The following is a 55639-nucleotide window of genomic DNA, read 5'->3' as shown; positions in this document are numbered from 1 at the left end:
ATGAATCCCCTCTCGATCAGCAATCGCAACCTTCGTTTCCCACTCGCGCACGGATTGCCTGTCGAGGTTCCGCAGAGCGGACGTCGTCACTAATTGGCGATATTCGGACTTGCCGTCGTGATACGTTACAAGGGCCGCGAAATCGGTGGCAAATTCCACATCGCCCGCGCGGACGACATGTGTGGACGGGGCGTAATCGACTGCCTTGACGCGCGGATCGCTCTCCACAAGCAGAAAATGCATCCACGCCACCTCGCCCCGAAGAATCCAGTCGCGATCAGTGCGTGGGCTATAAACCGAGAATAATGTACTGCGCTGTCGTCCACGGGCCGAGTAGGCAGGCGCCAACCTTCCTCTCAACCGTGTACCAAGCCGCGGCCCCGGCGCCATATGGGTGCCTCCGAGATCCACCACCGGTTTCATTATAGTTGACTTTTTTTGTCGGGCTTTTGGTCTTGATCCGACGCGAGAAAAATCTTGAGCCAAGTGCATCTCCCACTCCGCGCTGTTGCACTTTCCACTTCGTCTCGCAGACGACATTTAGCTCCGTCGGGTCGTCCACCGCGTGTGTGCCTGGCGCTTTCTCGGGGATCGGCAATCGTTACCTGAAGTCGCGCCAATCGGCGCGACACGTGGGTGTGGCTGGGCACCTGAAGATTAAGGCCCATTGAGTTGCACTAGCGAGTTCATGAGCCCCTCGGCGACACGGAACGGCCAGCCGTGTCAGCGGAACAAGGTTGATCGTCAGGCAGGTCCGAAGGCGATAAACCGTTCTTGAACCGCGCCGTGCGGCTGCTGCTAGCGACGAGCGCGCGGTCGCATTCGGCGCAGTTCGTGAAGCGGTAACGGTACTCCGACCATGCGGTCGCGCGGTCTCACTTCACCTGCACTGCGATGCTTGCGCTCGATAATTCAGAATCCCCTGTTCACCTGGGATCGACGGCATTTCTTTGCACCGACACCGCATCAGTGACACGTGGAGTGTCTCAGGACCACTCTTCGGTTCGGCACGTTGCATCCGCTTTCGGGACATTGGGTCCATTGTGATGCGGCATCAGGATAGTAAGTAAAAATCTGTCCTTATTCGAAAATTCGGGTTATTCCGTCTCAAATTTTTGACGCAAATTTCCGCAAACTTATGGAGAAGACCCCGCAGATGAAAGTTTTCCGTTCGAGTCTGATGCGCGCTTTTGTGTCCACCCGCTCAAAAGTTGCTGACTCGCTGGACCACATCTCTTGACTTTTGATACTACATTTTGTTGACACGAGCCACATCGCAGCACCACAACTTGTTGACATGCGCGCAACAGCCAATCGGCGATCGATCGCGCAGCGATCCAGATCTAGCGCGCTTTCGCGGGGGGCGTTGCCGATCCGGGGTTCTCCGTCGTGACCGGTAGGAAAGCTTTCCGCTTTCGCGGCTTGAGTTTTGCTGCGCTATAGCCTGGATCGGCGGATTCTCGGGCCCGCTGCAATTCCTGCACCATAGTCTTGATCTTCTCGTCACGGAGTTCCAACTCGCGCTGCAGGAGCGCAGCCTCGGTCGTCCGTTGAGAAAGTTGCTCGCGCATCACGTTCATCTGCGCGATGTGCTGTTCCGCGTCCTCCCTCATCTTGATGAGGCTGCCTTCTGCGGCTCCCAGGGCTTGGCGGACGTCTCCTAGCTCCTGTTGAAGAGCACCGAGTTCGTCCCGCTGCCGTTGAACAAGATCCGCAGTTGATTGCCGGATTTGCACCAGTTCCTTCTGCGCTTTCGCAGTGGTCGTGCGTTCGCGATCGATTTCCAGCAACGCACGCTTCTCGGCCGCTTCATGGCGATCCTCCGCCCGCCGCAAGGCATCGCGCTGCTTTTCGAGCTCGGACGCGAAGTCCTTGCGCGCAGCCGATAGTTCCGCTTCGAGTGCCTGATGCTGTCTCCTTGCTGTCGACAGCTGTCCGGCAAGCCCCTCCTTTTCCGCGCGCTCCGCCGCCAAAACGCGTTCCAGCGAAAGGATGCGCTCCGAGGAGTCATTGAGTGCCTCGTGCAGATGCTCGAGTTCTTGGTTAGCAGCCTGCCGGTCCTGTTCAGCGCGCTGCTTTGCGACGTCGGCAGCGGTGACGCGAGCGGTGGCCTCCTCCCGGAAGACATTCAGATTCTCTTGTGCTGCCGCTTGGGCCTCGCTCCATAGCCGCCCCACAAGTTCCCCTGCCGCCACTTTCAGCGTATCGGGAAGGTCAGGGTGTTCGATGCGGACGCGGCTCTTCTCTCGCAGTTCCGCCCAGAAGCGCGCCAGGGCTTCCGCCGCGCGCGTGTCAACAAAATACGGTAGTCCCGGAATGGCGCCGGGCTGCGCGCATCACGGATGGGGAATCCGCGAAAAATCGGTGCTGCGTGCAGGGTCGCTCAAATTGCGACTTATCGACCTTTTGCATGAGCACGTCGGATGGATGAACACCGTAAAAACACTATAGACCATCCAAGGAGAATTACATGGCCACGCACACCGCAAAGCCTGGGCGCAACCTGACAGCCCCGCAGCGCTACATGCTGTCGCTGCTCAATCTCGACGGGGAGCTGCGCATTCAGGCCGCTTTCAAGATCACGCGCAATAACGGCGCGCAGGCCGGCTTCATGACCAGCGCCAAGGCCCTCGTGTATCGAGGCCTGGCTCGGTACTCGGAAAACCATAGCCGGCTGATCTGTACACCGGCCGGACTCGACTTCTTCAAGCTCGAGTCCGAAGCAGCAGACGAGAACTCGGGGCTTGAATCCAGCGCGTTCTAAGAAAGACTGTACCGAACGGCTAAGGTCAGCGGCAGGCCGCCGAAGGCGCACTGTCGGCCTTGGTCAGGATATTGGAAGGCCTTTCGGAGAAGGAAGCGAGGATGAGAATCGACGAATGGAGCATTTGCGCTAACTCTGCGCACGCCTATGTCCCGCCCGAGTTGCGGACGAGAAGCCTGCACGGAAAGGTATTCGGCCACCCGAGGTTTGAGGACGGGCACGAAATAACAACGTCGGCCATTTGCGGCGTGCAAGACGGGCAGATCGTCACAGCGTCGGGGTCGCTGTATGAGCTTGGCGAGCCTGATGCGAAATACGAAGCCGCCTTTCCCGGCGCAAGACCGCGCGCATTGGGCCTGCCGTCAAACGAAACTTCGACAACTCACGAGGATGGAAGGCATCAAGGTTGAACAGGAACTTGCTAAACTGTTAGACGAACAATAGTAACGCGACGCTTTGTTGAAAGACCGGTCCCTGCTCCGGGATGCCGTCATCCATGAAATCAAAGCGGATGCCGCACGTTTCGGCGACGATCGCCGCACGGTGGTTGAGACGGCACCTGCCGCTACGGCACGCAGCGCCGCACCGACTGTCCTAGACGCAGCAGTGACGGTTGTTCTCTCGGCAAAGGGCTGGATTCGGACGCGGCAAGTCACAATCGCGATCTGCGCGCCCTGCCCTTCAACAATGGAAACCGGTTGCGCCTTTCAATCGAACGCCGCTCGGTCAGCACCTTGGTGATGCTGACCAATACCGTCCATGCGCTTTCGATTAGCGTCGCCGCCCTCCCAGATGGGCGAGGATGGGTGCACCTGTAACGACTTTCGTCGACATGTAGGCGGGTGCGAAGATTGTGCACGTCCTGACCGGAAAAGAAGAGGAGCGAGGGTTGATCGCAACAAGTGCCGGCTTTGGCTTTACCTGTCCATTCACTGATCTGATGGCTCAGAAGCACCTGGGCAACCAGTTCATCACCGTGCCCGATGGCGCGGAGATCCCGCCGCCGCACCTGCTTGCCGACGGTCCGGAGAGCCCCGCCCTTATTCGACAATCGACGTGGTAAGACGGAAGGAGAGTCGCTATGCCTGCGTTTAAGGGAACAGACCAACTGCCTACCGTAGTCTACGACGCAGTCGACCAGGAGGAGGCTACTCGTAACCGACTGGAGCTTGATACGACGCACCGTCGCGTCAGCCTCGCAATTCGGGTCACCAACGACGAAGAGGCGATCGACGCTTACCTCGCCGAGTATCGGGAGTCTCCCAATACTCGACGTCTCTACGCCAAAGAGCTGCGTCGATTCCTGATCTGGACGCGAGACTTCGCGCACCGCCGATTTGCGCACCTGATGCGCGACGATCTTCGCGATTTTGAGACTTGGATGCGCAGCCCCCCCGATCATCTGATCGGCGATACACGGGCTCCATACGGGCATGAGGAATGGCGCCCCTTCCGCGCACCCTTGAGTCATGACTCGTGCCATCAGGCGCTGCGTGTAGTCGCTGCCTTTCTTGATTGGCTGGTACAAGCCGGTTATTTGAACGCTAACCCCATGGGGCTGGTCCGACAGAAGCGGCGCAAGGCCCGGGCAGAAAAAGGGGACAAGGTGCGCCCTGCGACGGTCTCCCGGCACGGCCTGACCCTCGAAGCGATCTCCTTCATTTTCCAGCACCTTGCAATGTTGCCGCGGGCTACGGCAGAGGAGAATGAAACCGCGGCACGCGCCGAACTGGTGATACAAATTTTGCTCACGACTGGGGCTCGCCGATCAGAGCTGGCCAATGCAACGGTCAATAACCTCGTGTGCGAGAACAACCGCTGGCGTCTTCACGTGATCGCCAAGGGCGGGGACGTAGGAACGTTGCAGATCGGAGATGCCGTCATTCAGGCACTCAAGACGTACAACACGTGCCGCGGGCTTCCCGAATTGCCTCACATGCGCGACAACCATCCCGTCATCGCGCAAATCGGCAATCCGAAGCAGGGCATCTCCGACAATATGCTATATCGCATCGTCAAGCGCGTGATGGGCGATGCCGCGAAGCTCGCAGGCAAGCACGGCGCTGACAATGCCAAGAACCAGTTGGAGCAAGCCTCGACCCACTGGCTGCGTCACACATCAATCAGCAAGATTGCCGATACCTCGGGTAACGTGCGGATGACCAAAGGGTTTGGACGGCACTCATCCGCGGACACGACGCTCGGTTATCTGAACACCGAGAGCGACGAATTGCACGATCAGGTCACGCCGGTCTTTGACTCGATGATCGCGTCACTCAAGAAATGAGTCGCACCCGGTGGCCGTCAAATGCAACTTTGCCGTCCGCCGTAAGGTGAATGAGGATTCGGCGCACATGCCTCTCGTTCACCTGCGCGGCATTGCTGAGTTCGCGCACCGTAACCTCACGACGATCATAAAGACGCAGCGTTCTTTCGACGGCCTCGACGCGCGCCCGTTTCTCTTCCTGCTGCGTGGCCAATCGACGCTCCGCTGCAGCGGGGGATGCTTCGGCGTTCGTCGTTCCCTCTTGCCGCAGCGATTTTAGGAGTTCGCGGATCATGGGTGCCTCGTCACCGGCGCGCGCCAAACAAACGCCGACGGAACGGAACAACGTCACTTTCTGCGGGCGGTTGACTGGTACGAATTTCCAGTTGGGGGTCCATTCTGGGCGGCAGTTGGCGAATGGTTTCGATCGATCCCGTCACCGATGCGCCGTCATACACCACAAAGCGCCCGCATTTGACTGAGCCTACGACTACAGCCGACGGTGCCAGCACCAACGTTGTGTCGACTTCCACGTTGCCCTGGACCTCACCCATGATCAGTGCCTTCGGCCCGCGCAGGTTCCCTTCGACAACAGCCCCGGCCGACACGATGCAAAGCCCGTCCTCGATGCCAAAGATCACGTCGCCTTTAACCCTGCCATCGATCTTTACTCCCTCCTCGAAGCGCAAGGTGCCTTCCAGGCAAGTCGACGCCGCAAGCACCGTCGTTATGCGCTCCTGTTGAGGGTTGATCTTGAGTTTGCTCGGAGCGGAATCCTGACGAATCGCAGCAAACCCTGCCGAAGTATCCTCACGTCGCATCAATGCAGTCATAGTCGTTTCTCGGTTAGGGTTTGATACGAATCACGTTGCGATCGGTCACGATTACCATCGCGGCGGCATCCAGCAGTTCGACGCGCTCGCCCGATGGCAACACACTGCCCTGACGATATGTCTTGGTGTCCGTCCCTGCCGCAGACGCCACAACCAATCCGTCGCGCGTCAGTGCTTTGAGCCCGATTTGCTGCGCTGTCATTACGATCAGCGGCTTCACGGCCTCGCCGGCACTGGCCGCGACCGGCGCTTGCTCGACCGGCTTGGTGACGATCTTGCGAGTAGCCTCTGCCTTGGCCGGAGCAGGTTTTGCGGCTGCGGCCTTGGCCACTGGTGCTGCTTCACGCGTCGGAGTCGGTTTCGGCGCCGGCTTTTTCACGGGCGCGGGAGCGTCCACAGGGGCAGCCTTGGGGGGCGGTTCAACTACACTGGCTGCCTGGGGTACAGGAGCAGTTTGCGGCGCGGCGGCCGGCGCGGCGGCTGGAACAATCGGTGCGGCGCCTGAAGCAATTGCGGCAAGTTCGGCGGGCAAGGGCGATGCCGGGGGGAGGGTTGGTTCGTGAGTTTCAACCGGCGCCGGCGTCTGCCCCTGCCCCGCCACCACGGGCGCATTGGCCGCCAACGCTGGCATCGCAGCCGCGGCCATAGGTGCGCTCGCAGCGGTAGGCTCAAACGGATTGGCCGGCGCCAGCGCATCAGTCGGCGCCGCTGCCAACGCACCCTGGGCGGCGTCGGGATTCTGTGGGCCCGGCAGCGCGGTCTCGGTCGCGGCAGGAGAGAACCCTTCGGGCTCCGGGTCCGCTGTGCCCATGACGTAGTAGGCGCCCCCGCCGATCCCGGCAAGAAGCACCAAGCTCGCTGCGACCGTGGGCAGTAGAAGACTGCGGCGAGCGGGTTGCACTGCTGCAGCGTGGCCGTCAATCACGTCCTCGGGTGCGAGGCTGATGGTCGCTTCCCCACCATAGGGTTCGCCAAGATTGTCTTGAATGATTGATGCATTGATGGGATCGAATGCCTGATTCACGTACTCGCCTCCAGCGTTGAGTCTGCTGAAAGTCTACGGAAACCAAGTCAAGCGATGGCGGCGTTAAAAGGCCGATAACCGCTCATTTGAGTGCAGAAACACTGCCGATTCTCGTGCTACCGGTCTTCGGACGTCGGAGCGCGGACCTCGAAGCCTCCCGTCTGCGCATCCGTCTCCACGACTGAGTAGCCGCGCGAGCGCAGCATCGCCGCCATCTCGCGGCGAAGGGCTCTCTTGATGATCGAGGTTTCGGTGTCACGAAAGGTTGTGCCCGCCAAAAACTTCAGGATCGCAGCGTCCAATGGGTCCACCTGGAGCAGTTTGGGGGTCGGCTTTTCGCGCGGCACATCCCAATCGAACGCACCGATCGCTGAAATGACATGCTCTCCCCGTCTGACGTCCGCTGCAGACATGGATGAAGCATCGGACGGGATGGATTTTGTTCGTGGCATAGAGGCGTCGAGAGCGTGCGAGTACGTCGCCGAGCGTGGCTCCGCATTATAAGCACTGGCGTGAAATAGGGCTGGATTGCGGCTAATAGTGCTTTATAATATGGCATTATATACAGTAATGTAGCATTCCCTGTGGAGGCTTCCCATGACCACCTCGAACTACAGCATCCCCACGTCGACGCTCGCCGCCCAGGAGTTGCTGAGCGTCTTGCAGCTGCCCACGCTTGATGCGAATACGATTCGGGCCATCGGGCAAAAGGAGGGCATGGAGTTCAAGCAGGCGCTCGTCGATGCGGCAAATCAGGCCCCCAACGCCGAAGCCCGAATGAAGTACCTCAAGGCGCTGCTCACGGCCTGCGCACCACTCACGCGAGACACGATTGGCGCCCTTGGCTTTGCCATGCCGGATTTGGGGGCCTTGATTGATCTCTCGAAGCAAGAGGGGCATCTGTTCGCCGGCGCCGTGCGTGGCATGAGAACCGAGAACGCCGATCCGGCCAGCCTTGAGGCGGCGCGAAACTACCTCAAGCGAACGCTTCGCACGATCTGCGAACCGCTGCCGGCCGGCAACGAGGCGCCCGCTCGCGCACCGCAGGCCGAACATCGCCCTGCACAACCCGCGTCTTCTGGATTGCACAATCCAGGCGCTCCAACGCCGCCCCCGGATAACGTGGCGCAATTGCCCCGTCGTGAGCCGAGCAATGCGCCAGCAGCCACCGGCGAAGCAGAAGGTAATGGTCGCAAGTTTGTCAGCTTCCACCTGTATGGGGGCAAGGCCGCGATGTGCTTCTCGCTCAACACAACGCGCAAGGGCAACTTCCCCACGGTCCAGATTGAAGCTGCGGCTGCCAAAGGCGAGAAGGTCTATGACTGGGACAAGAAAATCAGTTTTCAACTGACCATTGCCGAGTTGCCGCTCGTGTTTGGGGTACTTTTCGGCTTCTCGTCGCGCATTGAGCTGTCCGGGCATGGCGCGACCAACGACAAGGCCCTCATCATCGAGGATCAAGGCAACAAGTTCTTCATGTCGATGCGCGTGCGTGGCGGGGGCACGTTCGCACTGCCCGTGCTGCCGAAGGACACCTATGCGATCATGGCCATGATTTTCGGGCAGATGAAGGCGAACAACCCCGAGTTGAGCGACACGCAGCTGATGATGCTCGCGCGGCGTGTGTGCGAGAAGACAGCGACGCCGGCGCAAGCGCCCGCTCGCGCAGCCAACGGATGATCAAGACTCCGCTAACCCTTTCGGGGCGGCTCAGGCCGCCCCTGCTCGTTTTTGCCGCCGCCTTGTGCGGCTTTTTTGCGTGGGGTTACGGACTCACCCCGTTTGCCGCCCTTGTCGTGCCACTCTGGTTCCTGAGTGCCTCTCGCTTGCAGGCGTGGCTGATCATGCTCGCCTATTTCATGGCCGGTTCGCGCACGATCCCGCTCAGTAGCGCCGTCTTCTTCGAGCAAGGCACCAACATCGGCTTCGGGCTGCTCCTATGGTGCCTCAGCGCCGCACTGCTTGCCGCGCCTTGGGCCTTGTTCCGACCGCGCGCCCCCCTCGCTGGCCGGATCGCCCACTTGATCGTGGCGATCGCCCTCTCAGTCCTTCCACCTCTCGGCCTCATCGGTTGGACCAACCCGTGGCTCGGTGCGGCGCTGATCGTGCCAGGACTCGGATGGTGGTCTTTGATCCTTGGCTTTGCCTTGCTCGCCCTGTGTGCCTATGTGCCGCGCGGACGCCCACTGCGCAATCTGGCCGGCGCGTTCGCGGTGGTCATTCTCGCCTCGGCAGTCGGGGCGAAGCGGGATCTACCGTCGCCCCCGAGCCAATGGATTGGGGTGGAGATGCACGCCGGCAAGGCTCCGGAGAGTGCCCCTGAGCAACTGGCCCGACAACTCGCCGTTGTGCAGGCCGTCGATGCTGCGCTCGCACAAGGCAAGCAAGTCATCGTGCTGCCAGAACAAATCCTTGGCACATGGTCGGACACATGGCGCTACTTCCTGGATGCCACCATCGGGCCAGCCTTGCGTGACTCAAGCGCGACGCTTGTGGTGGGCGCTGCTGTCCCGACCGGACAGGAAGCGCGCACATTCAACGCGATGCTCACCTTCGACGGGCAGTCGTGGGCGCAAGCCAATGCCCGGTTCGCCATTCCCGTGTCGATGTGGAAACCGTGGCGACACGACTCGACCGAGGTCGAATGGCTCACCAGCGGCATCTACGAAGTCGGCGGCCAACGAGTCATGCTCAGTCTCTGCTACGAGGATCTACTCGTCTGGACCACGCTCGTCAGCTTCGCTCACAAGCCGGACCTCATCGTGTCGATGGCGAACGCCTGGTGGGCGGGTGGCGGGCCCGCCATCCTGGACATTCAGCGCGAACACATCGAGGCGTGGGCGCGCATTTTCAATGTCCCGCTCGTCAGGGCGCTAAACGCCCCTTGAAACACCGCCGAAGTGCGGCACTCTAGGTGCATGGATACCAAACGCGTGAACCACGCCCTCGCTGCCTTTCGTGCCATCGGTGCCGCCCGGAGGCGCTACGGCCAAGCGCGGTTGGAACTCGGCATTTTTCTGGAGCATGTTCGCAGCACAGAGGCATGGCGGCTGCGGAATGAATCGTTCGCCTCCTTTTTGGAAGAGGAGCGCATCAACGATAAGGCAGCCTATCAGTACATGCGGGTGGCGCGGCGCTTCGCGCTGGAACTTGCCGTCGATGACGGCACCTTGGCGGAACTGGCGATGGTGAACATGACAACGCTCGATCTCGCCGCGCGGGTCGCCACACCCGACAACCTCGAGGAGATCCTGGCCATCATGACCACTCTCAGCGAGCGCGACGCGCGCACTGAGCTCGAGGCCATTGAGGCGCAGATGGATCGCCAGCCCACGGGCAAGCGGCGCGAGCAGCGCGTCGAAAAGGTGCTGCGCCTGTACCGCGAACTCCCCGACGATCAACGCATCGATGTGCGCAACGTTCTGCGCGTACAGCCCGAGGTCAAAACCAATGCACGCCACGACTGACGCCGCCGCCGACACCGAGGACCTCTACCCGGCCAAGGCGCTCGCGCGCGCAGGCATTGTTCGCCCGTACCAAGTGCTCTTGTGGGTTCCGCGTAAGTACCGGGATTTCACGACCATCCACTCCGCGACCGAACTGCACGCACACATCGAACGCAAGGTGCTTTTGCGGCTGCACATCTCCCGGCCCGCGACGACCATTACCGACCCCCAAACCTTGAAGACCATGAAGGGGCGATTTCGGGCATGGGTGGTCGATGACACTGGCCGGGAGCACAAGCTCACCGTGTTCGGCGCGCTTCGCTTTTCGCCGTGGAATCGCTTCCCTGTCGGCGCCGAAGTGCACATCGAAGCCAAGGTGACGGAATTCAACGGGCAGTGCTACCTGAACGGCCCGGAAGTGATCCCGCCCGAACACGTCGGGCGGCTCGTTCCGATCTACTCGGGAAAGGCCGGCATCATCGGCGCCGAAGCGGTCGGGCGGGCCGCCACGTTTGCCATCGGCAGTCCCCGCGATGTGGCCGATGCCTGTATCGCCATCCGTCAGGCGTTCGGAGCTGACAGCGAAGAGTCGATTCTGGCCGCTGCAGGTATAGGGGGCACCCTAGAAATGTTGCTCTACCAACTGCATCGACCGGTTTCGATGGAGGCGGCTGATTGGGCGCAGGCAGCAGCGAAGTCGCTGGCCGTTGCAAGCATTCACCATTGCGCGGCGCAGATGAGCGAACGCCCAATGCGCATCCAGTCTTCGATTCGGATCGAGGACTCGGAGATCGACCTGGCGATTCGCGCCCTGCCCTTCTCGCCTACACGCGGCAAACGCTCGCAGGAAGCTGCGATGCGGGAGATCGCGCTTCTGCTGGCCGAGCCGCGCCCGATGGACGCAATCCTCACAGCCGACGTAGGGGTGGGCAAGACGCTCTGCTACATGATCCCGGCCGTACTGGCTCGCCGCCGTGGGGCCAAAGTGGCAATCCTCGTTCCAAACACGCTTCTCGCCGACAACATCGCCGGAGAGTTCCGGCACTGCTTCCCCAATGAGCCGATCGCGCTCGTGACGGACGCCCATAAGAAGGCTGCTATCGCCTGGCACGACAACCCCATCCTGATCGGCACCACGCGGCTCTTTACGGTCACCGCAAAGCAGCGCTGGCATCCCGACTTACTGGTGATCGACGAGCAACAGAAGCTGTCCGCGGAGCAGCGTGAGAAGCTCTGCGTACGCGACACCAACGTGCTCGAAGCCTCGGCCACGCCCATGCCGCGCACCCTTGCCTTGCTGCGCTACGGCAACAAGGCGCAGATCGAGGTCGACGTCGCTCACGCGAAAAAGAACATCGTTACCACAATCGTTGCCGCTGAGGAACGGGCGATGGTCTTCGGCTGCATGCGCGACTTGATCGCACGAGGCGAGCAGGTTGCCATCATCTATCCGCGCGTCCAGGCCTCGAAGGAGTCGGACTCGAAATCGGTCGTGGCCGCAGCACAAATGTGGGAGCGACATTTCCCCGGCAACGTAGTCACCATTCATGGCCGCATGGCCGACGCCGAAAAGCTCGAAGCCATGCGTCAGGCAAAGGCGTGCGAACGCCAACTGATCGTCGCCTCCTCCATCGTCGAGATCGGCGTGACGATACCGAAGTTGCGCGGCCTGATGGTCGTCAATGCAGATCGCTATGGGGTCAGCACCTTGCACCAAATGCGCGGCCGACTGGCGCGGCATGGTGGCGACGGATATTGCTGGCTCTACCTGCCCGATGAGGTCGAGGAAGAGACTCAGGCGCGCGTGGGGCTGCTCGAGCGCACGACCAACGGCTTCGCGCTGGCCGAATACGACATGGAACTGCGCGGATTCGGAACACTTTCCGATGAGATCGGCGGAGCCACCGAGAGTGGCACCACACGCACGCTCTTCAGGGGAATCGACCTCAAGCCCGAGGATTTTGCGGATCGCGCCAATTGAGGATCGCGATCGAGGCCGCAGCGTAGGCCAGCAACACCCATAGGGTGTCGAACCAGAACACCTCGAGGCGTGGCGGAATGAGGATGAGGCCGAGATAGAAACCGGCCAGCACATACCAGACATCCGTCATCGCCCGCTGCACTGCCTGACGTTGCAGCAACCATGCGGCGGCAAGCGGGATCATGAGGACAGCCACGCGCAACGCCATCGCTTCGTGCATGAGCAGCAGCGAGAGGTACGCGAAGGTCGAGGGATTATTCGGCAGTGTTTCCACGGTCAAAGGCCTGTTGGGGAAGGTTCTTGAGAACCTTCTTCGCGTAGGCAATACGCTTGTCCGACGATGCGGCGTTGTACGCGCCAACCGCCGTCCACGTGTTGCCGTGGCGCTGCATGTTCTGCGACAGGATCCAGCCCGCCACGTCGAGGCTCACGCATGGATCGAACAGGTGCTCTCGCGTAATGCCGAACTTGGCGAGCTTGGGATACCAGAACGAGTTGATCTGCATCATTCCGACGTCTTCCGAGCCATTACTGTTGCTGCGGTTGATGGCGCGCGGGTTGAGGTTCGATTCGGTCTTGGCGATTGCATACAGCATGTACGGATTGACCTTCCACTTCCGCGCCGCCGTTTCCCATGTGCAAGCGGCTTCACCGAGCTGGTGCTTCGGCGGCAACTCTGCACCATTGGCGTGAACGAGAAGCGGCGTCGCCAAGATCATCGCGCAGAGCATCATTCGCATAGCGTTTTCATATCCCTTGAGGGGTGCGGCTTAGCCTGCGCTCAGAACGAGCACGAGGGCAATTCCCAGCGCGAGCCCGACCACAGCGGTTGCGACGCGAGCGAAACGCCCTGCCGCGTCCTGGGGGGCGTGGGCCGGCAAGTCTTTAGAGAAGGGGACAACGCGCCGGCCGAGCGTGCGCACCGCGGCGCTGCGTTCGTCGTGTCGGGCGAAGTCGACCATGATGAGGTTTTGGCGAGGTTCGGTGTTCATGTCAGTCTCCTTGTAAGGCATAGAGACAGAAATACCGCACCTCGCCGTCACTTCAAGCCCCATTCGGCGCGGGAGCGGCCGTACTCAGGGCCAACAAAGCCGACAAATCATCGGCGTCCAACTGAACGGACTCGTGCGCCGGGCGTGATTCGATCTCAGGATTCGGTACCGATATGCGCCCGCCGTGCGGTGACATAGCGCCGGTCGCCTTGCCCTCATCGACCTGGGATTCGAGCACTGCGGCCATGCCCTCCCCCAACAACCCTGCCCCACTGCGGAGCATCTGAAGGATCTGGCCGCGCCGCCGCATGTGGTTCGATGAGAGCTGGCTCAAGATGGCATACAGAGCCGGATCCTCTTCCTGCGGCACGCGCAGGGAGAGTCGGATAACACGCTCTTCGCTCATGCCGGCAATCCGGCACGCTGCGCAGCAAAGGCCGCTGCGTTCGCCATCTGCTCACCCGCGTACTGGAAGCCGCGAACATTCGCAAACATGGGATCGCTCGCAATGATGATCTGGTGATTAGGGAACTTCTCCTGCAGCACGTCTCGGAAAAAGCTCGCGCCGCCACCGACCAACACAATGTTGTCGATGTCTGCGCCGCTGCCGACCTTGTTGGCAAGGACCGCCACGAACTGGCGAGCCTTCGCCTTACCGAGCTCGATGAACTCGGCAATCGGAAATTCGCGCCCGAAGAAGCGGGGATTGGTCCCGTTGCGCAAAGCATCATCGATCGCTGAGTAGTCCGTGAGTTGCTCGCCCAGCTTGCGGCTGATCGCCTCCCCCATCGCAGACAGGACAGCCGACATCCCGCCCGAGTGGGCGCCACTGCGTGCATTGATCATCTTCAGTCCCTGCGCGACCACCCAATCGAGGGTGTAGTAGCCCGGATCGATCAGCAGGTTCATTTGACTCTTCATGCGCCCGTAGAGGTTGTTGCGCACCGCGTGATCGAACAATCCGCCGATAGGCTGCGGCAGCACTTTGACGTCGGCCACTTCGACGTTGCGCCATCCGTCGTTGCCGTTCGGAATGCGGTGCTGCCCGAGCACACGAGCCGTCAGTGCGGCTTGGTTGGCCTCAAATGTATTCACCGGCAGGCCGACGACAAGGACATCGATGTGCGGGACTTCCATATAGGCGATCGCGCCGCGAACAAGCGCGAGATAGGTGTCAGTGAGCGAGTAGGCCGGATCGAGAATCCGCCCATAGCTTGCGTCCTGGGCCAGCCGGGCATCCTTGCCAACCTCGTAGCGGACGCTGCCGATCTCGATTACGTGCGTGTTGCGACGCTGAAAAACGCCGCCGGACAAATCCGGCCCCGCCGATGCTTGTGGCGCGATTGATGGAAACGAGGCGGACACCACCTCGTCGCCGGTGTTGTGGAACATGGTGTATTTGGTATTGCCGTAACCGACATCGATTGCGCGGACAGTCTTCTTGTTCATGGTTTCGCTATGCCTCGGGTTGCGGGTTTCAGTGCGACCAACGATAGCGCGCCGTCGCGGATCTTTCCGGCACTTAAAAGCGCGATAAGCCGCCATTTGCCGATCACCGTCGCGCAAGCTCGCGCCAAGCGACGCGAAAGCTCGCAGCGGCGGTGCCGAGATGCGCCACCCGCTAACGGCGACGCGAAAGCTCACGCCAAGCGCCGCGAAAGCTCGCAGCGCCCAGCGCGGAAGTCGATCCGCTTTTGCAGCGTCGCGAAAGCTCGCGCCATTTGACGCGAAAGCTCGCAGAGCCCCCACAGTCTGGTGGAACGCCCCGCCGCTCGGCGTGGCCATGCAAACGGGACGGTCGACGTAATCGGAGCTGGTTTTCCCTAGCCAGTTGGTGGGGTGGAATGCCCTTTGGGGGGGCGCTATGCAAGGGGCTAATGAAATACGGCTACAAGGAGAGTGATCGCAGAAGCACGGCCCTGCGCGGCTTTGCCGGGAGGTGCAGGAAGCGAATCGTAGGGGTGACAGGAAATATTACGGAGAGGCGCGGTTGACATCCGTTCAGGGCGCGAGCAGCATTTGCACCGTCATAGACCGGTCAGCTGCGACCGCAAGGCAGCCGAACAAAGCCCGGCACAACGTCCGGCACCCGTAGTAGTCGCGCAATCCCAAGCGGACAACCGCGACAAAGCCTCCCCGGAGGCACCCTCTCCCCCGTCGTATCAGGACTCGGTTCGCAGGCATCCGCTTGTGCAGCCGGATCGAACTGGCGCAGGCCTCGCTCATGGCCGCGCACACCGCCGACCGCATCGCCAACCGGGCAACGGACCGCGACACGGCAGTGGTGTCCGAACGAGCGCGCATCCATCTCGCAGCAGGAGAGCGGGACATCGATGCGGAGCGTCCGAGGCGGCAACGTCTCACGCTCATGGGCAGGACAGGACGATAGGGACCAGCGCAGGCCACGGCCCTGCTCTACCGCGCAGCAGGACTCGATGGGATCCCTCACAAGGCGGCCACGTCGAGATCGGACTCTCCGGAGCCGATAGCGCGGCAGAACGGGACACTGCACTGAGTCGCCAGTACAGGCTGGCACCCCCTCCCACACGGTTGGAGCTACGGCTCGCAACTGCATCGCCGGACACTCTGCACCGGCAGCGTCACCGCACCTACCAGGCGGCGACGATTGAGAAATCCGATACATCTACCGCGGCAACATGGGAGTTTGGGCTGACCACGCGATCAGCCGGACTGTACGGCGACCGTCGCAAACGAGATCCCCTGTGGTGGCAGCAGGGAACGACGACTCGGGTGGGTGTGAAATGAATTTCAGGGGATTGGACCATCGAGCCTCCCCGCTTGGCTCTTCCTGTCGTGATCAACGGCAGGGCGCGAGAAGCCTGTTTGGGCTCTCGGGTCGGGATGTGACGGAAACGACGCAACCGGCAAGCACGCAGACGCTTACGTAATGCCTATGTCGATGCAGTACCGGAGGATCTCCGGGCGGTGGTAGCCGCGAACGATCGAGCCGCTGCTCAGGCCTGTGTGTCTTCTGAGAGGACAGAGAGGAGTGGGCAGCGGGAGGAAGGGTTTGTAGCGAGGTGAAGAATGGAGTTGGAGCGCGAGTTGGGCCGGGAGCATTTCCGTGGCTGGAAGGATGAGTTGACCTACCTGCTCTCGACGAAGGGGCGGGTGACGGCTCGCGACCGTAATGGTTTGCCGAAGCCGGTGAGCAACGCGACGCTGGAGAAGCGCCGCAAGGTGCTCTTCCAGTGCATCAACGAACTGCATGGGCTTGGGTACCGGATCAAGAGTCTGAAGGCGCTCAAGCAGCGGCATGTGCGCGCGCTTGGGACGAAGTGGGCCGAGGATGGGCTCTCCGCATCGACGATCCAGAACCGGATATCGCTGCTTCGGACGCTAGGCGACTGGATCGGTAAGCCGGGGATGATTGGGGCGAGCGAGGAGTTCGTACCGGACCGGAGGTTTGTGCAGCGCACGACCAACGCGCAGTACGACCACTCCTGGAGCGCGGCCGGGGTAGATGCGGAGCGGCTCATTGGTTTGGTGTCCGCTTACGACGCCCGCGTGGGGATGCAGTTGCGGCTGTGCCAGGCGTTCTACCTACGGCGTCAGGAAGCGGTGATGTTCCGTCCGCACCAGGCCGACCAAGGGACACACATTGTCGTGCGCGACGGCACCAAGGGCGGGCGCGAGCGTGTGGTGCCTGTGGAGACGGAGTACCAGCGCAAGGTTCTCGACGAGGCCAAGGCGATGGTTCGCGGCGTGCGCTCGAGCGTAGCGGACCCTAGTCTGAGCTTGAAGCAGGCGCTGGATCGCTTCTCGAACGTGTGCGCGCGCTTCGGCATCAGCAAGAAGGGGCTTGGCGTGACAGCGCACGGGCTGCGGCACCAAGGCCTCAACGACCTGTTCGAGTCGGTGGCCGGCGTTCCCTCCCCGATCCGGACAGAGGGTGACATCAAGGCGGCGATAGACACGGTAGGCCGGGACCAGATCGATCTGGCTCGGGCTCGCGTGAGCGAAGCGGCGGGCCATGCACGGCTCTCGATCTCCGGTTCGTACATAGGCGGGCTACTGGGCCGCAAGACGGAACTGAGTCAGGAAGAGCAGAAGCGCATGGATGACTGGATGCGGTTCATGAAACTGAAGTCCTACACGGTGCTGACGGCGGCGGAGGAGCAGGAACTGCAGTACCTGCGCAAGCGGCTGCTCAACGAGTTGAACGAGGCTGCCGGCAATGCGGGCGTGGATTGCGCAATCCACGAAGACGTGTTCGATCCGGACAAGGACGACTGCGACGCGGAGGACGAGGGTTCTACTGATTCCCCCTTGGACGCGCAGGACTGACGCGGCGTGGATTGTGCAATCCACATCAATTGACAACTCGCAGCACCGTGCCTTGGGAGGCATTGATGAACACAAAGTCTGAACGCGACACCAACCCCCTGCCCTACCTGTCCGCCCTGCCGGAAGCGATAGCGGCCACCCGCAAGCAGGTTCAAGCGGATCTGCAGGCGCTTGCGGATGCGGAGGGGCGCACCTGTGTAATGTTGAGCAGCTCCTTGCTGCCGATTGGGCTGGGATCTGGCATCGAGTTGCTCGTGGCACACGGGGAAGACGGTGTACTGCGGTATGCGACGTCGCTTGCCACGCCCGAGTGCTTGGATGATCTGCACAAGTGGCTGATGCCGCGAAGAGAGTTTGGCCCTGCGCCCGCGGCGATGCTAACGGGGATCGAGATCGTGCCGATTTCTGACGGCCAGCGAAGGGGGCTGGATTTGAATGGGCCGAGGAACCGGATCAGCGTGAGCGATGGACACGGACTCACGCAGGCGGGCACCTTGGCGTTGAACCTTCTCGGGTTCTGGCCGGAGGAAACGGACTTCAATGCGGTCGTGGCGCGGGATGACGAGGCCGATGAGGACGCGGGGACGTGTGTCGCGGTCTATCTCGACGGGGAGCTAGAAGACGACGAACTCATGCTCGCCAAGAACCACATGGTCGTACGTGCGGAGTTCGCCGACGCGGCGCTCGTCTATCTGGAGCACCTGTTGCGGCGAGACGTACGGTGCATCGGGTACACAACGACATCTTTCGCTATTGCGCCACGAACGAAGAACGCGAGGAGGCGCTGCAGCCGATGACAGCGGCCGAACAGGACAACGAGGATGGCGCGCTGCGCGAGGTGTATGGACATACAGCAACCGGAGAAACGTCCAACCGCCCTCCCCTCTGGCTTGGGAATCGGCGATTGAGCAAGCAACCAAGACAGGAGGAAAGATGACGACGAGAGCACAAGGCGCGAAGCAAGAGAACTGGCGCAAGCCGACCGCAGCGGACAAACAGCGCGCGAAGTGCGTGGCGCGCAGCGTCTTCGAGCCGGGCACCTTCGAGGTTGCCTGGAACGCGGAATGGAACTGCTGGGCACTGCACGGGCATCGGCACATCCTCACGCACGTGAGCGAGATCCGGGGTAGTTGAGCAACACACATTCCTCTTCATTCCCTTCGCGCGGCTCAACCGATCCCGCGCGTCGAGGCGCCCCAAAACACGTCGCCAAAATCCCCGGTTACTGCATGATGTCCGATCCGTACGCTGTGGGCTCCTTTAACCCGCTCATGGAGCACATCATGTCCAAGGCCACGCAAAAGACCACGCACACCCAGCAGCAGCTCGACCATCGGAACAATCAGCGCAATCCGAACTACGGGACCACGGGCACCAACCCCGCAAACGCCAAGGTGAATGGCAACCGGGGCAAGCAGCTCAACCCGAACCAGAAGTAAGGCCCCTGCCGCCCTGGGTGAGCCTCGGGGCGGCCCTTTTCCCATGAAGACATCTGCGACGAACTACGCCTTCCCCTCCCTTGGCCGAGTGATCCGCTTCGCGTTCGCGGCGTGCGGCGTGTTGCCACGCAAGCGGGGTGACCGTGATGGGCTGACCGAACAGGACAAGAAGGGCATCCAGAAGCGGCTGCAGCGCTTGGCCGCCGAAGACGGCGATCTGCTCGAGAATGGCCATGCCGCGATTGAGGAACTCGACGCGCTTCTGGCCGGCACGGTCGCCCCTGCGAAAGCGAAGACCGCACTCGACGGTGTTCTGCTCGACCTGTTCGACGTCTACAACGCAGTGGTGCGCTCCGAGGGCACCTTCCTGACCGAGCGCGACACCATCGGCTGGTTTTGCCGTGCGTACGCGATCCCCCGCCTGGCCGCCTCGGTCAGAAAGCACCTCCTGCGTCTGAACGTTGCCGGCGAAGGCCTGCGCACACCGTCCGAACCGGATTGGTATCTGCCGACCGTCACCGACAAGGGCATCCAGTGGCCGCTGGCGAAGGCCTTGCATTGGACCTACGGGGTGTGCGACACCAATCAGACCCATTTTCACTTCCCCGGCATGAGCGCCCGCCGTGCCTGTCCCGAGCAGACACAGAATCTGGAGAACGCGAGGGAATGGTGCAAGGGCCGAGGCACGCCTTCGTGGAACAGCCTGCACTGGAATGTCTCGCGTTCGCTCGAGCGGCTCGCGTCGGTGGAGGACAGCAAGTACCGGCGCGACATCCCCGCGGCGCTGCGCGAGAACATTCACCTGGTGCTTTTCGTTGCGCGCCTGAGCACGTACGTGGGCAAGGCCATTGCCGAGGCGCACGGCGCCGACTACCTCGCGCAACTCGTGGCACAGTACCGGCGCCATGAATCCTGGCTGGAACCCGACCTCGCAGTCTTTCGACAGGAGGTGGATCGCTACCGCGTCGAGATGCTCGGAACGGGGCTCACGGCCGACGAGGCGTGGGACGAGATCTCCGAGCACTACTGGCGATGGTTTGCCGAGCGCTCGGTGGCCTGCGGAACAGAAATGCAGTACCTGCTCACCCAGCATGGGGGCGCCCCGCTGGCAGAGGATACGATCGAGGCGTTCATCGCGCGCTATCGTGAGTACCCCGTCCGCTCCTTTGTCGAAGGCCTCGCGATCTGCGGCGAGGTCAAACCGCCCCCGGGAGTCGTGGAGGCGTTGCTGGAAGGGTTTGAACTCAAGGCCCGGCCGGACAGCAGCGATGCGGAGATCGATCGCTACGAGGCGCCCCTGATGCACGACGACCTTGCCGCGCGTCTCGCGTGGATGGTGCCGTGGCTGCGAGGCGTCGTGCGCTATCGACGGGCCGAGTACCGCGCAGCCTTCCCCTACTTCGAGCAAGCCTTCGAGCGGGCCAAGTACAGCGCGGGAAAGAATCAGTACAAGCTGGTGAATCAGTACATCGAGCTCGCGGCCAAGGTGGATCGCTGGGGGAGCTTCAAGAAGGGGGTCGAATGGGCGAACTACCTCGGCCAGCCTGTGCGCTGGCTGCGCGACAAGGCACCCACCGAGGAGAACCTGCTCTTTGTGTTCGAGGTGATGAAACGGGCGCAATACGCGCAGCTGTGATCACGCGCCTCACCCACCGCTGGCGTCCGCAACAGATATGGTATGGCAGGCAAGGAAATCGTCTCTTGCGGCGAGAGGGCCATATGGCACTCTGAATCTCGGACCACCTATGGGGAGCAGGATGACGCAGCGATGGAAGCAGGTTCATCAGCCGGAGGACCCCTCCTGGTTGGAATGGCACCGAGAGGTCATGAGTCGGCGCATCGGGCGCAGCATACTCAAGGTCTGGCTGAGCCTCTCCGGGGATTGGAGGGCATCGCTCGCGCGACCGAATGGCGACTCCGCCTCGACCACGCTGGATGACGAAACGGAAGGCGATGCCAAGGCGTCGGCGTTGCGCTGGGTGCTGGCGCAGTGATCGCGAAAGCGTGACGCCCACAGACGATCGAGATCAGGAGAACACATGGACATAAGCCGTTTCTGCGGAATGCACCTGCCGCAGCAATATGCGCGTGCGCCTTCGCGTTATGAGGGATTCGTGTACGCCACGGATGGTCGGATCGGGGTGCGGGCGCCCGTTCATACGGTGTCCGGTGCCGACAGCATCGAACAGGGCGATCGGTCGCCGCTGATTCCGCTGTTCGAGCGCTTCGATGCGGATCGTTACGACTGGCACCCCCTCCCCCCGCTCACCCCGACGCAAGGACGCCGCTGCGGCACGTGCGAAGGCACTGGACGGGTCACGCCCTGCACGGACTGTGACGGCGAAGGGGAATTCGAGCACGGGGCGCACACCTATGGCTGCAAGCACTGCGACGAAAGCGGGGTGCTGCCCGTGCATGACCCGCAGGAGTCGGCCCGTCCGTGCGGCGAGTGCGCCGGATCGGGCGTGGACAGCCATACGGGCGTCGAGGTCGGCGCGGGCTTCTACGCGCTGCGCTACCTGAGACTCATCGCCGAGGAGTATCCCGACGCGGAGATTGGCGTGCCGTACAATGACCCGGGCGAGATGGCGATGTGGCGCGCGCCGGGCGTGATTGGCGCGCTGATGCCCATCCGCCGGTAAGGCGCACCGCGTCCGCACAGGACGGTGAACGCCGCCCTGCCCGCGCGGGGTATGTTCGCCGTCACGCTCTTGCGCGATCGGTGCGTGGGGCTCCATCGACGATCATGTCGAACGGGGCCATCCGCCATCCGCCACGGGGCTCATAGAGCTGGTCGACGGCCTCGATGAAAGACGCCGGGGGCGGCATCACCTTGGCCCACGGATCGTCGATCCGGTATCGGTTAGATCGGCTGATGCGACCCGTAATGAGCGCCGAGCAGGCCTGCGCCAGCTCGAGGGTTACTACGACGTCTTCGATGTCGGCCGACACCCTGAGATCGCCGATCGCGCCCTCGAAGAGTCTGGTCACGTGAACGCCGGCGGCGAATCCGGACGGGATCTCGCCGACGGCGAACGGCACACGCGACTGGAGCCAGCGCAGTTGCGCCGCGTATTCGGAATCAGTGCGCACGGCCGTTGGCACGTTGAGCGTGCCTGGGACGCCCTTCATCGGATGGTCCGGCTTGGCGATCCAGGCTCGAGCGAGGAAGCCGATGATGTCCTTGGGTTCGTCCTCGGCACAGCACTCCCCGTAGAAGTCCCCCGTGCCGCAATCGAACAGCACCATTCGGCGCAAGTACCGCTTTCCGGGCAAACGAGGGTTTAACGGGCTTTTCTGCCAACGAATTGTCCCGTCCTTGAGGATATGGTGGTGCTTCGACACACCGACGAGCAGGTTCTGCTCGGCCGCAGGACCGATGCCCCATTTGTACGCACAGGCGTCCCCATAGCTCATGCTCAGTCTCCAATCGGATGGACACAGATCCGCGGCTACGCTCGAAGAATCCACTCACCTGAAATGTAGCCCACCCCGCGACGGTTGGCGGGAGAACAGGACAACACCACGACGCGCTGCGTTTCACCCCTTGAATCGGCGGACTGGCGTGACAGTCTGGACGGATGACGAACACCGCGGCCGCGACCGGCGCGGCAAGACGAGGAAACAACGGATATGGCTGACAACTCGCGCATCGAATGGACTGACGCGACCTGGAATCCGATCACCGGCTGTAGCGTCCTGACCGCCGGTTGTACGAACTGCTATGCGATGAAGCTCGCCGGCACGCGCCTGCAGATGCACCCGAGCCGGGCGGGACTCACCGACCCGACGGCGGCGGGACCGGTCTGGAATGGCGAGGTGCGCCTGAACGCGGAGTGGCTCGACATGCCGATCCGCTGGTCGCGCCGTCGAATGATCTTCGTCTGTGCCCACGGCGACCTCTTCCACCCGTCCGTACCGGACGCGTGGATCGACACGGTTTTCGGCATCATGTGGGCCTGTCTGTACGGACGCAATGGCGAGCCGGGGCATATCTTCCAGGTGCTCACCAAGCGCGCCGAGCGGATGCACGCCTACCTGAGCGTCGATCGGCGTGAAGCGTGGGCACGCGCCGCGGTGCGTTTCGGCGGCGGCCACGACCCTGATGGCCTGTACGATCAGGTTGCGCTCGCCGATGGCCCGCATCCTCGCATCTGGCTGGGGGTTACCGCCGAGAATCAGGCAACCGCCGATAACCGCATCCCGCTGCTGCTGCACACCCCGGCAGCCGTGCGGTGGGTGTCAGCGGAGCCGCTCCTGGGGCCGCTCGATCTCGCGGCCTACCTGATGTGCCTGTGCGGCAAGTGCGGTGGCGACGCCCCGCTGCATTGGGTGGTCGCCGGCGGCGAGTCAGGCCCCCGAGCGCGTCCGATGCATGAACAGTGGGTGCGGGGTCTGCGCGATCAATGCGCCGAGGCGAGCGTTCCCTTCCTCTTCAAGCAATGGGGAGAGTGGTTGCCGATGGGGCAACAGGAGCGCAGCCGCGAATACCCCGAGGTGGTCGCCGACCGGGCCAACGGTGCGCCTGCGTCCGGGTATCCCGACACGCGCGTGCATGTCTGGTCGGACGGCACGGAGAGCTACCGGGCGGGTAAGCGCAGCAGCGGGCGGCATCTCGATGGCGCGCTGCATGACGGCTATCCGGTGCAAGGCCTTGCCGCGGGAGCGTCGTGACGCCATGCGCCGGTTCAAGCAGTACGGCAAGCCTGGGTGGCACGCCTACTCGGTGCGTTACGCCGACGGGCGAGAGGAAGGCGTGGCGACCTGCGCCTACAGCTACGGCATCACCAACGAGGAGCGCGTGGACATGGCCCGACGCATTACCGCCGCCCTGAACGCCACCGCGCACCTCACCGTCGAGCAGATCGAGGCGTTGGCAGAGGACGAGGAGAAGAGTCGATGACGCAAAGAGACATCGAATCGGGACGGCCCACGGAAGAGGAAGCCTTGCGGGCGTTCCATGATTTCTTTCGCGACAACTGCGAAGGCCTGTTCTTCCACTTCGGCCAACAGGCGGTCGATCTCTACAACCGGGCCTCGGCAGCACGCGGCGCGGGCAAGGGGGAGTTGTCCTGGCCGAAAGAACGCGACGTCGGGCGGGTGGGCGACATGCATCCGAGCGCGCATCTGCGGGTCGGGCTGGATGCGGACAACGATGTCTACGTGTCCGTGTGGGACAACGAAGGCGGCGGGAGCGTGGAGTTTTGCTGCCCCGGCGCCGGCGGCGGGAAATCGGCACGCACACGGGAGGCGCTGATCACGCTGATGGTGGCGATCGAGACCGACAACGCCGAGTTTCCGCGCAAGGACTGGTGGGCACTGCGGCGCGCGCCCGCTGGTGAGTGAAGAATGTGCCAACACGTGCCGACACGGGCGCGTGGCATCGACAAACGAGAGGCAAGCATGCTGGAACTGAACAGCCCCCAGAAGCAGTGGGCGATCGCTCACGACGCGACCGATCTCACGGGCATGTTGTGGAACGACCAACTCTTCACTTTCCGCTCTCACGCCGAGCAGGAGATTGAGCGCATTCGGAAGCTGTGCGACGAAGAAGGCGAACCGATGAGGGATGGGCAGCTTTACCCCGTGCTGGTGAAGGTCACCGTCGCGCTCTGCACGAAAGAGGAGACCGCCGCTTACGATGCCGAGCAGACAGCCTGGCTGCACGAGCACGGACAAGCGACGAAGAGACGACAGCCGGCGCAAACGGCCGTGTAGCCCCCCTTCCCTCCTCTTTCCCTGCACTCTTTCTCGATGGAACCTGCCGTGACGAAACCCCTGTCCGAACTGATCTCCAAGCGCGTCGACGTCGCCCTCGCCCACCGTTTCTGCCTCGAACTGGCTGATGCCGAGACCGGCCAGCCGCTATCGGCCGCACAACGACGCGCCAACCTCACGGTCCTTTTCGGTGAGATCGCCAAAGGTATGGGAGTGGAGCGTTTCGCCGAGACGCCGGTCGAGCGCCTGGACCAGTTCGCGGTGATGTCGGTGGTGAAGAACCACGACACTGCAGGCCTACTGAGGAGTCTCGTGAACAGCTTCATGATCGCCTACGCCAATCCCGAGACGTCAGACGAAGCGTTTCAGGCATTGCGCGAGCTCGAGGCGCTGCGCGCATCGATTGCGGCTGCGCGCGGGCTGGCGTCACCGAATCCGAACTTGCCCAGCGCGATGGCGACGCCGGGTTCCTGAGCAGGCACAGACGCCGGCGGAGCCCCTCAGATCGCCAAGCTGCGCTCGGGTAAGATCACGCGAGGAGGAGAAACCATGGCAATCGATCTGAGTTTCCTGCCGAGCGTCATCTCCGCAGCGTCAGGCCTCGGCGGCGTGTGGTTGGGCGGTTGGCTGACGACGAGGCGCGAAGCGGAGCGGGAGCGGGAGCGTAGTGAGAAAGAATCCAAGTATCTCGGGATCCTCGTGCTCGCGCACCTCGACCGCTTTGCGCGCCAATGCCTCGAGGTGTCATACGACAACGGAACGATTCAGGGCCAGCCGGCGAGCGATGACGGGATCTACCACCAGTTCACCGTCATGGAGCCGCGATTTGAACCATTGGAGCTGAAGGTCGATTGGAAGGTCTTGCCGGCCGATTTGATGTACCACATCCTGAACCTGCCGTATAAGACCGAGCAGTTGATAAATCGGGTACACGGCGTACGCGAATACGATGAACCCCCGGAGTACACGGAAACATTTTGGACGCGGCAACAGGGTTTCGCAGAACTCGGTCTAGAAGTCTCAGCGCTGGCTCGCCAGCTTCGGCAACAGCTTCGTTTGCCCACCGAGCCCCCTACGTTCGGGGGGCCGAGCCGGGAGGACCTGCTTAGGGCGCAAAGGGACAAGATCGCGAAGGCACGTGGGGACTGGGAGCGCCGCGTCTCAGCCAACGATTCGCACGAACCCACACCGCCTCCGGATTCGATCGGACCATAGAATCACGCGCGCACCGCGGCGAAGTCCGACCGTCGAACTGGGGCCCTCGCCCATTGGGGTCGCTGCGGCAGCGTCCCCAACGACTGCAACATCACCGGTCCTACCTTCGCGGGTCACTTCCTCTGTGCACTCGTGAATTGACACGGCCGTATGCGCGTAGAGTATCGTTTCGCACAAACAACTAGGGATGCGTTTGCGGTGGCACAGGGAACAGAATCAGTCGCACTCTACTGGGATTTCGAAAATCTTCACGCGAGTCTGGTCGACCAGAAAACAGGGCCGGGCTCTTATCACGCAAGTCGTTACCGTCCGCAGGATCCGCTGATCGATATCGCGACGATCATGGAGTTCGCGCTGTCGATCGGGCCGCTTGCCATCAACCGCGCGTTCGCAAACTGGGTGTCGTTCAACCGGTATAAGCACGATCTGCTGCAGTCCGCCATCGAACTGATCCAAGTCTTCCCACCAGGAGCTGCGGCCAAGAACGGCGCCGATATCAAGCTGTGCCTCGACGTCCTGGACGATATGAATCGCTTCCCTCACATTGGCACCATCATCGTGGTCGGCGGCGACAGCGACTTCATGCCGCTCTCGTACAAGGTGAAGGCGGCAGGCCGCACGCTGATCGGCATCGGTAGCATGACCTCGACCAACCAGCATTGGGCGCGCAGCTGCCATCAGTTCCAGTTCTACGAGACTTTGCTCAATCCGGCTGGGACTTCCCCGGCGGAAGGGATTCCCACCGTGTTGCCCCCGGCGTCCGAGCCCGCGCGTGTGGAAAGCGCCGGTCACCCAGCCACTGTCGAGCCGGAGCCGCACCCCGAGGAGCGGCCGTTCTGCCCGCCCGAGGAGGCTGAGGAACTGCGCGAATTGCTGGTGATTGCGGCTGATACGGCCACACGCGAGAAAAATGCCCGAGAACTTATCAGCAAGGCGATCTCGCGTCTCGCGCAGAGCCGGGGCGACCCGTGGGTGCAGAAGGCCGGGTTGCGGCCCTACATGCAGCGGATGGACCCGACGTTCCACGAATCCAACTTCGGCTACTCGAGCTTCTCGGAGATGCTCAAGGCGATGGGTGACATCGTGGAAACGCGTCGTGGAAAGTTCGACCATGAGCTGCGTTTGCGTAACGTCCCGCAGGCGCAACTGCACGGGACCTGAGCGCACTTCTCGGCCCCCATGAGCAATCACCCGGATCATCAACTGCTGCCGGCACCCGAGGTCCGGCCGCTCGCAGAACTGATCGAAATGCGTCCGTTCGCTTGGGCGACTCGGTCATTGGGTACGGCCGGCACCTTGCTCGCGCTCGACCAGCAGGGAAAGCGGTTCAGCGAGGTGATGGCGAGCACGACGGTGCTGGTGAATATCCAGGGCGACAGCGGAATACATGTGAATGGCCGCTCGCACTTGCTCTTCGAGCACCAGGCTATCGTGATACCAGCGGGCATGCGCCTCGACATTGAACCATTGCCGCGCGCGAAATTCCTGCTCCTTCCCACGGGCACGCTTGAGCCGGAGCTTGCCGCAACCCAGCCTGAGCTGGGGCCCTTATGACCAAGCCGAAACCCACGCCACCTGCCCACGAGTTCGATGTCGAAGACTATCTCGATCGGTTCGCGACCATTGTCCGCGCGACGCCCGGGGTGACCGAAGATTGGATGGTCGATCCGTACTGGTGCGGCAACCGCTGGGCCCACGCCATGATCTGCGGTGCGCTCGTGCGCGCCGTGCCTGAACATCTGACCCCGCTCGTGGAGGCGGCAATGTCCCGGGAATTCAGGCCGGACATGACGATCATCGACAGCGGGCGTAACGAAATCGCAGTGATTGAGTACGAAAGCTTGAATTCGTCGGATATGCGCTTGATCACTCGCGACGTGCCCCGATTCGCCGAGGGTTACACGCTAGACGGCGAGTGGCCGCTACCGAAGCTCTGGCTCATCATCAGCACGCTGCCATCGATCGCGATCAAGGGTTGGCCCTGGCACGCGGTGAACAGGTTGGCAGAACCGGCGAACAACAAGGCGAACAAGGAGAAGCGCGACGCGAACCCCCTCGCATTTTTTCAGGCAAGGATGCACGCCGCGTTGGAAGAGCAGTGGGCGAAGGTCGGTGGCCGCCTCAAGGGCTTCGAGGAATATGGAGCACGATTGGTTTGGGCCAATATCGACCGCAACGAGCTCAAGATCCTCAATGTGAACGGCAAGGCCTCACAGGAAGATGAGGCCTGGCGCCTATTTGGAAATTAGGCGCCCTACTTCGCCGGCGCGGGCACTGCCACACTCACCTCCGTTGATGAGGGGATCGCTGCGCTGTCGAAGACCCGAAGTGTGAAAGTCGTGGCTGACCTGTCGCTTGGGGGACGGGTAATCTGGAACATGCTGCTACCGGGGTGCGGCGTCAGGGATAACTGGTCGCTTCTCGGTATGTCATTCACCCACTGCGCATGAATCGGCGGACGGCCGCCGCCGTAGACGAGGTTGAACGTCGTTCCCGGCACCAGCGTCACGGCATTCTGGGCCACCGCGAGCGGTGCGAGCGATGCGGGGGCCATCGCGCAACCGTCCTTGAGATCCCCGATCGCGTTAACTGTGGATTTCCACAGGACATCCATTCCCTTTACGGCCTCGATCTGCTCACCAACGCTTTCCGGCGTTTCGGAGCAGTCTTGTTGTTGTTGTTTTTGTACGTCGCCGTCTCCAGCGACTCCAGCCCACTGGGAGCTTCCCGAAGCCACCAAGCTACCAGCGATTGATGACACGCCCGTGCCCGCGTTTAAGATCGCATCCAAGTTTGGCCGCTGCGCATTGAGTTGGCTGTTGAGCTCCTCCAGAATGCGTCCGCCCGTCTTCTGCAAGTCGGAACCGATCGCAGCATCGAGCGATTTGATCGTATCCGGTAATCCAATCGCCTTTGCGTGAGCCGACCTGAACTCCCCAACAAGCTTGTCGCCGAGAACCTGTTTGCAGTTCGCCGACTTAACAGCAGGTGCGGCCTGGGTGACACGCTCCTTCAGGATATGAGCTTGCTCATAGACACCGATTACCGCGTTGCCACGGTCCATCACGCACGTCAGGGCAGAATGAGCGCCCAAATACAGCTGCTCGGTGCTCGGGGCAGCGAACAGTTTCCCCGCTGTGTACGATGCTCCCCCTGCCAAGGCGAGGTTCTTCGCGCCGGCGCCAATCGCCGCCTCATGCACTCCCCTTACCGCAAAGGCAGTCACGAAACCGAAAGTAAAGAGATCCAATCCGCGACTGGTGAATGTGGTGTCATCGAGCTTGCCCTTAACGCTCTTTCTCGACGTCTCAAGCTTCGCTATGGACGACACCACCGTAGAAAGTTCTTTGCACCCTTTGGTCTCCTTCCCCTTGGGACAGAGTTGCTGCGTCTCAGGCAGGACATACGGATTCACATACGCGCATGACGAAAGAAGGGGAAGAAGGCCCAATGGGCAAACCAAAGCACGCAGTCTCATTCTCAGTCTCCCTGAATATTCTTGTTCGGTTCATGCGTATGTACTGATTTATAGACTGCGCTGTATGTCATGCAAAGTGCGATCGCGCGGCCGACGGCACCGTTCCGCGTCGAATATTGCGGGACAAACCGCGGCAAAGAGCCGAGGGCCGTCCTATGCGCCGATCCTAACGACAGCCGCCGCGTTTGCCATCTGATGCAGGTTCCGCGATTCGGGGTGTCCCTCCCGATTCGAACGACACAATGTCCTACACGACCTCGGGATCTGCTTGAGCGATCGACGCGCTCGTACTCGCCCGTTCAAGGTTCAGGGCCAGTAAGCGACGCAGGATTTCGTCATCGGACATAGACGGTGTGTAGTCGGTCCAGCCGTAGGCGGCGGCTACCGCTTCATCCAAGTCCGCGTGTGCCTTGTCGAGCCACGCCGGGCGCTGGTTGTAGAGGTTCGTGAGCGTGCGCTTCTTCAGCTCCGCCTCATGGCCCGGCGTCGGGAGGATCCGATCGGGGTAGCCTGGCACCACTTCCGGCACACGGTCGACCCACTCGGCGGGATTCAGCCAATTTTCGCGCAGCTCGTTGAGTCGGCGGGCCGCGGCGGCGATTGCTTCGGCATGGACGCCCGATGGGGCACCTGTAGCCGTATCGGCGGGGGTCATGCCGGCAGGGAAAGGGAAAGCCTCGAAACAGGTTTTCGCGTTGTATGTCGGTCTCCCGCCTTCGTCACCGTCACCATGTCTGGAAGCGTTGGCGAGCGCCCAGACCTCATGCATTCGTGAGTGAAGCACGCCGAACGTAATGTCGTCGTCGCGGCAAATTGCGTAAAGACGGGAGTCCGGTAGAACGGCGGTAGGGGTCCAGACGAAAAAACGGTGCTTGGCTACGCGTATCGTCACCAAGTACCGTGTGATACGTGCGGTCGCCCGCCGGAACGCTGGAACGGTCTCCCCATGGCGCCACCAATAGCGTTTACGCCCCTCGCGGTTTCCGGCTTCGCGCATGGGCTTCACATGCTCGATCACGTGGGCTATCGGTGTCTCATAAAGTAGCGCGTCCTGCTCGGACATGTCGGCCCCGAAGTCGATGATCCATGTGTCGGAATGCCTTTTGCTCACATCTTGCCCGTTGGCCCAAGGGCGCAGCACGTCGGTGTTGGAGCGGCCGTTCGGATTCGGGTGAGTAAGCCAAGCTCGTGCGATCTCTCCGGGAATGTCGAATGAGCCAACCTTGACAGGCCCCTGAAAGGCCACGCCCGCATTCTCTCGAAGTGGCGAAGCGGTGGTGACGTCGATGCCTCCGTCCGCTGAGGTGAGATCGGCGTTGATCTTCCCAACGTCGATACCATCCAGGCGTACGCGCTCCTCCTCGCCAAAGGCGACCAGCGAAACGCGGACAGCCGCACCGTCATTGACCCACTCCTCGTCACTCCAAGCCTCGAAAATCCGCGTCGATGTGACAATGCGATCAAGAGCCGTCCGGTTAGTACCCTTGCGGATGGCCTGTGTTGCGACAAGGCCAGCCTTTTTGCAGCGGCCCGCTGCGATCTGTGCCCTTGAGCGCTCGAACCAGTACGTGACCAGATCGACCCCTCCCGGAAGGCGACCATCGAACAGCCCGCGCAGGCGAGCGGTATATTCGGCGCCAAGCTCGCCGAGCATCTTTTTGTTCCCGACAAACGGCGGATTGCCGACGATCGCGTCGACCGTGGGCCACGATGCTTCACTGCCGTCCTCGTTGAGCAACGCATCGCGGTTCTCGATGTGATCGAGACGCGCGAGGATCGGGTTTCGCCGGCAGTCGTAACCGTGCTTGAGCATCCACTGGATTTCCCCGATCCAGACCGTCACCCGGGCGAGCTCCGCGGCATATGCGTTGATCTCGATGCCGCACACGTTGTCCGGACAGGTCTCGATGGTCAGTTGCCGGTGCAGTCCGAGCGCTTCCGCGTCCAGGTTCGCACGATGCTCGAGATCCTTGAGCGCCCTCAGCGAGAGGTACAGGAAGTTGCCCGAACCGCACGCCGGATCGAGGACGCGGAAGTTCTTCAGCCGCTCCAGATACCCGAGAAACAGCGCCTGTGCGTCCTGACCGGACTTCTGCGAACCTTTGCCGCCGGCGTGGTACTTCGCCACCAGCGGGCCGATCTTCGCCTTGGCAGCCTCCCACTCGCGCGACAAGGGCTCGATGACGACCGGCTGCACCAGCTTCATGATGGTGGCTGGGTCGGTGTAGTTCGCACCCAGCGGGGCGCGCACCTTCGGATCGAGGCCGCGCTCGAACATCGTGCCGAGGATGGAGGGCTCGATTGCGCTCCAGTCCATCCGGCAGGCCTGCAGCAGTGCGTCGATTTCGTTCGGTTCGAGCTCGACGACATCGATCTGCTCAAACAGGCCACCGTTGAAGTAAGCGATATCCTCCAGAAGAAAATCTCCCCCGGTCCGCATGGACTCGAACATCTCCCTCATCGAAACGGCGAGTTTCAGGGGGTCGCTCTGCCGCTTCGTAATCACGCGCTCGAAGAGCTTCTTCGGCAGAAGGCCAATGTCCTCGGCGAACATCGCGAATAGGCACTGGATCAGGAAGTGCGCAACCTTCTGCGGGTCGTGCCCCCGATCGGTCATTGACTTGGCGATATCGGCGAAGCGCCCGGCGGCATCGGCCGTGACGTCGAGAACTGTGCGTCCCGGTCGGAATCTCTCGGGGTCCGTGAACACCCAGCGCAGACGCTCGAGGTTCTCCGGCGTGCCGATGTCCTCCAGGCGGATGGTGTAGGTCACGCTCGGGGTGCCGGTGAAGTGGGTGTGGATCATCGTCACGGCGCGATTGCTGACCACCAGGAGCGGCGGGTTGTCGAGCGCGAGCGCGTACGTCATGAGCTGACGCAGCGCGCCCGCCAGATCGCCGCCGGGGCCTTTGTTCTCCCACCCGAAGTGCCCCCGCTTCCACACGTCGGCCCAGCCGTGGCCGGCGCCGGTGCGCGTCGCGCCGCGCTCGAAGCAGTACGACTCGGGGTCGTTCGGGGTGTCCACGCCCAGCAGGGCGCACAGATCCAGGAAGAACGGTTGGGAGCCTGCACGCTCGGAGAGCGGGCTGTCGGTCCACTTTTTGATGAACTGCGCGGCGGTCAGAGCCTGTTGCATGGTGGATGAGTGCAAGTCGTCAATCGCACAAGCATAGCAGCACAGCATCCGCCGCCGAGCCCGAAATAGGCTGGGTTGCACCCCAATGTCCGCACCGGACGCGGTGTTTTTGGCATGAAACGCGCGCCCCATCTCACCCCTTGAATTGGGGCGACCCCCTTGGAGAATGGCTTTCGATGCGCACCGCCCGAGCGGCCCTGCGCACCGAGACGAAACCCCTTTTTTACGAGGCACCCGAGATGATCTCCTTTTTCCACGACGGCACGTCGATCACCAACCCGTACGAGAGCGAATGCGGGCGCTTCGAGGTACAGCCCGCGCATTACGGCTTCGTCGAGGCGGAGACCACCGTCACCATCCACGACGACGGGCGGGTGGGGCGCGCGCTGGTCAAGACTCTCGACACCGGCAACCAGATTCGGCTCACGACCGAGGACGGCCTGTCGGTCCCCGCCAACGCCAAGGAAGCGTGGATCGAGTTGCTCGATCCGACGCACGGCCTGTGGGAACGGCATCCGGTGCCTCTGGCTGGGACGCTGGCTGCCTACGTGAAGACGCTGACCCATCTCACCGAGATCGAACTCGACGCAACGCTGCAGCGGCTGGAGACGGATTCGGGCTGCGGCGAAGCGTGCGTGAAGGTGCTCGACAAGGCCAACGAGTTCGTTGCGCTCGCCTACGACGTGCGCGAGGAGATTCTCGCGGCAACCGCTCGCCAGTTGAGCATTTTCTACTACGGCTGAGCGCCATGGCCGTCATTTGCGACTACTGCCAGCAGCCGGCCGAGCTGGTCGACGGGACGGTGATCTACCCCGACCGTCCGGACCTGCACCACAAACGATTTTGGCGCTGCGACCCGTGTGAGGCGCACGTCGGCTGTCACGACCCGAATCCGCGCTTTGGCTACGACGGCACTCAACCCCTTGGGCGACTGGCCAACGAAGGCCTGCGTCGGGCGAAGAACCGGGCGCACGCGGTATTCGATCCGTTGTGGCGCTCGGGCCGCATGACGCGGCCGCAAGCCTATGCGTGGCTCGCGAAGAAGCTGGGTATCGCGGTCGAGTCTTGCCACATTGGCGAGTTCGACGAGGCGATGTGCCTGCGCGTGGTGCTGGCCTGTCGGGGCGTGAGCGAGGCGATTCGGATTCCTCAACGGACGCGGGCGAGGTCGCGGTGAGCGCACAACTGGAACTGTTCTCCGCGGTGCTTCACGCCTACTCCGCGGAGCGGGCCGGCCGCCTCGACAACGCGACTCTCTACGAGGAGGTGGCCGAGCGCGCTGGAATCGACCCGGAAGAGTTCGCGCGTCGCGAACCGATTGGCGCCTCGGGCCAGCCGCACAGCCTGCTCGCCCGCAAGGTGCGTTGGCACCAACAGACCTTGAAGCACGCCGGCATCCTCGAGCGAGTCGAAGGCGAGCGCGGAGTGTGGCAACTTGCCACGCCGGCGAGCGGCGACTTGCACAGGATCAATCCCGGGGTGGCGGTGGTGGGCTTCTCGACGGAACTGGGTGTTGCCATCCTGGGCAGTTGCGACACGGTATTTGCGAGCATCGACTGCCCGATCGCGCTGTGCCTCACGAGCCCGCCCTACCCCCTCGCCCATGCACGCAGCTACGGCAATCCCAGCGAAGCCGCCTACGTCGATTGGATCTGCCGCACGCTTGAGCCGGTGGTGAGGAATCTCGTGCGCGGGGGCTCGATCGCGCTCAATGTGTCGAACGACATCTTCATCCCGGGCACGCCGGCGCGCTCCCTCTACCGCGAGCGCCTCCTGCTGGCGTTGCACGACCGCCTCGGCCTCTTCAAGATGGACGAGCTCGTCTGGCACAACCCGTCGAAGCCACCCGGGCCAGTGCAATGGGCGAGCGTCGCCCGCTCCCAGCTGAACACGGCATGGGAACCGGTGTACTGGCTGACCAACGACCCGCGGGCGGTGCGATCGGACAACCGGCGCGTGCTGCAGGCGCACACCGAGCGCCACCTCGATCTCATTCGGCGCGGCGGCGAGACACGGCTCGCATCCTACTCGGACGGTGCGCATCGCCTCCGACCGGGGTGCTACGCGAATGCGACCGAGGGTCGCATCCCCCGCAACGTGCTGAGCTTCGGCCATAGCTGCGCCGACCAACGCGCCTACAAACGCGCAGCGCGCGCCGCCGACCTGCCCGCGCACGGCGCTCCGATGCCGCTCGCGCTGGCGAAGTTTCTGGTCGAGTTCCTGTCCGCACCGGGCGATCTCATTGTGGATCCCTTCGCCGGCTCCTTCACCACTGCCAAGGCGGCCGAGCTGCTCGGCCGGCGCTGGCTTTCCACGGAATGCATGCTCGAGTATGTGGTGGGTGCGGCTCGCCGTTTCCGTGACGCCGCTGGGTTTCACCAGCATATCCTCGCGGCTTGACCGCGCTCACACCCCTCTATGGGACAATGGAATACAAGGAAAGGGGACCATATGGACTACATGACTGAAGTGCAGAAGGCGCTGGACGCCATTCGCAATGCGATGGAAACGCTCCGGCCGTTGATCACGAGCGGGTTGCAGGTCCCCCAGAAGCAACGGATCGAAAAAGCGCTCACCGAACTCATCAACGCTTCCACGACCCTTGAGTTTCAATCGCCAAGCGAGGAGCGGGAGGCTGCCAGTGAATCTCGCCACATCCCGGGCTCCGTGCGCCAGATCGACGTCAGCGGCGCGGTCAACGTCACCGTCCGCTCCGGGGCTGAACCCGGACTCACCGTCTACGCCAGCCGGCAGGACGATCTCAAGAAGGTACTGACCACAATCTCACGCGGGTGCCTGACCATCGACAGCGAACCGACGATAGTGGTTACATCGAACCGGTCAGGCAGTAAGCAAGTTTTCCATGGACCGGTTGGGATGGTCGCCGGTGGCGACATCATCAAACGAAGCCGCGGTGACACCCTCATCCACGTGGCAGGATCAATCGGCCAAATCGTGGGGGATGTTCAAGGCGACTACCCAGGTTGCAGGGTCGAAGTCACCCTCCCCCATGTCACCGATCTATGCGTTTCGGGCGCCGGCAACCTCACCATTCTGGATCTCGATCAGGAAGCAATAAACCTCGATATTTCCGGTGCCGGAAGCATTGCGGCCACCGGAACAGTCAGGCTTCTGCATGCCAACGTGTCTGGGGCCGGGACTATCGGTGGCGTCGGACTCACCGCGACTCATGCTCACCTGGACGTTTCCGGTGCTGGCTCCATCAAGACTATGGTCACAGAATCGGTCCATGCCTGCGTGTCCGGGGTGGGCAAGATCAAGATCGCCGGGAATCCCCGTGTGCGAGATACAAACGTGACGGGCCTTGGCAAGATCAAGTTCGTCGACCGTGAGCGCTGAGGTTCCTGGATATGAAGTTACTCGCACTTCTCCCGATTGCCGCCCTGATCGTGATCCCGTTGGCGTTTGCCTTCTTGACCACCCGGGCGAAGCGCCGCCGCGTCGATGGTGCGGATGGCGAGTTGGAGGGCGTCGTCTACGAACGGGCCACCTTCGTCTCGCCCGCGGAACGCTCCTTCATCGGGGTGCTCGACCAAGCGATCGGATCTCAATACCGTGTGTTCGGCAAGGTGCGAGTGGCCGATGTCCTGTCGGTGAGCCGGGATACCGACCCGGCCAAGCGGCGCAGCGCGTTCAACCGGATCAGCGCGAAGCACTTCGATTTCATCGTGTGTGCGCCCGACGATCTTCAAGTGCTGTGCGCAATCGAGCTCAACGATACCTCCCATGCGCAGGCCCGGCGGCGTGAACGTGACGATTTCGTGGCCGAAGCCTGCAAGCAGGCGCAACTGCCCTTGCTGATGCTGCCTGCCAAGCACGCCTACTCCATCGATGAGGTCCGGCATCTGGTGCTGACCACGCTCGGCGTACCCATACTTCCCCCGCGAACCTCTCCCCGTCCGATTGAGACGCCAGCGCAGGACGTGGTTACCGCGGAGCCTGTGCAAGCCTCCCCTGCTCCGCAGATCGGACCGGAACCGATGGCAAGCGTCGCACCGCAAGTCAGCGAACACCCCGAGGCCGAGGCCGTCGCGGTCCCCGCGTGCCCGAAGTGCGGGGAACCCATGGTCAAGCGCACCGGAAAGACCGGAACATACGCGGGTAAGGCTTTCTGGGGTTGCACGCGCTTTCCCGCGTGTCGCGGCATGCAGTCTGCCTGAACGGATCGGGACCGCGATGAAGCGCGTCGGATTTCGGGTCCATCCCACCGACCGCAACACCTCCGGACGCATCGGCGTCTTCCGCACCGTGCGGGCGGACGGTAAGGCCGTCTGGTTGGCTATCTGGAAGGATCCGAAGACCAACAGGGATCGGCGGGCGCAGTTTTCGATCCGTCGCTTCGGCGAGGACGGCGCCCGCGAACGAGCCGAAGGCAAGCGCGCCGAGATGGAGCGCCTCCTCGCGCAACAGTTCGGCAATCCGGGCGTGACGGTGCAGCCGATCCAGAGCCCGCGCGCCGAGGGCTACCAGGTGCGCTGGCGCGAGCCTGTAACGGACGGGCACGAGCCGGTGTCGCTCTTTTTTAGTCGCCGCAAGCATGGCGGGGATCAAGGCGCACGCGGGGCGGCGGACGCCTTCGCGGATCGGGTGCGCGAGCGCCTTGGGCTGGATTTTGCGAGCCGATGACCACTTCGTCCTTTTCGACCAGAATGGCAAGCTACCCCGTCCGGAGCGGACTTCGCCTATGCGCAGCATGCTCCTGCATCTAGCGGAACACACCTTGGAGGTACGCTCATGACCCGCCCAACCAAACAGATCAAGATGAAGCAAGACCGCCTCAGCAAGATAAAAGAATCGATCTCGGATCAGGATTTGGAGGGAGTCGACGCTGTCGTTCACGCGTGTCGTAGCATTGCCACAGAAATCGGGTTCAATGCCTTGCGTGTCGAATGGGTCGAGTTGGTCATCGATGCCGAGAACGAAACGTCAGTGTACGGCGCGGCGATTGTCCATTCCCGGCTCGAGCAAATCCTCTTCGCGCACAGCTTTGCCTTCCCCGACACCTACGCTGCGCTGGAGGAGGGACTGAGGGCCGAGTTTATCGGCGAACTCCGTTACAGCGTTCGCGCGCCCATCGAGTTGGTTCCCAACGACGGCGATTCCGCATCGATTGGCTACGATTTGGAGATATGTGGCCCCACACTGATGATCGATCGGTCCGGCCCTTGGTACGCAAGCCCGGTCGAGCTGTTTGGCGAGCGGTTGTTGAATGAGGCGGTCGGCCTTGTCGACAGCCTACTCGCACCCGTCCCCCGCACGCGACCGCTGCGGATTACGACGGCCACCATCCCAGAACCACCCATACGCGACGAACAAGCAACCATTCTGATGGTCGCCGTCGAAGCCTGCTCCGGCCCTACCCCTCCAATGCGCGTTCACTCGCTACGGCAGAACGCGAACGACATCGCAAAGCTGCGCAGCTACATTGAGCACCTGCTGCTAGGGGATAAGCTCGTCACGGAATTCGTGGATCTCGACGAGAAAGAGCCCGAACTGCTCGAACGTATGCCACTGGTGCAGGACATGCTCCTGCGCAGTGCGAACACACGGTTCCCGCTCGAAGATGCGCTAATCGACAACGTGGACAACACCCGCGACGATGACGCCGACGCTTCGCCCTCCAGTATCCACTAACCTTCGCCACCGTTCATGCTGATCGTCAACGACGGCCCTGCCGTGTCCGGAACGGACTACTTCGACTCGCCCCCGGCAAAGGCGGGCTACCTGTACCTCTCCTGGAACGTGGGCGCGGCCAGACTGCTGCTGCCGGACAATCGGCACGGCTGGCTCAATGAGATGGCCACGGCGAGCGAGGTGATCATCTCGCGCGGCCCGTGGTCCGCCGCCCGAGGCCGAGATGCGCTGGAATTGATGTTCGAGGACGGTTCGGACGCACCCTTTGCGATCCGCCTCACGATGGAGCAAACCGATCGCCTACCCACAGAGATGGTGATCGCCGACGGACTGGATTTTCACGTCCTGACTCGTAACGGGCAAGTGCTGCAGTTCCCGGCCCGATATCGGCGGGTGGGTGCCCTGCCGTGCATGGCACCATGGATATAACAGGAGATCTGGACATGGAGATTTGCGTAGACAGCCGCGAGAGCCGCTCTGATGTCCCACGCTGGCTCACCCGGCTGGGCTACACGACCACGACCGCGGAACTTACCGTGGGCGATTACGCGATCGCCGACAAGCTGCTCGTGGAACGCAAAGCAGCCAACGACCTCGTAGCGAGCATTCTGGATGGACGTCTCTTCGGCCAGGCCGAGCTGCTCGCCTCCGCCGACGCCAAGGTGTCCTGCGTGGTGATCGAAGGGTCGCTGGGCGACCTCTACTCTGCCATCGACCCGGAGGCGGTGGCCGGGGCGCTCTCGACGCTCACGCTCTACTACGGCTTGCCGGTGATCCCAACGCCCAGCGCGGAGCACACTGCGCGCCTCATCGGGCGGCTCGCCCGCCACGCCACCGAAGGTCTAGGGTACGAGATTGCGCTGCGAGCGGCCAAGCCCAAGACGGACGGCGGGCGTGCGCAGTTCCTCGTCGAAGGACTGCCCGGAGTGGGTGCGGAGACGGCTCGCAAACTGATCGCGCACTTTGGCTCGGCCGCAGCGGTCTTCGCCGCTAGCGAGACCGATCTCTGCGCGGTGCGAGGCATCGGCGCCAAGACGGCGCGCGGGATTCTCGACGCGCTGCACGCGCGCCCAACGGCGTTTCGGTCGACCATGGGAGCGGCGTTGGCCGGGTAAGCGGAAAACGTCCCGGTTAGCCGCGAATACCCAGCAACAATCCGATAGGGAATAACCACCGGCAGGAGCCACCCATGCAACATAACCTCATCATCGACATCGACGGCAACATCCATGACCCTATCGCCTCGAACCAGCCGGGGCTAGTCGCAGAAGTATTCCGTCTCGCCCGGGAGGCCCTCAGTGCAGGCAAGACGGTCACCATCGAGCGTCGCATCATGAACGCCCCGCCCGAGTGCAAGGCGGTATTCACCGCGCTCGACGAGTTCAACGCCTACGTGGAGCGCTTCAACGACATCCAGCGCAAGCTCGGTGCTCCGACAATCGAGTAAACGCGGCTACCTCCCCGGCCGCAACGCCGGCGCAAGCGCGTGGGCGATCTGGACCGTGGTTTCGTAGTGCCCCCACAGCCAGGTGCCTCGCCGGAAGTCATGCCGCTCAAGCAGCGGGATCGCCTGCTCCGTATCGATCTCTGCCGCACGGACGAAGCCCACGGGCTTGCTCGGTTCGACCACTTCTCCGTTTCGTGTTCGGACGCGAAGCGTGCTCACAGCGACGACCGGCCCGAGTTCGAGCCATTCGCTCCACGTCCCCGTGCCGCCCGCGCCACGCTGACGCTCGGACGCGAAACGCACCACCACCAGATCGCCAACGACGGGCATACCCTTGTGGTGGATCGTCGGCAGAGCGCGATCGATCCAGACAACCGGGCGAGCCATCGTTCGCCCAGGATATTGGGCGCTGATCTGGGCGTTGAGCGCGCCACACTCGCGCTGCGCCACCGTCCATGTCAGTCCCTCGGCAAGGCAGTGGGCCGGCGCCCCACCCTCATCGCTTCGCAGGATGCGATAGACCGGGCCGAAATCGGACGGCGTGAAGGCCGGCGGCGGGGCCGCGCGGCGCGTGATGTCGCAGGAGGAATCTGTGTCACACATGGTGGCGGGTCCAAGGGAGGTCCACCCCAGACTACCGAACGCCAACGGCCATTCAAGTTGCCAACCGCGTTGCCGCCAAATTTTCGAACCGGTCGTGGGTGCGCTTATGATGAACGTATTCCCTCCCCTGAACCCACGTACTCTCGCGCATGATCACATCACTCGTCCGCTCGATTAAGGAAGACGTCGGTATCCCCGCCACCCTGCATCATGTGCTGCAGATTCACCCGGAGTTGCGAGTTGGATTGGACGCGCCTCCGGTCGATATCGCCGCTTCGAGTGTGGTGCAGTGGCATACCTGGGCCGACCTGGTACGTTGGGAGCTACGCGGGTGGCGATATGACGGCATCTCCTACAGCGCTTTCCCCGTAAACGGTGCTCTGTTCTCCGACTTCACGACGTGCGATATCACCGAAGGATGGGAATGCGACATACAGGACGTGAGCGGGCTTGCAAGCTCGAAGTCCGACCTCAAGAGCTTCTCAACGCTCGATGCAATGGTCGAGACTAATGCACAACGGATGATTACCCCGATGAGTAGGGACAAGCTTGGGGAAAACCTCGCCTGGAAGGAGATACGCATCCTGCACGGCGACAACAGTTCGGATTATTTCGCTCGTTACCGTTGGGATAACCGGCTCTTCCTCATGAATGATGGGGGTTCGCATCACTTCGCCGCCGCCCGCTACATCGCCGCACGCCTTGGCGTGCCGGTCCCCTTGCTCGGCAGCTTGCGCACGTACCGCGTGAACGGGCCCAAGATCGCCGCTTTGAGAGCGGAGTTCGACATATTCGCGCTCTCGCGTACCCCAGCGGCCTCAAATGCCTTCTTGGAGGCGATGCGACGCTTTCGCGCGACTTACATCTCGACGCCACTTCCACGGCCGTTCGACGATCGCCGCGCGATTCTTCTGCCCAAGGCTGAACCCCGATCGGCCAAGGTGGCGACAGCTCTTCGCAGTGCCGGGTTTATAGACCTCGGCGAACACCTCAAGCAGTTGCTGGCACGGCGATAGAGCGTCTGCATACCGCAAATCGTTGGCGGACTGCGATCACGAGTCAGCGCCGGGACACTATTCCAGAGGAGAAGCACATTGAGCAGTTCGTTCCAAGTCGTCACCAACATCAAGGAGATTGCGAGGCTGAACCAGCAGCTGTCGCAACGTCTACGCAAGATCTTCAGCATCAAGAAGAGTCGCGAGATCACCTACCCGTCAGGGCACCACAACGGCACCGTCTACTTCGAATCGTCCCACGGCAACTCGGTACGGGCATGGTCCCCTCACGAGGGCGACATCAAGCTCTGCAACTTCATCCTGTCGGGTGATCCGCAAAGCACGGAGTGGATGGAGATCACCGTACAACTAAACTTCCCGGCCGGAGTATACGACCGCCGAAAAGCGGGCGCCTTCATCACGGACGAGAACGGCGACGTCTTCATCGCTCACCGAGGAAAGCTGACCAAGGGGCACGCCGGTCTCGAGAAGGAAAAAGTTTTCCGCGAATTCGCTTCCAGAACCATTGAAGCTACCGACAGGGAGAAGACCTCCAAGCTCATCCTCATCAGCGCACTGGATGACCCCGACCTGGCGGATCGCTTATGGACGTTTGGTGTGGAAGCGCGCGAAGTGGCGACTAGGCTCGCGGAAGCTGAGTACGACCCTTCGACCATCGACGACGCTGACGCGCCGCCGACGAGTTCCAGCCCCATGTTGAAGCTTCGCGCCTACTTCGACGAGTACGCCGGCGAGAGCAACAGCAAGGGCCATGGCGGCGGCACCAGGACCGTGGAACATGGCGATATCGTCAAGGCGCTCGAAGCGCAGTTGCGTGAGACCGGGAAGAGCCAGAAAGCTCAGGCCATTGACCTTGCCATCGTCAAAGAGGATGAGAATCGGGTAGACCTCTACGAGGTCAAGACGTCTGCTCGAACCTCGGACATTTACACTGGCGTCGGTCAGCTTCTGATTCACGGCGAGTGCATCAACAGCCGCCTCAAGATGCCTGTGCATCGGTTCCTGGTGCTTCCCGCCAATCCGAACGAGGAGCACCGGCAACACATCGGAAACAAAGTGGGGATCTCCGTCGTCCTGTACCGAAAGCATGGTTCGTCGTATCGCTTCAGCGAACTTCCATAGGACAGTACGAGCGCCTCGGGATCGCGCGCAAAGCGCGGTAAACTCCCGCGAGTTGCTTGTCGCGACAGGATAGAGAGCCATGGCCAAGGCGAAAACGCCGGTGAGGATCGACTGTGAGCGCTGCCGCCACTTCACCGGGCAGGCCTTCTGGCTCAAGTTCGCCTGTGCCAAGGGGCACACCGACAAGGACCCCGAGCACGACTACCTGCTGTACCGGAAGTCGTGTAGCGACTACAGCGAGGCCTCGCGCCCCGAGCTGATCTTCTTGCGCCGCAAATCGACCTTCGCCGGCGGCGAGGCGATGAAGCGCGACGCGCTGCAAGTGAAACGAACAGCAACCACGCTGCGCAATCTCACCGCCGAGGCGGCGCTCGGCCAGTACCTCACGGCGGCCGAGCTCGAGCACTTCCGGGCCGCGATCGCCGCCCTCGATGGGCTTGCGCCCGACCTCACCCGTGCCGCGAAGATGGGAGAGCGGTACAGGGAAGATCACCAGAAGGCGTGGCAGACCAGGCACGAGGAGGAGATGCTGCGGTTGGTGGCCGAAGCGCTGCAGGACGCCGCGCCTGACGCGGTGATGGATATGGTTGACGATCTGCGCGACTTCAGCCGCAACTGGTGCAGTACGCCCGCCGAGCCGGGCGACACACCGCAGCGTGCATCGGTGGCGATCTACCAGGGCGATGCGATCCTGCGGGCGCTTGCCGCCTGCCGCAAGGCGCCGATCCCGGCCAATGTCAGGGCGCTCTCCGTCGAGCTCGGCGAGCAGATCGAACGCATGCGCCAGGGCGATCGGCGCAACACCGGGGGCTGGGCGGATTTCATCGAGTATCGTCGCTTTCTGGCGCTGCAGCGCAAGCTCGTGGCCTCAGCTTCGCCACTGCCCGACCCGGACGCCACCGCCTAGCCTTTCGGCCCTCACTCGCGCTTCAGGGGTTCCACTGGCCGGTTAATCGGCGTACGATTTTGCCGTTCCTCGCGGAACTTATGTGCGCGCTGCTTCTCGAGATGCGCGATATACGTGCAGCGCCCGCTGCCACGACGAAGACCGCGGCTCCTCAAGCCGTGACGAAAAAATGCGCAGCGCCCTGTGCTGCCTTATAAAAATCCACGGCCCGTCAAGCCGTCGCGAAATAACGAAGTCCGCTGGCAGCAGCGCCGCCACGGTAACAAATATTCCGAGTCCATACGTTCAGACATTCCATTTTTTCGGAAGGATCCATCATGTCGAATGAAATCAACGGTTTTGCCCTGCCCACTTTCGGGCACACGCTCGTCAATCTTGCGCTCGTCAACGCTACCCTTCGAGCTCTCGTCGCCTCTCACCCGGCCCCCGCGCAGCTCGATGCCGCGCTCGATCGTGAGTTTGGCCGCGCCCTCTCGCCCACCGCACGCCCCGAAATCGTTGCGATGCGCGACGCCTTCCTTGCAGACCTTCGCAGCGGAGGGCGGCAGAATGGCTAAATCGCGCGCCCAAAACCTCAGCGACCTTTTCGATGCCCTGGAAGCCTTCGAGCGCCCAGATGGCGACAACGAGGGCGACCCGTGGAACGGGCCTTCGATCTACCCGAACCTGCCGCCCGAGGGGCAGCGGATCGTCGATGAAATCGAGGAGCGCGCGCGCGATCTCGTGATCCGGCAGGGGGATTGGGGCGAGGAGGCCGACCGGCGCGGGCTGAATCAGGCTCGCAAGAACGGTCTGGACGCTGATTTCGGCGTCTCGCAATACAACCCGGACGCGAACTCAGGCCGGGTCGGGCGCGGCGACCGGTGGCTCGATCTGTCTGATCCAAATGCGGACGACTAGGATGACGATCTCGCCCCCGTCTGATCGATGATAAGGCCGCGGCTGCGCGATTGCGCCGGCCGCGGCACTACTCCATCGGCGTGACTGCTCACGCCGCAGGCGGTTCGCCAGGCTGGGCGCGATAAAGCTCGTGCGCGGGCGTATCGGCGATCAGCCCCATCCGCTCGACAAACTCGCGCTCCCACGATCCAGGTCGTCGGGATCCATCCGCAACACTGGATAAGACGTACCCCACCAATTCCTCGACACTCGACATTGGGTTCGGGGCGCCATGTCGCACGTGAAGCTTGACGATGTAGTTGAGTTCCGCGAGGACAGCGGGATCGATCTGTATCTGCATGGTCAGCGTCCTCCTTGGACGTGAAGTAACAATTTGTTGTCCAACCCGGACACCAAGCATTATTGCCAACTGCTTGTTTGCGCTGCCGCATCCTATGAGAATGCGCGACTTTCTCAAAGTTACAACGAAAGTTATAGAGCAACTTTTCTGATGGCAACGAAACGCTTACCTCGCCGCATTCCAACCCGCTTGTGTCAGGTTCCCGGACTGGCAGCGCCTCTCGAAGTACCTCAGTACATCTTGCGCGTCGACACGGGAAAGGATGAGAAGAGCGGCACTCACGGCTGGCAAGTACGCTATGAAAAGCCCTACATCTTCGTTCCTGACACGAAAGATGGACGTCGGCGCTCGCCGCGGCTTTCGCTCACGGAAGCGCGGATGATCCTCGCGCAGATGTATGAACCGGCGCACGTGCGCAGGCTCTCTGCCCGTCTTGGCCGGGAGCGCACTGGCCGACCGGTGTGCAGCGCCGCGGAGATTGCTCGCTCGCGCTAAAACTGCGGAAACGCGCGTCGCGTTGGTCCGAAGCGCCCTCAAACACCCTGGGCGCCACTGGGATGGAGCACGACGCACGTACCGTTGCCTATCCAGCGTTCCTGCGTGATCCCGCTCTTCGTCTCTGTCAGCAGTCTCCATACATTCCGGCATGGGTGGCTGCACGCCAGCGCATCAAGCACCGATGAATACACGGGGAACTGGTCGTAAAAGAGATCAGAACGCGCCATCTTCGGATTTCGGAGTTGAGTCGCCAGCACGTCGATGCGCGGCAAGACGATGCCTTCCAGTCGGGGTAGTGAGGCCGCTTGCGCAAGTCCCGCCGGGTCAGCATCCGGGAATGCGAGCACCGGAAGCGCCAAACGTTCGAGCAACGCCTGCACGTTGTCTAGACGGCTTTCCAGTGGGTCGCCGCGGTAGATCACGAGGGCGTCCGTGTAGGGTGCCGGAAGGTCGAAAACAATCTCGTGAACACGATTGAAGTTCTCGTAGTTCTCGACCACGATCACGCACGGGTGTGCAATGCTTTGCTCGATCAACGTCCAGTTGGCGTCCAGGTGGCACTCGGAGGGGAGAGAAAGCGCCTCTCCCCCGATCCGCAGCGTGCGACCCGGCAGCGCCTTGATCGATATCCGGTTCCGCTTGACGGCCCCTCCTCCCGCCTTTTCGTTGGGCGTCAGTGCCAGCCGTTCCCCGCGTGCGAGATCGGCGAGACTCACCCGCTCCGTCGAATACCCTCGCGCCTCTAGCAAGGCACGCATCTCGTCGCGGTCCTTCGCGGTGAAATAGACAGATTTCCCGCGCACCGTACCGATATCGAAGTCGTTCACAAGGCGCTGCAACGTCGCGCTGAGACTCGCCCGCTCATCCCGCTTCGCCAACACCCGTTGCACGGCTTCGGCAAGTCTTTGGTCGAGCATCAGCCGAGCCTCTTCAAGACGATAACGTCGCGGATCAGAATATTGCCGTCGAAATGAGGGTGACGATGGAAGTCCAGCTTCAGGCTCCACATCCCAGCCTTGCCCTTGTTGTCGTGTTCGGCCAGGACCCGCAACAGCCACATGTGCTCCTTCGTGTCGCCCACGACCGAGGGATTCTCGGCCCACCACCTTCGAGCTGAGACCCCTGTAGCCGAGGCCCTGGCTTGCTTGAAGTACAGCCGCACGGCTCTCCGGATCGGCAACTCCGGGGGCGCAATCACGACATTGCCTGCGGTCAGATCGATCCTGCCGGGCGGACGAACGGAACGGGTTCGCGTGTTGGCGCTGGCCGGGATCGTCCGGGCGAGCTCCGCGAGGAAATCCTCGGCTTGCGGATCGTCGATTTGCGGATGGCATTCCAGCGCAAGAGGAGAAGCGCACTGAAGCCACCCCGCAGGTTGGGCAGCCTCGTCCCAAGCCTTCGGTTCCCAGTCGGGATTGCGGGCCAGATGCAGGGCGACGGCGCGCACACGGCGTGTCCGTTCCTTGATCTCACGGTACTCGAAGAGATACTGGTCGAGAGTTTGGAGTATGGACAGGAGCGATTCGCGGAAGGCCGGGATACGATCGGCAAGCAGCGACCGGAATGAGAGGGCGAGATCTTCGTGACCCGCGAGTTGCTCGTCGATGTCCGAGAAGTGAAAGCTCTCGAGCAGCGTCACGAGCTTGTTGGTGCGCCCGTAGTAGTACCGGTTCTGCCTGATCTTTTCTTCGACGGTCGACACCGCGGCAAAACGAGTGCTCACCTGCATGGAAAGCACGATCAGTTCGTCCTCGATCGCGTCTGCAATATCGCTGATGACCTCGCGGGTTTCGTCCTCGTACCGCTGACAATCGTCGTCACGCCCCTGCTGAAAGGCAACAGAGTGCTCGTCGACTAGGAGCGCGAGCCGAGAAAAGTAGCCGCCTATATCGGCGCCGATCGAGAACAGGCGGTTAGTGTTGAGCGTCGTGTTGAGGAACTGACGCAGGTTGGAGCGCAACTGGAAGGCGTCCCGAATGTCGGGAGACATAATTCGCAGTTGGCGCAACGCCTCGATACTGCGGGCGTTACCGTCGGTCTTGTGAATCCGGTTCTGGTAGTAGGCCTCCGCAATCGTGTCGCTGCACGCGTTCAGCTTCGATAGCAGAATCCGGACAGGATCGGAGTCGCTCACAACAACCTCCCCTGATCGGGTTCTGGCTCCTGATTGAGTGCAGCGCTATCGGTAATTGGCTCGTTCTCCAGCAGGAAATCGATGACCTGATAGTAGTAGTCGAGCTTGCCCGTGAAGCGATACGTCTCATGTTCGCGATTGACCGCTATTAGGTAGCCCCAACGCTCCATCTGCACGATAACCTTGTTGAGCATCCCATTCATCGTGGAGGCGTCACTGACGGCGAACTCTTTGCCCATCGTTCCGAAAGCCCGCAGCATTTCCCCGAAATGCTGGTTTGAGGTGACCTGAGACAGCAGGGTCGCATAGTCGAGCAGATCACCCGGTGAAGGCGCGCTATCCTGGCGCCCCGATTCCATGCAAAGCGACAGAAAGTGCATGACCGGGCGAATCGTCTGCTTGATGTGCGCGAAGACCTTCTTGATTTCGGTTTGCTCGCCCTTGCCGACACGAGCCCACGTCGCGTAGTACGCGAGGCGGTTCGGCGTCATCGTCAGCTTGCGGCCCAGCTTGCCTAGATACTCGCCGACTTCGGCCTGCGCGTGCTCGGAATTGAGCCAACGGAAGGCTTCAGGTGCCGTCGATTCGCAAATGAAGGCCCCTTCGAGGAGCCGGATGGCGGTCTGCTCAAACATAGGCGGCTTCCTCGTCGATCTCGTCGTCCGCGTCGGAAAGCAGCGCATCCTTGTCGATCAGGGCAACCTCGCGTCCGGGCTGGATTTTGTAGTTGAGGTGGAACAGCTCAGCGAGGTCCAGATCGAGGTCCGGGAATGCCGACACCATCGTGATGTTGTTGCGCGTCAGAAGCTCCAACAGGGTCTTCGCGTTCGGGTAGCTCAGATCCTTGAGCTCGTCGATCACGAAAGGGATTACGACCTGCTCCTTGCGCCGGATTCGATTAACGAAGCCGATGAGCACTACGCAAAGGATGATGTAGGAGAGGCCATTGCTGCTCATGTTGGCGAGCGCTACTTCGTTGCTGGCCGTCTTCATGCCTTCGTTGTTCACGTTCGCGCTGATCTTGAGGCTAATGAGATCCACCGGATCGGCAATAAGGCCCTTGTCCTCACTCAATACCTCGGCGACCTTTCGTGCGGCGGCGACGAAGCTCGCCGGTGGCAGCGCGTCGCCTTGCGTGTGCCATGCGTCATACTCGTGGTGTAGCTCCTCTACGGCCTCCCAGTAGTTTTGGGTGTCGACGTGGGTGCGGATATCGGTCGAAACATCCGAGATGCTGGCGAAAATACGTCCCTGCTCCAAGTTCGCACGCAGATCTGTCGAGAAATTTGCGACGTTTTGCTTGAAGTTGCGCAAGCTTTTCCAAAAGTAGCTCACGTTCTGCGCCATCGTACGGCCGAGCTGTACCAGGGAGTCTCGGTTCTCGCCGTGGCGCTCGTTGAACCACGTACGGAAGACCTTGATCCACTCGTACTCGCTGCCGTGGCGCAAAGATCCCAGCTCTTGAACGGCGTGGGCATGGAAGCGCTCCGGTCCGGTGCCCTGCTCCCGACACATTTCGCGCCGGATGTCTTCGACGCCTTCACGAATGCGATCACGACACTCGCTGTAGCTCTTCTGCAGGCGCGCTCGGTCGCTGCTGAGCCGGTCGAGGGTCAGGTCGTCGGTGTAGCCGGCAGCGAGCACTTCGGAATCGACCGACCACGCTGCCAAGGACTCCATCTGATGCAGGGCCCTGGTCTCGATCTGGTGGTGCCCCTCGGCGCGACGGCCCGCCGCGTCGATGGCACGGTCCATCGCCGTCAGCACTTCAGTGCGTTTTCGCTGCAGATCAATGTGCTCTTGCTTGAACGTCTCGGCGCTGGCCCGCTCAGTTTCATAGTCGAGCACGTACTTGGCCCGTTTCGGCCAAGTATGCGCCAACCAATCCCGATACTCTGCGACAAACGGGCGATGCTTTTCAGCCGCTTCAATTCGCCCTGTCAGACCCGCAATCTGTTTCGACAGGCCATTGAGGACATCGGGTGAAACAGAGTGGTCGCGCAGGCACTGGTCTCGGTCCTTGGCGATCTGCTTGAGCCGGTCCTGTAGGTCCTTATCGAATGCCGTCTGCCGAGACTGGATCGAAGCAAGCGCATCACGCAAAGAATGGTCGACGGCCCTCAGTTCGTTCCGATGGACGTCCTCGATGCGCGCGATCTCCTCACGATGCGAATGTTTGAGCCGTTCGGCCCGCTGCTGGGCCTCGGCACGCTCACGCGAGCATTGATCAAGCGCCGCCTTCGCTGTCCGTGTGGCGGCCTTCTGGCTGTCCGCCACTCGGCGTTGTGCGTCTGCGACGACGGACATGGCATTGGCCTTGTCCGCTTTCGCCCGGTCGAGGCAGCGATGATGAGTGTCGCGTGCTGCTCTCGCTACGTTGAGTCCGTCATGCTTCGCGGCCAGATCCTTTCGTGCCGTTTCGACTTCCTCGCGCTTGCGGTCAAGTCGGATGCGAGCCGCGGCGATCTCGTCCTGCAGCATTTCCTCGGAAGCGAACCGACCCACGTCGAGGCGTTCGAGGTCAAGGGTGACCCCGTAGAAATCGTCACCTCCACTCAAGGACGGCGACAGGTCGGTGCGCAACAGTGACTCTTCAGGAATGATGCGGCCGATGTTGCCGACCCACCCAGACCTGTTCCGGCGCAAGAATCCGAGCAGCGTATCCTCGCCTGCACTGTCCGCGAGAAGCAGGTGATCGAGCTCGTCTTGCAGTTTGTCGATCGAGACAGATCCGTTGGTGATCAGTGCATCCAGCTCTGAAAAGGCATTCAAGGCCGTGTCATAGGCTCGGCTAACCGCCCCACTCCCTTCGTGCAACGCTTCAAGATTGGCGACAGCAGCACGCTCGATCTCACGCGCCTTTTCTAGTGCTGCAACTGTTTCAGGCTCTGCCTGCGCAGCGCGCACTTCCGCCGCCAAGCCAGCTTCGCGGACACGCAGAGCTGACACGACACTTTCAGCCTCGGCGCGCTCGGTATCGTGCCTTTCCCGGATGGCTTGCAGGTGCTCGCGCTGGATACTCGCGGCGCGGTCCTTGAGTTCAGCGGTCTCACGATAGGCGTCGGTCTGGGCCGCCTGGAGCACCTCCCGTTGCGAATGAGCTTCCTTTTGGGCGTCCGATTCGAGTTCGTCGAAGACCTGTGTCAAGGACTTCACCTGCCGCTTGAGTTCGTCGAATCGGGTCGTTAGGGGACCCAGTTGCGTCGTGAGGGCCGGGACGCAATCGACCTCGAGCATCTTCTGCTCGGCATTTTCGCGGTCGAAATGCGCCTTCCGTTTGTCGAGCGATTCAATATCTGACTTGGCACGTCCGGCCGCGCTCTCCGCAGTGCTCTTGCGCGTATTGACGTCAATCAGCTGTGCGGAGAAGCTGTTCTCCTCGACAGTCTTGGCCGCTTTCGCCTGGCGCTCGTCGTTCTCGGCTAGCGCGACCTGCTCACGGTGATATTCGCGCAGCACGCGGAAGCATGCATGGAGGCGACCGAAATCGATTTCGATCGTGAGGCGCTGGTGATCGAGCCGGTCGAGGTCGGCCATCACCCCGGCCTTGCCCATTACCGCATAGTGAGCTTCGTACTCGCTGGCCCAGTGCAGCAGATCCTTCCGGCTTGTGCGCAGGGAGAACACATCCTGCTCATCTAGAATGGACGAAACGATCATGCGCTTGAGGTCGTGGAACGTCGTCACCCGTTGCAGGATTGCGGTCACGACGCGCTCAATGTTGGTGAGCCTTCCAGTCGAGGCGGTGAAGGCAAAGCGGCTCGCCAGATGCTTGTATTCACGTCCGGCCGTGTTCTGGATGACGCTGCGATAGGCGTGTAGTCCGAGCGCCTTCGAGTCGAAGACCCCCTGCTTTTCCAGGTGGCGATGCAGTGCTCCGGTCTGAACGACTTCTTCGCCGTCCATGAAAAGTTCTGGCCTGTACGCGCTGTCGATCAGCCGATACACCAGCTTGTCCGTCTGGCTCTCGGCGTGGATCACTGCCATGACCTTCTGATCCCGGCGCACGTACTCGAAGACCACGTAACTGGCCGTCGTCGGGAAGTAGTACCGGGCCATTTTCACGTTGTTCTCGTCGCCGCGCAGAATCTTCGACGGGCTCTCCCCAAAGAAGAGCGGCAGAAGACGCAATAGGGTCGTCTTCCCCGCGCCGTTCTCGCCGTTGATCGTGATATGCCCAGACAAGTCCACTTCCGCGATACGGCTCCGGCAATATGACCCAATGAGAATAAGACGATTAACTCGGAAATCCACGGAATACCCCGCTAGTACGATCTTGGGAGATGACTATATGTTAGCGCTGTATGACTATGTTATTGAGAGCGCCGACGACTTGTCGATTAAGGTGGGCGCTGAGCCACTGTATTCGTCCCGCCTGAGCGAGTATCTTGCGCGGTGCGCCTAAACGAACGGTATCTAGAGATTCGTGTGAGCGAGGTCGCAGGTACCCTACGGTGCCCCCGCGGCTCTGGCGAGCCAGGTGAAGAAGCCATTCGTGACACTGGTCGACTTCAAGCCATCCTTGGCGAACATCGATTTCTGGTACGTGTTTGCCTCGTGCCTCACCCACTCCTCGAGTTTCTGCTGCTGAACGCCGGGATCGAGGCTCGAAAAATAGGTCTGTCCTTCCTTGATTTGGACGCGCAGAGTGATGTCGCTCTCGGACGTTGTGCGACTGGGACCGCTTCCAGAGGTCGGGGCCTTATCCGACCGTGCCGGCTTCTTGAGCTTCGCGGCGATGCTGCCCGCTCGCTCGCTGTACTTTCCTGCAAGCGCTGAGATGAAGTAGGCGGCGGGCTTGGTGAGTTTTTCGGCCCCCGGCTTTTCCATCCGGCGGCGTGTGTAGGCAATTGCCCCTTCGATCTCCTCGAGGTCTTTCGCTTCGAGTACTTCCTGGATCTCGACTTCATTCATCCCGAACTCGGCCATCGCCTTCTCGGCACGGCTCGTGTCGATCAGCGGCACCGAATGGTCGAGCGGCAGTGCGGATTGCGCGCGCAGACGGATCTGGAAACTGAGGTGCTTGTACTCGCGCCCCTCCTTCTCAAGCACCGCCACGACCTCGTATTCGTCAAGGAACGCTTCCAGTTCGGCGAGCGCCTTACGCAGCACGTCGCGGTTGAAATACTTGATGTTGTCGTAGTACGCCGACGTGTCCGCAGACATGATGAGGTCGCGCCACTCCTGCCAGGGCAAGCGAGAGGAGCGCCACCACCCGTCGTCGTCGATCTCGACTGCTGCGACAACCTCCATCAGCTGTTCGTAGAGGGCTGCCGTGTAGCTCGACTTGAACTGGTTCTGTAGATCGAGATTCAGGAGCGCTCGTGAGCTGCTGTTGAAGACACGTTCCTTGACGCCATCGTCGAATTTGTAGAGCAGATCGGTCTGTAGCCGCCGGCCATCACTGCGCAACTCGCCGACGAACTTCACCGCTCCGATCAACTGCACGGAATTGAGTGTGGTGCGACCCTTTTCGTCGATCTCGCCCCATCGGATGAGCGTGGTCTGCATCGCCTCGACCGTGCTCACCAACGCCTTCATGTCGTTGCTGTCGTAGTCGATATTGTTCGCCAAGCGACGAATGGGGAGCCGATACCATTCAACGTCAATGCCCTGCTGATGCGCGTTCTGGAGCATTCGGTTGAATGCCTTTCTCATGACGAGGGTGATTTTGCCCTTTTTCGGGTAGGTGTAAATCACCTCGCGGGCTTTGTGTAGGGTCGGCCGTGCCTCGGATGCCGTGGCGATGATGACGCGGTTCTTCTCTGGCTTGCTCTCCGACATAGATACGGTCCCTAATAGTCGGAAGCACAGTAGGTGCTTCTCAGGTGCGAGTCAACTTGAACATGTTGCGCACCTATGCGTCCCATCGGCTGTGTCGAATCTTCTTATATAAAAACGGACTACTACGACGTTAACGTACGTAGACGCGATGGAGATATCGGAAAATCAGACACTTAGTGTCAGGTGTGGAAATTCGGGCGAGCAAGTGCTCTTTGTCAGGCTTCTGAGGTGAGTGGATTCAGGGGGTCAGGTGTGGCGATTCGGGCGTGCCGGTGCAATCGAGCAGGCGTGAGGGGCGTCTTTACAGGCGAGCCGGCTCGACAGGTGTGGTGATTCAGGAGTTGAGTGGCGTGGATTCAGGAAACCCGAGGCGCAAATGCAGGCATCTCGGTGTGGTATGGCAGGGGAGATACCTGAATAAGCACACCCGAAGGGTCTGTCCGTGCCTGAGGTGCGGTTTTCCGGGAGCCGCGCCCGGAAATACACACCGTTCGCCGTGTTCGCTCCAGCAGGGATCGGGGGCGCGACTGTAAAACCACACCTGAAGCTGCCCGCGGGGCGCCTGACGTGCGTCTGCCCACTCCCTGGGTGTGTATATTCAGGAATGATCGCCCGAAAATACACACCGGAAAGCACGTCGAGCGGGTTGGGGTGTGGCTTTTCGGGAAACCACGCCTGTAAGAACACACCTTTGGCCGCCTGGCCTGACGCGGCCACTGTCGCACTTTCCTGTAACACCACACCTATGGCTCTGTCTCGGCATCCGCCGGTGCGCTTTTTCGGTCGTCTCCCCTGAAAGACCACACCGTACGGAAACCGTTAGGTGTGCTTCTACAGGCTTGTCGTCCTGAAAAACCGCACCTGTCGCTCGCTAAGCAATACGACAAGATGGCGCGAATGCTTCGGCCTGGCGTCGCCCGTCAGCGACAGAGACTGCTTCCAATGTGTTGGTTGCAGAGAATATTGGCTAGCTGGCTTTTGCCCAGCACGTCCTCGATGCGCGGGCACGCCCACCCCGACAGATCGAGCCCACTCATTTGTTCGCGCAACGCGATCGCCTTGGCAAATCCTCCGCGGTAGCCGTGCGCCGCCACGCTGAAGCGCTTGCGCCTCTCCTTCTCGTTCTCCATCCAGAGGACGTCCCAGAGCAGATACGGCCCGCTCGGACGCATGTGGAGGACCAGTCGCACACCGGATGGGAGTCCTCGTCCGCGGCTCGCGGTGGTGGCGCGCACATGCGCGCCGCGCCGTGTCTTCGATGCCAGCGCATCCCGTTGAGCCTTGGCCGCGCGCAGGCTGCCGTCGCGGCCGGCGAACAGGCTGTCCGCAAATGACATCTCGAATGGTTCGCCGCTTGCGGCGGCAGAGGTGGTCAGGCGCAGAACCCAGCCCGGTGAGTTCGGCAATTCGACGCGGGAGAGGAAGCGCAGCGGATCGGAGGGGTCGGAGACTTTCGGCACGCGGCGAGGATACAGTGGATCCGCGGGAACGCTAGCGCGTTGAGACCGTTGCCGGCGCGGACACGGCACGCACGCACGCAGGCCCGTAGATTGCGCAAGGCGCTCTGCGCGCGCTCCAGCGGCGAGGGGTCTTCCGGCATGGCGCCCTCCCAGCTGATGCCGCGCGCTGCGTTCTGGACATAGCTGCTGCTGTCGGTCGAGGTCGCACCCAACGCCATTGCCTGCGCCACCCGCTCGGGATGTCCCAGGCCAAAGAGATGGAGGGCATCCGTATTGGACTGGAGCGCGCGCACGCCACGCACGATGCGCTCGAGCAGAACGAGGTCGCTCAGGCGTGGCACGAGCCCGCCGATCGCCAGATGCCGGTATCCCATGGCGAGCAGCTCGCGGGCGCACTGCGTGTAGCTCGGCGCATCCCATCCGACCACGACGCCAAAGAGTGTGAGCCGCTCGGGGCGCGGCAGCGTCAGCGCATAGCGGGCGTTGGCGAGCGTGAGCCGCAGCCGGCGGGCGCGCTCGTCGGAATCGGTGATCGCGGGCGGGATCGGGAAGTCGAGCGGGCAGCCCCAATGCGCGAGGCGCGACTGCAGCGCATGCACGTCGTCGGGATGAATGAGTTCGGTGGGCTCCTGATCCTCGCGCTCGATGACGCCCAGCCCTTCGGGGGTTTCCAGCACGCGCGCACCGGGGAGAAGGGCTGAGAATCCGCCCGAGTCGATGAAAGCCGGAAGCGGAAAGCCTTCGGGCATATTCCGAGCGAAGTGGTAGCTCACCATCACGGCGGGCACCAGACGCGGCAGGAAGGGCTGTATGAGCCGATCCAAGGGGTAGGCGTTACCGAAGGTCGTGACCGGCAGGAAGCCGCGTGGAAGGGCGTGCATTAGCGAAAACTCCTCGATTGGCGCCAGAGGTCGGCAAGCGAAACCGGTTCGGCACTCGGAAAGGTCTGATCGAAGCGCGGTACGGCGGCATCGCCCCGGTGGTGGCGCATGGCGATGAGGTGCTTGCAGAGATGCCCCTTGGCGAAGTCGGCGCAGTCACAGTGCGCCCCGTCGCCTGCGACCCGGTGCGGCTGCGCACCGCCGCTCACGATGAAGTCCGCGCCGGCCGGCTCGATGTTGAGTGTCTGAGCGCGACGCCAGCGGTAGAAATCCCTGTCTCTTATACACATCT

64 protein-coding genes (1 of these 64 cut by a window edge) are annotated in these 55639 nt (G+C 62.0%); 40 read left to right on the top strand and 24 right to left on the bottom strand.

Features of this window, described 5'->3' with window-relative positions:
* Together GO615_RS17135 and GO615_RS17130 are read right to left on the bottom strand one after the other, a co-directional pair.
* A protein-coding gene (locus GO615_RS17135) for a hypothetical protein (protein WP_169130243.1) crosses the window boundary here: on the bottom strand, positions 1–243 show its start. Its footprint begins 351 nt before the window's first position; only the first 243 of its 594 coding nucleotides appear in the window; the start codon lies at positions 241–243; its stop codon lies off the left edge, out of view.
* 1100 nt (positions 244–1343) lie between these two features.
* Positions 1344–2273 carry a DNA-binding protein gene (locus GO615_RS17130; RefSeq protein ID WP_211167198.1) on the bottom strand — a complete coding sequence of 310 codons (930 nt, stop codon included), beginning with the start codon at positions 2271–2273 and terminating at the stop codon, positions 1344–1346.
* Positions 2274–2470: 197 nt separating this feature from the next.
* Between GO615_RS17130 and GO615_RS17125 the strand changes: the two genes are divergently transcribed.
* The 4 genes from GO615_RS17125 (at position 2471) to GO615_RS17110 (ending at position 5051) form a co-directional block, all read left to right on the top strand.
* The gene (locus GO615_RS17125; protein WP_169130241.1) at positions 2471–2764 is read left to right on the top strand and encodes a hypothetical protein; all 294 of its coding nucleotides are present in this window, start codon (positions 2471–2473) and stop codon (positions 2762–2764) included.
* A 101-nt stretch (positions 2765–2865) separates the two neighbouring features.
* Entirely contained in the window at positions 2866–3174 is a 309-nt protein-coding gene (locus tag GO615_RS17120) for a hypothetical protein (RefSeq protein WP_169130239.1), read from the top strand.
* A gap of 443 nt (positions 3175–3617) precedes the next feature.
* Positions 3618–3827: a hypothetical protein gene (locus GO615_RS17115; protein ID WP_169130237.1), complete on the top strand. Its 210-nt coding sequence runs from the start codon at positions 3618–3620 to the stop codon at positions 3825–3827.
* 18 nt (positions 3828–3845) lie between these two features.
* The gene (locus GO615_RS17110; protein ID WP_169130235.1) at positions 3846–5051 is read left to right on the top strand and encodes a tyrosine-type recombinase/integrase; all 1206 of its coding nucleotides are present in this window, start codon (positions 3846–3848) and stop codon (positions 5049–5051) included.
* Here the strand turns inward: GO615_RS17110 and GO615_RS17105 are convergent.
* From GO615_RS17105 to GO615_RS17090, 4 genes are all read right to left on the bottom strand, one after another.
* Positions 5041–5325 (bottom strand): hypothetical protein, encoded by a 285-nt coding sequence (locus GO615_RS17105; RefSeq protein WP_169130233.1) that lies wholly within the window; start codon positions 5323–5325, stop codon positions 5041–5043. The genes GO615_RS17110 and GO615_RS17105 overlap by 11 nt on opposite strands.
* Before the next feature lie 10 nt (positions 5326–5335).
* On the bottom strand, positions 5336–5863 hold the full coding sequence (locus GO615_RS17100) for a bactofilin family protein (protein WP_169130231.1): 528 nt from the start codon (positions 5861–5863) through the stop codon (positions 5336–5338).
* Positions 5864–5876: 13 nt separating this feature from the next.
* Positions 5877–6887, bottom strand: a complete 1011-nt coding sequence (locus GO615_RS17095; protein WP_169130229.1) for a hypothetical protein — start codon at positions 6885–6887, stop codon at positions 5877–5879.
* A gap of 116 nt (positions 6888–7003) precedes the next feature.
* Positions 7004–7300, bottom strand: a complete 297-nt coding sequence (locus tag GO615_RS17090; protein ID WP_169130227.1) for a hypothetical protein — start codon at positions 7298–7300, stop codon at positions 7004–7006.
* A 184-nt stretch (positions 7301–7484) separates the two neighbouring features.
* Between GO615_RS17090 and GO615_RS17085 the strand changes: the two genes are divergently transcribed.
* The 4 genes from GO615_RS17085 to GO615_RS17070 are packed head-to-tail and all read left to right on the top strand — an operon-like array spanning position 7485 to position 12314.
* Positions 7485–8567, top strand: coding sequence for a hypothetical protein (locus tag GO615_RS17085; protein ID WP_169130225.1), 1083 nt, complete (start codon positions 7485–7487; stop codon positions 8565–8567).
* Positions 8564–9775 carry a carbon-nitrogen hydrolase family protein gene (locus GO615_RS17080; protein WP_169130223.1) on the top strand — a complete coding sequence of 404 codons (1212 nt, stop codon included), beginning with the start codon at positions 8564–8566 and terminating at the stop codon, positions 9773–9775. The genes GO615_RS17085 and GO615_RS17080 overlap by 4 nt, the downstream gene beginning before the upstream one ends.
* Positions 9776–9820: 45 nt before the next feature.
* Complete coding sequence (locus tag GO615_RS17075; protein ID WP_246262336.1) at positions 9821–10354, top strand: hypothetical protein; 534 nt, start codon at positions 9821–9823, stop codon at positions 10352–10354.
* Positions 10338–12314, top strand: a complete 1977-nt coding sequence (locus GO615_RS17070; RefSeq protein ID WP_169130219.1) for a DEAD/DEAH box helicase — start codon at positions 10338–10340, stop codon at positions 12312–12314. Before GO615_RS17075 ends, GO615_RS17070 begins: the two co-directional genes overlap by 17 nt.
* Here GO615_RS17070 and GO615_RS17065 read toward each other — a convergent pair.
* Genes GO615_RS17065 through GO615_RS17045 form a run of 5 tightly spaced genes read right to left on the bottom strand, consistent with a single transcriptional unit; the run spans position 12280 to position 14755 of the window.
* Positions 12280–12588, bottom strand: a complete 309-nt coding sequence (locus GO615_RS17065; protein ID WP_169130217.1) for a hypothetical protein — start codon at positions 12586–12588, stop codon at positions 12280–12282. The two genes, GO615_RS17070 and GO615_RS17065, sit on opposite strands and share 35 nt — an antisense overlap.
* The gene (locus GO615_RS17060) at positions 12569–13054 is read right to left on the bottom strand and encodes a lytic transglycosylase domain-containing protein (protein ID WP_169130215.1); all 486 of its coding nucleotides are present in this window, start codon (positions 13052–13054) and stop codon (positions 12569–12571) included. Before GO615_RS17060 ends, GO615_RS17065 begins: the two co-directional genes overlap by 20 nt.
* A 30-nt stretch (positions 13055–13084) precedes the next feature.
* On the bottom strand, positions 13085–13306 hold the full coding sequence (locus GO615_RS17055; protein WP_169130213.1) for a hypothetical protein: 222 nt from the start codon (positions 13304–13306) through the stop codon (positions 13085–13087).
* A gap of 52 nt (positions 13307–13358) precedes the next feature.
* A complete protein-coding gene (locus GO615_RS17050; RefSeq protein WP_169130211.1) occupies positions 13359–13712 on the bottom strand; it encodes a hypothetical protein in 354 nt (117 codons plus the stop codon).
* Positions 13709–14755: a PRTRC system protein D gene (locus GO615_RS17045; protein ID WP_169130209.1), complete on the bottom strand. Its 1047-nt coding sequence runs from the start codon at positions 14753–14755 to the stop codon at positions 13709–13711. The genes GO615_RS17050 and GO615_RS17045 overlap by 4 nt, the downstream gene beginning before the upstream one ends.
* Positions 14756–16354: 1599 nt before the next feature.
* On the opposite strand from GO615_RS17045, the gene GO615_RS17040 reads away from it, so the two are divergent.
* The 7 genes from GO615_RS17040 (at position 16355) to GO615_RS17010 (ending at position 21695) form a co-directional block, all read left to right on the top strand.
* Positions 16355–17614, top strand: coding sequence for a phage integrase N-terminal domain-containing protein (locus GO615_RS17040; protein WP_169130207.1), 1260 nt, complete (start codon positions 16355–16357; stop codon positions 17612–17614).
* 65 nt (positions 17615–17679) lie between these two features.
* Entirely contained in the window at positions 17680–18411 is a 732-nt protein-coding gene (locus GO615_RS17035) for a hypothetical protein (RefSeq protein ID WP_169130205.1), read from the top strand.
* Positions 18412–18547: 136 nt separating this feature from the next.
* On the top strand, positions 18548–18748 hold the full coding sequence (locus tag GO615_RS17030) for a hypothetical protein (RefSeq protein WP_169130203.1): 201 nt from the start codon (positions 18548–18550) through the stop codon (positions 18746–18748).
* Positions 18749–18897: 149 nt separating this feature from the next.
* Positions 18898–19053: a hypothetical protein gene (locus GO615_RS17025; protein ID WP_169130201.1), complete on the top strand. Its 156-nt coding sequence runs from the start codon at positions 18898–18900 to the stop codon at positions 19051–19053.
* A gap of 43 nt (positions 19054–19096) precedes the next feature.
* Positions 19097–20689, top strand: a complete 1593-nt coding sequence (locus GO615_RS17020) for a hypothetical protein (RefSeq protein ID WP_169130199.1) — start codon at positions 19097–19099, stop codon at positions 20687–20689.
* Between the two features lie 190 nt (positions 20690–20879).
* On the top strand, positions 20880–21047 hold the full coding sequence (locus tag GO615_RS17015) for a hypothetical protein (RefSeq protein WP_169130196.1): 168 nt from the start codon (positions 20880–20882) through the stop codon (positions 21045–21047).
* 45 nt (positions 21048–21092) lie between these two features.
* The gene (locus tag GO615_RS17010; protein WP_169130194.1) at positions 21093–21695 is read left to right on the top strand and encodes a hypothetical protein; all 603 of its coding nucleotides are present in this window, start codon (positions 21093–21095) and stop codon (positions 21693–21695) included.
* Between the two features lie 61 nt (positions 21696–21756).
* Here GO615_RS17010 and GO615_RS17005 read toward each other — a convergent pair whose 3' ends face one another.
* Entirely contained in the window at positions 21757–22470 is a 714-nt protein-coding gene (locus tag GO615_RS17005) for a hypothetical protein (RefSeq protein ID WP_169130192.1), read from the bottom strand.
* A 216-nt stretch (positions 22471–22686) separates the two neighbouring features.
* Between GO615_RS17005 and GO615_RS17000 the strand changes: the two genes are divergently transcribed.
* From GO615_RS17000 to GO615_RS16960, 9 genes are all read left to right on the top strand, one after another.
* Positions 22687–23727 (top strand): DUF5131 family protein, encoded by a 1041-nt coding sequence (locus GO615_RS17000; protein ID WP_169130190.1) that lies wholly within the window; start codon positions 22687–22689, stop codon positions 23725–23727.
* A 4-nt stretch (positions 23728–23731) separates the two neighbouring features.
* Positions 23732–23956, top strand: coding sequence for a hypothetical protein (locus tag GO615_RS16995; protein WP_169130188.1), 225 nt, complete (start codon positions 23732–23734; stop codon positions 23954–23956).
* Positions 23953–24399, top strand: coding sequence for a hypothetical protein (locus tag GO615_RS16990; protein ID WP_169130186.1), 447 nt, complete (start codon positions 23953–23955; stop codon positions 24397–24399). Before GO615_RS16995 ends, GO615_RS16990 begins: the two co-directional genes overlap by 4 nt.
* 57 nt (positions 24400–24456) lie before the next feature.
* Positions 24457–24771 carry a hypothetical protein gene (locus GO615_RS16985; protein WP_169130184.1) on the top strand — a complete coding sequence of 105 codons (315 nt, stop codon included), beginning with the start codon at positions 24457–24459 and terminating at the stop codon, positions 24769–24771.
* 48 nt (positions 24772–24819) lie between these two features.
* A complete protein-coding gene (locus GO615_RS16980) occupies positions 24820–25245 on the top strand; it encodes a hypothetical protein (protein ID WP_211167196.1) in 426 nt (141 codons plus the stop codon).
* A gap of 75 nt (positions 25246–25320) precedes the next feature.
* Positions 25321–25986: a hypothetical protein gene (locus tag GO615_RS16975; protein ID WP_169130182.1), complete on the top strand. Its 666-nt coding sequence runs from the start codon at positions 25321–25323 to the stop codon at positions 25984–25986.
* A 198-nt stretch (positions 25987–26184) separates the two neighbouring features.
* Positions 26185–27147 (top strand): NYN domain-containing protein, encoded by a 963-nt coding sequence (locus GO615_RS16970; protein ID WP_211167195.1) that lies wholly within the window; start codon positions 26185–26187, stop codon positions 27145–27147.
* An 18-nt stretch (positions 27148–27165) separates the two neighbouring features.
* Positions 27166–27540 (top strand): hypothetical protein, encoded by a 375-nt coding sequence (locus GO615_RS16965; protein ID WP_169130178.1) that lies wholly within the window; start codon positions 27166–27168, stop codon positions 27538–27540.
* Positions 27537–28235, top strand: a complete 699-nt coding sequence (locus GO615_RS16960) for a hypothetical protein (RefSeq protein ID WP_169130175.1) — start codon at positions 27537–27539, stop codon at positions 28233–28235. Before GO615_RS16965 ends, GO615_RS16960 begins: the two co-directional genes overlap by 4 nt.
* A 5-nt stretch (positions 28236–28240) precedes the next feature.
* Here the strand turns inward: GO615_RS16960 and GO615_RS16955 are convergent, their stop codons facing one another.
* Together GO615_RS16955 and GO615_RS16950 are read right to left on the bottom strand one after the other, a co-directional pair.
* A complete protein-coding gene (locus GO615_RS16955) occupies positions 28241–29464 on the bottom strand; it encodes a hypothetical protein (RefSeq protein ID WP_169130173.1) in 1224 nt (407 codons plus the stop codon).
* Positions 29465–29711: 247 nt separating this feature from the next.
* A complete protein-coding gene (locus GO615_RS16950; protein WP_211167194.1) occupies positions 29712–32600 on the bottom strand; it encodes a class I SAM-dependent DNA methyltransferase in 2889 nt (962 codons plus the stop codon).
* 176 nt (positions 32601–32776) lie between these two features.
* On the opposite strand from GO615_RS16950, the gene GO615_RS16945 reads away from it, so the two are divergent.
* The 10 genes from GO615_RS16945 to GO615_RS16900 all read left to right on the top strand — a co-directional run bounded on the left by GO615_RS16945 (position 32777) and on the right by GO615_RS16900 (position 39702).
* Positions 32777–33343, top strand: a complete 567-nt coding sequence (locus GO615_RS16945) for a hypothetical protein (protein ID WP_169130171.1) — start codon at positions 32777–32779, stop codon at positions 33341–33343.
* A gap of 5 nt (positions 33344–33348) precedes the next feature.
* A complete protein-coding gene (locus tag GO615_RS16940; protein ID WP_169130169.1) occupies positions 33349–33777 on the top strand; it encodes a zinc-finger-containing protein in 429 nt (142 codons plus the stop codon).
* Complete coding sequence (locus GO615_RS16935) at positions 33774–35000, top strand: DNA methyltransferase (protein WP_169130167.1); 1227 nt, start codon at positions 33774–33776, stop codon at positions 34998–35000. Before GO615_RS16940 ends, GO615_RS16935 begins: the two co-directional genes overlap by 4 nt.
* A 51-nt stretch (positions 35001–35051) precedes the next feature.
* A complete protein-coding gene (locus GO615_RS16930) occupies positions 35052–35960 on the top strand; it encodes a GIN domain-containing protein (RefSeq protein WP_169130165.1) in 909 nt (302 codons plus the stop codon).
* An 11-nt stretch (positions 35961–35971) separates the two neighbouring features.
* Positions 35972–36781 carry a DUF2726 domain-containing protein gene (locus tag GO615_RS28940; protein ID WP_169130164.1) on the top strand — a complete coding sequence of 270 codons (810 nt, stop codon included), beginning with the start codon at positions 35972–35974 and terminating at the stop codon, positions 36779–36781.
* Positions 36782–36797: 16 nt separating this feature from the next.
* On the top strand, positions 36798–37247 hold the full coding sequence (locus tag GO615_RS16920; protein WP_169130163.1) for an AP2 domain-containing protein: 450 nt from the start codon (positions 36798–36800) through the stop codon (positions 37245–37247).
* Between the two features lie 108 nt (positions 37248–37355).
* Positions 37356–38255, top strand: a complete 900-nt coding sequence (locus GO615_RS16915) for a hypothetical protein (RefSeq protein ID WP_169130161.1) — start codon at positions 37356–37358, stop codon at positions 38253–38255.
* 15 nt (positions 38256–38270) lie between these two features.
* Complete coding sequence (locus GO615_RS16910; RefSeq protein WP_169130159.1) at positions 38271–38684, top strand: hypothetical protein; 414 nt, start codon at positions 38271–38273, stop codon at positions 38682–38684.
* A gap of 14 nt (positions 38685–38698) precedes the next feature.
* Positions 38699–39370, top strand: coding sequence for an ERCC4 domain-containing protein (locus GO615_RS16905; protein ID WP_169130157.1), 672 nt, complete (start codon positions 38699–38701; stop codon positions 39368–39370).
* A 74-nt stretch (positions 39371–39444) separates the two neighbouring features.
* Positions 39445–39702, top strand: coding sequence for a hypothetical protein (locus GO615_RS16900; protein WP_169130155.1), 258 nt, complete (start codon positions 39445–39447; stop codon positions 39700–39702).
* A 6-nt stretch (positions 39703–39708) separates the two neighbouring features.
* Here GO615_RS16900 and GO615_RS16895 read toward each other — a convergent pair whose 3' ends face one another.
* Positions 39709–40305 carry a hypothetical protein gene (locus tag GO615_RS16895; RefSeq protein ID WP_169130153.1) on the bottom strand — a complete coding sequence of 199 codons (597 nt, stop codon included), beginning with the start codon at positions 40303–40305 and terminating at the stop codon, positions 39709–39711.
* Positions 40306–40454: 149 nt separating this feature from the next.
* Between GO615_RS16895 and GO615_RS16890 the strand changes: the two genes are divergently transcribed.
* The 5 genes from GO615_RS16890 to GO615_RS16870 all read left to right on the top strand — a co-directional run bounded on the left by GO615_RS16890 (position 40455) and on the right by GO615_RS16870 (position 44250).
* Complete coding sequence (locus tag GO615_RS16890) at positions 40455–41321, top strand: DUF6685 family protein (protein WP_211167193.1); 867 nt, start codon at positions 40455–40457, stop codon at positions 41319–41321.
* Positions 41322–41399: 78 nt separating this feature from the next.
* Positions 41400–42443, top strand: coding sequence for a hypothetical protein (locus GO615_RS16885; protein WP_169130151.1), 1044 nt, complete (start codon positions 41400–41402; stop codon positions 42441–42443).
* 79 nt (positions 42444–42522) lie between these two features.
* Complete coding sequence (locus tag GO615_RS16880) at positions 42523–43350, top strand: hypothetical protein (protein WP_169130149.1); 828 nt, start codon at positions 42523–42525, stop codon at positions 43348–43350.
* Between the two features lie 317 nt (positions 43351–43667).
* The gene (locus GO615_RS16875) at positions 43668–43907 is read left to right on the top strand and encodes a hypothetical protein (RefSeq protein WP_169130147.1); all 240 of its coding nucleotides are present in this window, start codon (positions 43668–43670) and stop codon (positions 43905–43907) included.
* Positions 43900–44250: a hypothetical protein gene (locus tag GO615_RS16870; protein WP_169130145.1), complete on the top strand. Its 351-nt coding sequence runs from the start codon at positions 43900–43902 to the stop codon at positions 44248–44250. The genes GO615_RS16875 and GO615_RS16870 overlap by 8 nt, the downstream gene beginning before the upstream one ends.
* 88 nt (positions 44251–44338) lie before the next feature.
* On the opposite strand, the gene GO615_RS16865 is transcribed toward GO615_RS16870, so the two are convergent.
* Positions 44339–44590, bottom strand: a complete 252-nt coding sequence (locus tag GO615_RS16865) for a hypothetical protein (protein WP_211167192.1) — start codon at positions 44588–44590, stop codon at positions 44339–44341.
* Between the two features lie 150 nt (positions 44591–44740).
* On the opposite strand from GO615_RS16865, the gene GO615_RS16860 reads away from it, so the two are divergent.
* Positions 44741–45085, top strand: coding sequence for a hypothetical protein (locus GO615_RS16860; protein ID WP_169130143.1), 345 nt, complete (start codon positions 44741–44743; stop codon positions 45083–45085).
* A 38-nt stretch (positions 45086–45123) separates the two neighbouring features.
* Here the strand turns inward: GO615_RS16860 and GO615_RS16855 are convergent, their stop codons facing one another.
* From GO615_RS16855 to GO615_RS29730, 8 genes are all read right to left on the bottom strand, one after another.
* Positions 45124–46005, bottom strand: coding sequence for a DUF7281 domain-containing protein (locus GO615_RS16855; RefSeq protein WP_169130141.1), 882 nt, complete (start codon positions 46003–46005; stop codon positions 45124–45126).
* Positions 46005–47222, bottom strand: coding sequence for a hypothetical protein (locus tag GO615_RS16850; RefSeq protein ID WP_169130139.1), 1218 nt, complete (start codon positions 47220–47222; stop codon positions 46005–46007). The genes GO615_RS16855 and GO615_RS16850 overlap by 1 nt, the downstream gene beginning before the upstream one ends.
* On the bottom strand, positions 47219–47857 hold the full coding sequence (locus GO615_RS16845) for a condensin complex protein MksE (protein WP_169130137.1): 639 nt from the start codon (positions 47855–47857) through the stop codon (positions 47219–47221). Before GO615_RS16845 ends, GO615_RS16850 begins: the two co-directional genes overlap by 4 nt.
* Complete coding sequence (locus tag GO615_RS16840) at positions 47850–51476, bottom strand: ATP-binding protein (protein ID WP_169130135.1); 3627 nt, start codon at positions 51474–51476, stop codon at positions 47850–47852. The genes GO615_RS16845 and GO615_RS16840 overlap by 8 nt, the downstream gene beginning before the upstream one ends.
* A gap of 195 nt (positions 51477–51671) precedes the next feature.
* The gene (locus GO615_RS16835; RefSeq protein ID WP_169130133.1) at positions 51672–53006 is read right to left on the bottom strand and encodes a replication initiation protein; all 1335 of its coding nucleotides are present in this window, start codon (positions 53004–53006) and stop codon (positions 51672–51674) included.
* Between the two features lie 920 nt (positions 53007–53926).
* Positions 53927–54343, bottom strand: coding sequence for an AP2/ERF family transcription factor (locus GO615_RS16830; RefSeq protein ID WP_169130131.1), 417 nt, complete (start codon positions 54341–54343; stop codon positions 53927–53929).
* A 35-nt stretch (positions 54344–54378) separates the two neighbouring features.
* Positions 54379–55347 carry a hypothetical protein gene (locus tag GO615_RS16825; RefSeq protein WP_169130129.1) on the bottom strand — a complete coding sequence of 323 codons (969 nt, stop codon included), beginning with the start codon at positions 55345–55347 and terminating at the stop codon, positions 54379–54381.
* Positions 55347–55639 (bottom strand): SWIM zinc finger family protein (locus GO615_RS29730; protein ID WP_169130127.1); only part of this gene is annotated, 293 nt, incomplete at its 5' end. The genes GO615_RS29730 and GO615_RS16825, both read right to left, overlap by 1 nt.

The organism is Aromatoleum evansii (assembly GCF_012910805.1).
In the GTDB taxonomy this organism is placed as follows: Bacteria; Pseudomonadota; Gammaproteobacteria; order Burkholderiales; family Rhodocyclaceae; genus Aromatoleum; species Aromatoleum evansii.
The sequence above is the reverse complement of the archived record's forward strand: the minus strand, read 5'-3'. Positions and strand labels throughout refer to the sequence as shown.

Bases quoted from the DNA above. Each gene is read 5' to 3' on its own strand.
- GO615_RS17125 (WP_169130241.1), top strand. From the start codon at position 2,471: ATGGCCACGCACACCGCAAAGCCTGGGCGCAACCTGACAGCCCCGCAG.
- GO615_RS17120 (WP_169130239.1), top strand. From the start codon at position 2,866: ATGAGAATCGACGAATGGAGCATTTGCGCTAACTCTGCGCACGCCTAT.
- GO615_RS17110 (WP_169130235.1), top strand. From the start codon at position 3,846: ATGCCTGCGTTTAAGGGAACAGACCAACTGCCTACCGTAGTCTACGAC.
- GO615_RS17105 (WP_169130233.1), bottom strand. From the start codon at position 5,325: ATGATCCGCGAACTCCTAAAATCGCTGCGGCAAGAGGGAACGACGAAC.
- GO615_RS17100 (WP_169130231.1), bottom strand. From the start codon at position 5,863: ATGACTGCATTGATGCGACGTGAGGATACTTCGGCAGGGTTTGCTGCG.
- GO615_RS17090 (WP_169130227.1), bottom strand. From the start codon at position 7,300: ATGTCTGCAGCGGACGTCAGACGGGGAGAGCATGTCATTTCAGCGATC.
- GO615_RS17085 (WP_169130225.1), top strand. From the start codon at position 7,485: ATGACCACCTCGAACTACAGCATCCCCACGTCGACGCTCGCCGCCCAG.
- GO615_RS17080 (WP_169130223.1), top strand. From the start codon at position 8,564: ATGATCAAGACTCCGCTAACCCTTTCGGGGCGGCTCAGGCCGCCCCTG.
- GO615_RS17070 (WP_169130219.1), top strand. From the start codon at position 10,338: ATGCACGCCACGACTGACGCCGCCGCCGACACCGAGGACCTCTACCCG.
- GO615_RS17060 (WP_169130215.1), bottom strand. From the start codon at position 13,054: ATGCGAATGATGCTCTGCGCGATGATCTTGGCGACGCCGCTTCTCGTT.
- GO615_RS17055 (WP_169130213.1), bottom strand. From the start codon at position 13,306: ATGAACACCGAACCTCGCCAAAACCTCATCATGGTCGACTTCGCCCGA.
- GO615_RS17050 (WP_169130211.1), bottom strand. From the start codon at position 13,712: ATGAGCGAAGAGCGTGTTATCCGACTCTCCCTGCGCGTGCCGCAGGAA.
- GO615_RS17045 (WP_169130209.1), bottom strand. From the start codon at position 14,755: ATGAACAAGAAGACTGTCCGCGCAATCGATGTCGGTTACGGCAATACC.
- GO615_RS17040 (WP_169130207.1), top strand. From the start codon at position 16,355: ATGGAGTTGGAGCGCGAGTTGGGCCGGGAGCATTTCCGTGGCTGGAAG.
- GO615_RS17035 (WP_169130205.1), top strand. From the start codon at position 17,680: ATGAACACAAAGTCTGAACGCGACACCAACCCCCTGCCCTACCTGTCC.
- GO615_RS17030 (WP_169130203.1), top strand. From the start codon at position 18,548: ATGACGACGAGAGCACAAGGCGCGAAGCAAGAGAACTGGCGCAAGCCG.
- GO615_RS17025 (WP_169130201.1), top strand. From the start codon at position 18,898: ATGTCCAAGGCCACGCAAAAGACCACGCACACCCAGCAGCAGCTCGAC.
- GO615_RS17020 (WP_169130199.1), top strand. From the start codon at position 19,097: ATGAAGACATCTGCGACGAACTACGCCTTCCCCTCCCTTGGCCGAGTG.
- GO615_RS17015 (WP_169130196.1), top strand. From the start codon at position 20,880: ATGAGTCGGCGCATCGGGCGCAGCATACTCAAGGTCTGGCTGAGCCTC.
- GO615_RS17010 (WP_169130194.1), top strand. From the start codon at position 21,093: ATGGACATAAGCCGTTTCTGCGGAATGCACCTGCCGCAGCAATATGCG.
- GO615_RS17005 (WP_169130192.1), bottom strand. From the start codon at position 22,470: ATGAGCTATGGGGACGCCTGTGCGTACAAATGGGGCATCGGTCCTGCG.
- GO615_RS17000 (WP_169130190.1), top strand. From the start codon at position 22,687: ATGGCTGACAACTCGCGCATCGAATGGACTGACGCGACCTGGAATCCG.
- GO615_RS16995 (WP_169130188.1), top strand. From the start codon at position 23,732: ATGCGCCGGTTCAAGCAGTACGGCAAGCCTGGGTGGCACGCCTACTCG.
- GO615_RS16990 (WP_169130186.1), top strand. From the start codon at position 23,953: ATGACGCAAAGAGACATCGAATCGGGACGGCCCACGGAAGAGGAAGCC.
- GO615_RS16985 (WP_169130184.1), top strand. From the start codon at position 24,457: ATGCTGGAACTGAACAGCCCCCAGAAGCAGTGGGCGATCGCTCACGAC.
- GO615_RS16975 (WP_169130182.1), top strand. From the start codon at position 25,321: ATGGCAATCGATCTGAGTTTCCTGCCGAGCGTCATCTCCGCAGCGTCA.
- GO615_RS16965 (WP_169130178.1), top strand. From the start codon at position 27,166: ATGAGCAATCACCCGGATCATCAACTGCTGCCGGCACCCGAGGTCCGG.
- GO615_RS16960 (WP_169130175.1), top strand. From the start codon at position 27,537: ATGACCAAGCCGAAACCCACGCCACCTGCCCACGAGTTCGATGTCGAA.
- GO615_RS16955 (WP_169130173.1), bottom strand. From the start codon at position 29,464: ATGAGACTGCGTGCTTTGGTTTGCCCATTGGGCCTTCTTCCCCTTCTT.
- GO615_RS16950 (WP_211167194.1), bottom strand. From the start codon at position 32,600: ATGCAACAGGCTCTGACCGCCGCGCAGTTCATCAAAAAGTGGACCGAC.
- GO615_RS16945 (WP_169130171.1), top strand. From the start codon at position 32,777: ATGCGCACCGCCCGAGCGGCCCTGCGCACCGAGACGAAACCCCTTTTT.
- GO615_RS16940 (WP_169130169.1), top strand. From the start codon at position 33,349: ATGGCCGTCATTTGCGACTACTGCCAGCAGCCGGCCGAGCTGGTCGAC.
- GO615_RS16930 (WP_169130165.1), top strand. From the start codon at position 35,052: ATGGACTACATGACTGAAGTGCAGAAGGCGCTGGACGCCATTCGCAAT.
- GO615_RS28940 (WP_169130164.1), top strand. From the start codon at position 35,972: ATGAAGTTACTCGCACTTCTCCCGATTGCCGCCCTGATCGTGATCCCG.
- GO615_RS16920 (WP_169130163.1), top strand. From the start codon at position 36,798: ATGAAGCGCGTCGGATTTCGGGTCCATCCCACCGACCGCAACACCTCC.
- GO615_RS16915 (WP_169130161.1), top strand. From the start codon at position 37,356: ATGACCCGCCCAACCAAACAGATCAAGATGAAGCAAGACCGCCTCAGC.
- GO615_RS16910 (WP_169130159.1), top strand. From the start codon at position 38,271: ATGCTGATCGTCAACGACGGCCCTGCCGTGTCCGGAACGGACTACTTC.
- GO615_RS16905 (WP_169130157.1), top strand. From the start codon at position 38,699: ATGGAGATTTGCGTAGACAGCCGCGAGAGCCGCTCTGATGTCCCACGC.
- GO615_RS16900 (WP_169130155.1), top strand. From the start codon at position 39,445: ATGCAACATAACCTCATCATCGACATCGACGGCAACATCCATGACCCT.
- GO615_RS16895 (WP_169130153.1), bottom strand. From the start codon at position 40,305: ATGTGTGACACAGATTCCTCCTGCGACATCACGCGCCGCGCGGCCCCG.
- GO615_RS16890 (WP_211167193.1), top strand. From the start codon at position 40,455: ATGATCACATCACTCGTCCGCTCGATTAAGGAAGACGTCGGTATCCCC.
- GO615_RS16880 (WP_169130149.1), top strand. From the start codon at position 42,523: ATGGCCAAGGCGAAAACGCCGGTGAGGATCGACTGTGAGCGCTGCCGC.
- GO615_RS16875 (WP_169130147.1), top strand. From the start codon at position 43,668: ATGTCGAATGAAATCAACGGTTTTGCCCTGCCCACTTTCGGGCACACG.
- GO615_RS16870 (WP_169130145.1), top strand. From the start codon at position 43,900: ATGGCTAAATCGCGCGCCCAAAACCTCAGCGACCTTTTCGATGCCCTG.
- GO615_RS16865 (WP_211167192.1), bottom strand. From the start codon at position 44,590: ATGCAGATACAGATCGATCCCGCTGTCCTCGCGGAACTCAACTACATC.
- GO615_RS16860 (WP_169130143.1), top strand. From the start codon at position 44,741: ATGGCAACGAAACGCTTACCTCGCCGCATTCCAACCCGCTTGTGTCAG.
- GO615_RS16855 (WP_169130141.1), bottom strand. From the start codon at position 46,005: ATGCTCGACCAAAGACTTGCCGAAGCCGTGCAACGGGTGTTGGCGAAG.
- GO615_RS16845 (WP_169130137.1), bottom strand. From the start codon at position 47,857: ATGTTTGAGCAGACCGCCATCCGGCTCCTCGAAGGGGCCTTCATTTGC.
- GO615_RS16835 (WP_169130133.1), bottom strand. From the start codon at position 53,006: ATGTCGGAGAGCAAGCCAGAGAAGAACCGCGTCATCATCGCCACGGCA.
- GO615_RS16830 (WP_169130131.1), bottom strand. From the start codon at position 54,343: ATGTCATTTGCGGACAGCCTGTTCGCCGGCCGCGACGGCAGCCTGCGC.
- GO615_RS16825 (WP_169130129.1), bottom strand. From the start codon at position 55,347: ATGCACGCCCTTCCACGCGGCTTCCTGCCGGTCACGACCTTCGGTAAC.